Origin of the sequence: Burkholderia sp. Bp9015 (assembly GCF_003853505.1) — a bacterium.
Lineage (GTDB): Bacteria > Pseudomonadota > Gammaproteobacteria > Burkholderiales > Burkholderiaceae > Burkholderia.
Genome location: NZ_QTPZ01000004.1, coordinates 1 through 56,891, shown reverse-complemented (window position 1 = coordinate 56,891; position 56,891 = coordinate 1). Strand labels below are relative to the sequence as shown.

Genomic DNA, 56,891 nt, shown 5'->3' with positions numbered 1-56,891 from the left:
GGCGCGCGACCTCGACGTCGCGACCTGGGACAGCTATCCGCTCGGCGCGCTCGAGGAGCAATGGTTCGCGCCCGACGTGAAGGCGCGCTGGCTGCGCACCGGCCATCCGGATTTCGCGTCGTTCAATCACGACCTCTATCGCGGCATGTCGAAGCTGCCGTTCTGGGTGATGGAGCAGCAGCCGGGCCCCGTGAACTGGGCGCAGTGGAACCCCGCGCCGCTGCCGGGCATGGTGCGGCTGTGGAGCTGGGAAGCGTTCGCGCACGGCGCCGGCTGCGTGTCGTACTTCCGCTGGCGGCAGGCGCCGTTCGCGCAGGAGCAGATGCATGCGGGCCTGCACACGCCCGACGACCGGCTCGACGAAGGCGGCCGCGAAGCGCAGCGCGTCGCGCAGGAGATCGCCGCCGTGCTCGACGCAGGTGCCGATGCCGACGCGAACGGCGCGGTGCGTGCACCCGTCGCGCTGGTGTTCGACTACGAAGCGAAGTGGCTGTTCGAAGTGCAGCCGCAAGGCGCCGATTTCCACTACCCGCGCTTCGCGTTCGAGTACTACTCGGCGCTGCGTTCGCTCGGCCTCGACGTCGACATCGTTTCCGCGCACGCGCCGCTCGACGGCTACCGGCTCGTCGTCGCGCCGCCGCTGCCGGTCGTGCCGGACGACTTCGCGGCACGGCTCGCTGCCTCCGGCGCACATGCGGTGTTCGGTCCGCGCACCGGCTCGAAGACCGCCGACCTGCGGATTCCGCCGACGCTGCCGCCCGGCCCGCTCGCGTCGATCCTGCCGATGCGCGTGTGGCGCGTCGAATCGCTGCGGCCGAACGTGACCGAGCGGATCGACGGCACGCTGCGCGACGGCGCGCCGCTCACCGGCGACGCGCGTCACTGGCGCGACCTCGTCGAACTGCGCGACGACGACGCGCGCAGCGTCGTGCGCGCGCGTTTCGCCGACGGTCATCCGGCCTGCGTATCGCACGGCACGCTGCACTACTGGGCCGCGCTGTTCGACGACGCGACCACCGCGCGCCTGTTCGCCGACGTCGCGGCCGAAGCCGGCCTGACACCGTCGCCGCTCGGCGACGGCGTGCGCGTGAGCCGGCGCGGCGGCCTGACCTACGTATTCAACTACGGCAGCACGCCGCACACGATCGATGCAGTGCCGCCGTCCGCGTTCGTGGTCGGCGCCGCGCAGGTCGAGCCGCAAGGCGTCGCCGTGTATCGAAGCGGTTCGTAGCAGCCGTTCGTAGCAACCGCCCCCGGCGCCGCGACGCGCCGGTCACGCACAACGACAGACAGGAATGGAGACACCCATGACACATCGCCCCCTTCGCGTCGCCGCCCCGCTTGCGACCGCCGCCGCCATCGCGTTCGCTTCGTTCGGCGCCGCGGCGCCGGCCGACGCGGGCACGCTGACGATCAACATCGCGTTCAAGGGCGCCAGCCAGCGCGCGGTCTGGCAGTCGACGATCGAAGCGTTCCACAAGGCCCATCCCGACATCGACGTGAAGCCCACCTTCGTCGACGAGGAAGCGTACAAGGTGCAGCTCCCCGCATGGCTCACGACCGTCGCGCCCGACGTCGTGAACTGGCACGCGGGCGAGCGCATGGCGTACTACGCGAAGCGCGGGCTGTTCGAGGACCTGAGCGGCGACTGGAAGAAGAACGGCTGGGACGCGATGTACGCGTCGACGCGCAGCGCATCGTCCTATAACGGCAAGCAGTATGCGGCGCCGACCGTCTATTACTCGTGGGGGCTGTTCTACCGCAAGGACCTGTTCAGCAAGGTCGGCATCGCCGACGAGCCGAAGACCTGGGACCAGTTTCTCGATGCATGCAGGAAACTGAAGGCGGCCGGCATCACGCCGATCGCGATCGGCGGCCGCGACGCGTGGACGCTCGCCGGCTGGTTCGACTATCTCGACCTGCGCCTGAACGGCAACGCGTTCCACCAGCAGCTGATGGCTGGCGACGTGCCGTATACCGATCCACGCGTGAAGAAGGTCTACACGACGTGGAAATCGCTGATCGACTTGGGCTACTTCATCGACAACGCGCTGTCCTACGATCTCGACGGCGCGCAGCCGTTCCTGTTCCAGGGCAAGGCCGCGATGATGCTGATGGGCACCTTCATCGCCGCGGGCTTTCCGCCGAACGTGAAGCAGGAAATGGGCTATTACCGTTTCCCGATCATCGACCCGAAGGTGCCGACCGCCGAGGACGGCCCGGTCGAATCGCTGCACATCCCGACCAAGGCGAAGAACAAGGCCGACGCGCATACCTTCCTCGCGTTCGTCGAAACGCCCGAGATGGGCGCGAAGCTCGCCGAAGGGCTCGGTTCGCTGTCGGCCAACGGCAAGTCGCCGGAGCCGGCCGATCCGATCTCGCGCATCGGCTTCCGGATCCTCGCCGACACCCGCGGCGGCGTCGCGCAGTTCTACGACCGCGACATGACGAAGGAAATGGCCGACGAAGGGATGAAGGGGATGCAGCAGTTCGTCGCGAATCCCGCGCAGCTCGACACCGTGCTCGCGCAACTCGAACAGACCCGCAAGCGGATCTACAAGAAGTAACCGCGTGACCCCCGCGGCGGCCGAGTGCCGCCGCATCCGCCCAGGAGGCTTGCCGTGTCCAGTCCGATCACGTCCAGACCCGTCGCAACGCCGGCTGCCCCGGCTGCCCCGGCTGCTCCGGCCGCCGCCGCGCCGCCGGCCCGCAACTCGCCTGCCGCGCTGCGCGCGCGCCGCCCGTCGCCGGCCGTGCGGCGACAACGGCGCGCCGCGTGGCTCTTTCTCGCGCCCGCGTGCGCAATGGTTGCCGTCTATGTGATCTGGCCGATCCTGTCGACGCTGTGGCTGAGCCTCTGCAACTGGGACGGGATGACCGAGCGCACGTTCGTCGGCCTCGCGAACTACGCCGAGCTGCTGCAAGCGCCGACGTTCTACACCGCGCTGCGCAACAACGTGATCTGGCTCGGGCTGTTCATGCTCGCGCCGCCGCTCGGCCTCGCGCTCGCGCTGTACCTGAACCAGGCGGTCGCCGGCATCCGGCTCGTGAAGTCGCTGTTCTTCGCGCCGTTCGTGCTGTCGGGCGTGGTCGTCGGCCTGATCTTCTCGTGGTTCTACGATCCGACCTTCGGGCTGCTCGCGCTGATCGCCGGGCACGGGATCCCGGTGCTCGGCGATGCGCGCTATGCGACCTTCGGCATCGTGTTCGCCGCGCTGTGGCCGCAGACCGCGTACTGCATGATCCTGTACCTCACCGGCCTCACGTCGGTGAACCCGGAGCAGATCGAAGCGGCACGGATGGAAGGCGCGCGCGGCTTCGCGCTGCTGTGGCACGTCGTGCTGCCGCAATTGCGGCCGACCACGTTCATGGCGATCGTCGTCACGGTGATCGGCGCGCTGCGCAGCTTCGACCTGATTTCGGTGATGACGGGCGGCGGCCCGTTCGAAAGCTCGACCGTGCTCGCGTATTACATGTACGACCAGGCGATCAAGTATTACCGGCTCGGCTATTCCGCGTCGATCGCGGTCGTGCTGTTCGCGATCATGCTCGTCTACATCGTGTTCCAGTTGCGCCGCATGCTGCGCAACGAGCAGTGACCTGACCTTCCGGGGAACCATTCATCATGTTTCCAACGCCCGTTGCCCACTGGAAGCCGGTATCGCGCCGGCTGTACAAGCTGTCGCTGCCCGTCGCGCTCGTGATCTGGCTGCTGCCGATGATCGCGGTGTTCGTCACGTCGGTGCGCTCGACCGAGGAACTGGTCGAAGGTCACTACTGGGGCTGGCCGCGGCACTTCTCGATGATCGAGAACTATCGCGACGCGCTGACCACGTCGCCGATGCTGCATTACTTCTGGAACAGCGTGCAGATCACGGTGCCGTCGGTGCTCGGGTCGATCGCGCTCGCGGCGATGGCCGGGTTCGCGCTGGCGACTTACCGGTTTCGCGGGAATGCCGCGCTGTTCGGGACCTTCGTCGCGGGGAATTTCGTGCCGGTGCAGGTGCTGATGATTCCGGTTCGCGACTTGTCGCTGAGGCTCGGGGTGTTCAATACGGTCGAGGCGCTGATTCTCTTTCACGTCGCGTTTCAGACGGGGTTCTGTACGCTGTTTCTGCGCAATTTCATCAAGCAGCTGCCGTTCGAGCTGATCGAGGCGGCGCGGATCGAAGGCGCGGGCGAGTGGACGGTGTTCTGGCGGATCGTGTTGCCGTTGATCCGGCCGGCGCTGGCCGCGCTCGCGATTCTCGTGTTTACGTTCGTGTGGAACGATTACTTCTGGGCGCTGTGTCTCACGCAAGGTGACGAGGCCGCGCCGATTACCGCGGGTGTGGCGGCGCTGAAGGGGCAATGGACGACTTCCTGGAACCTTGTTTCGGCCGGGTCGATTCTCGCTGCGTTGCCGTCGGTCGCGATGTTCTTCGCGATGCAGAAGCATTTCGTCGCGGGGCTCACGTTTGGGGCGACGAAAGGGTGAGCCGACGCCGAGCGCTGATCGCGGCTGTCTGCTCGCGGATTCGCATCTCCCCCTCTTCATCGAGAGGATTGCCCGCTTCGGCGGGCTTTTTTGCGCGTTTCGGGTACGAACTACACCCCAATTTCGCCCGATTCAACCGCCTGAGCGCATGTCGCGCAGCGGCTAAACAGGTCGTGTCGGGCCACGCATCGAATAGGCCGCATCGCCAGCTCGACATGCTTGACACACGCCCTGACGTCATCGGCCACGCTGGTTCACGTGACTCAAGTCCACCCTTCGAGCCGCAACGTCGAGCGCACGAGCCGCTGCTCCTCCTCTTCGATCTCTCGCAGATACTCGACGCACTGCCGGATATGCTCGCTCGCCGCCTTGCGCGCCTGGTCGGGCAGCCGCCCCGTCACCGCGTTGTAGAGCCGCGCGTGCTGGCGGTCGATCTGCTTCTTCAGCGGCTCGCGATGATAGAGGTTGTTCACCGACGCGAACACGGAGCTGAGCAGCAGATCGGTCAGCGACTGCAGCGTGTTGACCAGCACCGGATTGTGCGACGCCTCGCAGATCGCGAGATGGAACGCATGGTCGAGCTTCGCGCGCGCGGCCGGATCGAGATCCTGCGCATCGGCCGCCGTCATCTCCTCGTAGCGGCGCTTGATCAGGATGAAGTCAGCGGGTGTGCCGCGCAGCGCGGCGAGCCGCGCGGCTTCGGTCTCGAGCATGCCGCGCACCTCGAACAGGTCGTACAGCGTGCGCGGCTGCGAGCCGAGCAGATGCATCATCGGCGAGACTTCGCGCTGCGGGGTCAGGCTCGCGACGAACGAGCCCTTGCCGTGCGTCGTGTCGATGATCCCGCGCGCGCGCAGCAGCTTCATCCCTTCGCGCACGGCCGTGCGCGACACGCCGAGCTTCTCGGTCAGCCGACGTTCGGACGGCAGCGCCTGCCCGGCCTTCAACACGCCGTCGACGATCAGCTGCTCGATCCGCTCGGCGACGACATCGGCGACATTGCGCGCCGGCGCTTGTCGATTCTGCATTTCCATACTGGTATGACCACTTTGGACTGATGTCGCCGATTTTCGCACAAACCCTTGTGCAGATTGCCTTTCCTGTCACATCGAGCCACTTCTCAAAGACACTCTAGGAAAAACTGGTATGACCACGCGGGCGGCATCTGGACACGCCCCCGCCGCCCGCCAAGAATGCCGTCCATCGGCGTGCCGCGCGTCCTGCGGCCGCCTGCACGATGAAGATGGTGGAGACGGAGACACACGATGAGTTTCACCTACGACGAACGGATCGACGGCCCGTTGGCGACCGTCGACCGCGACACGCTCGTCGCCGCGCTCGACGCGGCGGCGCCCGGCCTCGACGTGCTGCACGAGCGCGAGGCGCTGAAGCCGTTCGAATGCGACGGCCTCGCCGCGTACCGCACGGTGCCGCTCGCGGTCGTGCTGCCCGACACGGTCGAGCAGGTGCGCGCGGTGCTGCGCGTCGCGGCCGCGCACGGCGTGCCGGTCGTCGCGCGCGGCGCGGGCACCGGGCTGTCGGGCGGCGCGATGCCGCTCGAAAAAGGCATCCTGCTCGTGATGTCGAAGTTCAACCGGATCCTGGAAATCGACGCCGACGCCGGCATCGCGCGCGTGCAGCCGGGCGTGCGCAACCTCGCGATCTCGCAGGCCGCGGCACCCTACGGCCTCTACTACGCGCCCGATCCGTCGTCGCAGATCGCCTGCTCGATCGGCGGCAACGTCGCCGAAAACGCGGGCGGCGTGCACTGCCTGAAATACGGGCTGACGGTGCACAACATCCTGAAGGCCGAGACCCTGACGATCGACGGCGACACGCTGACGCTCGGCGCCGACGCGCTCGACGCCCCCGGCTTCGACCTGCTCGCGCTGTTCACCGGCTCCGAGGGGATGCTCGGCATCGTCACCGAGGTGACGGTGAAGCTGCTGCCGAAACCGTCGAGCGTGAAGGTGCTGATGGCGAGCTTCGACGACGTGGCCGAAGCCGGCGCGGCGGTCGCGCGGATCATCGGCGCGGGCGTGATTCCCGGCGGGCTCGAGATGATGGACAACCTCGCGATCCGCGCGGCCGAGGACTTCATCCACGCCGGCTACCCGGTCGACGCGCAGGCGATCCTGCTGTGCGAACTCGACGGCGCCGCGACCGATGTCGACGAAGACGCCGAACGCGTGGCCGCGCTGCTGCGCGACGCCGGCGCGTCGGAGATCCGCGTCGCGCGCGACGAAGCGGAGCGGCAACGCTTCTGGGCCGGCCGCAAGAACGCGTTCCCGGCGGTCGGCCGCATGTCGCCCGACTACTACTGCATGGACGGCACGATCCCGCGCCGCGAGCTGCCGCGCGTGCTCGAAGGGATCGCCGCGCTGTCCGCGCAATACGCGCTGCCGGTCGCGAACGTGTTCCATGCGGGCGACGGCAACATGCATCCGCTGATCCTGTTCGACGCGAACCGTCCCGGCGAGCTCGACCGCGCGGAAGCGCTCGGCGGCAAGATCCTCGAACTGTGCGTCGCGGCAGGCGGCAGCATCACCGGCGAACACGGTGTCGGGCGCGAGAAGATCAACCAGATGTGCGTGCAGTTCAACGCCGACGAAATCACGTTCTTCCACGCGGTGAAGGCCGCGTTCGATCCGCAGCGCCTGCTCAACCCCGGCAAGAACATCCCGACGCTGCACCGCTGCGCCGAGTTCGGCGCGATGCACGTCCATCACGGCAAGCTGCCGTTTCCCGAACTGGAGCGCTTCTGATGCGACGCGAACGCGAACCCGAATCGATCGACGACAGCGCGGCGCTCGTCGCGCAGGTCGACGCCGCGATCCACGCGCGCCAGCCGCTGCACATCCGCGGCGCGGGCACGAAGGCGTTCGTCGGCCGCGCGGTCGAAGGCCGCGCGCTCGACGTGCGCACGCACCGCGGCATCGTCGCGTACGACCCGACCGAACTTGTCATCACCGCACGCGCGGGCACGCCGCTCGCCGAACTGGAAGCGATGCTCGACGCGGCCGGCCAGATGCTGCCGTGCGAGCCGCCCACGTTCGGCGGCACGGCAACGGTCGGCGGCATGTTCGCGGCGGCGCTGTCGGGGCCGCGCCGCCCGTGGGCCGGCGCGGTGCGCGACTTCGTGCTCGGCTGTCGCGTGATCACCGGCCACGCGAAGCACCTGCGCTTCGGCGGCGAGGTGATGAAGAACGTCGCGGGCTACGACGTGTCGCGGCTCCTCGCGGGCAGTTTCGGCTGTCTCGGCGTCGTGACGGAAGTGTCGCTGAAGGTGCTGCCGAAGCCGCGCGCGACCGGCGATCTCGCCTTACAGCTCGCTGCCGCCGAAGCCGTGCAACGCGTCGCGGCATGGCGTCGCGCGGGGCTGCCGCTCGCGGGTGCGTGCCACGCGGACGGCGTGCTGCGCGTGCGGCTCGAAGGCGGCGAGGGCTCGGTGAAGGCCGCGCGCGACACGATCGGCGGCGAGCGGATGGACGATCGCGACGACGGGTTCTGGGCGCGGCTGCGCGACCTGTCGCTGCCGTTCTTCGACGATCCGCGCCCGCTGTGGCGCGTATCGGTGCCGGCGGCCGCGCCGCTCGATGCGCTGCCCGGCGCGCTGCTCGTCGACTGGGGCGGCGCGCAGCGCTGGCTGAAAAGCGACGCCGCGCCGGCCGACGTGCAGCACTTCGCAGCGCAGTGGGGCGGCCACGCGAGCTGCTTCACGCCCGGCACGACGCCCGAGCCGTTCCAGCCGCTGCCGCCCGCGCTGCTGCGCGTGCATCGGCAGCTGAAGGCGCAGCTCGATCCGCATGCGATCTTCAATCCCGGCCGCCTGTACGCGAACGTCTGACGCCAACCCGACTTCGAACCGCCGATATGCAAACCAATCTCAGCGAAGCCAGCAAGGCCCTCGACCGGGCCGACGAAGCGGAAGCGATCCTGCGCGCGTGCGTGCACTGCGGTTTCTGCAATGCGACCTGCCCGACATACCAGGTGCTCGGCAACGAGCTCGACGGGCCGCGCGGACGCATCTACCTGATCAAGCAAATGCTCGAAGGCGAGCCGTGCGGCGAGCGCACGCAGCAGCATCTCGACCGCTGCCTGACGTGCCGCAACTGCGAGACGACCTGCCCGTCCGGCGTGCGCTATCACACGCTGCTCGACATCGGCCGCGCGGAAGCCGAGAAGCGCGCGCGGCGGCCTGCGCGCGAGCGCCTGCTGCGCGCGGGCCTGCGTCACGTGGTGCCGCGGCCGGCAACCTTCGCCGCGCTGCTGAAGGCCGGCCGCGCGCTGCGCCCGCTGCTGCCCGGCACGCTGCAGGACAAGATTCCGGCCGCCGTGCCCGCCGCCACGCCGCGCCCGCCGGTACGCCATGCGCGGCGCGTGCTGATGCTGGAAGGCTGCGTGCAGCCTTCGCTGTCGCCGAACACGAACGCGGCCGCCGCGCGCGTGCTCGACCGCCTCGGCATCAGCGTGACGCCCGCGCGCGAAGCCGGCTGCTGCGGCGCGACCGAATATCACCTGAACGCGCAGGATGCCGGGCTCGCGCGCGCACGCCGCAACATCGACGCGTGGTGGCCTGCGATCGAAGCCGGCGCGGAGGCGATCGTGCTGACGGCGAGCGGCTGCGGCGCGTTCGTGAAGGAATACGGCGACCTGCTGCGTTCCGACCCCGTCTATGCGGACAAGGCGCGGCGCGTCAGCACACTCGCGCACGACCTCGCGGAAGTGATCGCGGCCGAGCCGCTCGACGCGCTGGCCGAGTCGACGCGGCGCCGCGTCGCAGTCCACTGCCCGTGCACGCTGCAGCACGCGCAGCGGCTCGGCGGCACGGTGGAAAGCATCCTGACGCGGCTCGGCTTCGATCTGACGAATGTCGCCGACGGCCATCTCTGCTGCGGCTCGGCCGGCACCTATGCGCTGACGCAGCCCGAACTCGCGGCCAGGCTGCGCGACAACAAGCTCGACGCGCTCGAAGCCGCGCGGCCGGACCTGATTGTCACGGCCAACGTCGGCTGCCAGACTCACCTGAACGGCGCGGGCCGCACGCGCGTGCGCCACTGGATCGAGCTCGTCGACGACCGACGGGTCGACTGATTCCACCGACCGCTGATTCCGGAGGAACATGATGCAAACCAAACCCGAACTCCAGCTCGCCGACGCCGAACGCATGCTCGCGGCCGCCCGCGTGGAAGCCGCACGGCACGGCTGGGCCGTATCGATCGCCATCGTCGACGACGGCGGCCACCTGCTCGCGTTCGCGCGCCTGGACGGCGCGTCGCCGGCCAGCGCCGTCATCGCGCAGGACAAGGCGCGTGCGGCGGCCCTCGGCCGGCGCGAGACGAAAGCGTATGAGGATATGATCAACGGTGGCCGCACCGCGTTTCTCAGCGTGCCGCTGACGGGCTTGCTCGAAGGCGGCGTGCCGGTAGCGTTCGACGGCCGGATTGCGGGCGCAATCGGCGTGTCTGGCGTAAAGTCCGAGCAGGACGCGCTGATCGCCCGCGCCGGCGTACAAAGCGTCGCGACATGAGTCAGCCAAGCCGCGCGCGAATTTTTTCCCCGGGAGGAATCACGATGATCGACCAAGCAGGACTGCAAGTCGCGCCAGCGCTGAGCCAGTTCATTGAAAACGAAGCACTGCCGGGCACCGGTATCGACAAGGCCGCGTTCTGGAGCGGTTTCTCGGCCCTGGTACACGACCTCGCGCCGCGCAACCGCGAGCTGCTCGCGGAACGCGACCGCCTGCAGCAGGAACTCGACACGTGGCATCGCGCGCACCCCGGCCCGGTGCGCGACCATGCCGCGTTTCGCGCATTTCTCGAAGAGATCGGCTACCTCGTGCCGGTCCCGTCGAACGTCGCGGCAGCCACCGCGAACGTCGACAGCGAGATCGCGACGCAGGCCGGCCCGCAGCTCGTCGTGCCGCTGTCGAACGCGCGCTATGCGCTGAACGCCGCGAACGCACGCTGGGGCAGCCTGTACGACGCGCTGTACGGCACCGATGCGCTGCCCGAGGACGGCGGCGCCGAGCGCACCACGGCGTACAACCCGACGCGCGGCCAGCGCGTGATCGACTACGCGCGCGGCGTGCTCGACAACGCGGCGCCGCTCGCGAGCGGCTCGCACCGCGACGCGCTGCGCTATCGCGTGGAAGACGGCCAGCTCGCCGTCGAAACCGGCAAGGGCGTCGTGCGCCTCGCGCAGCCGGCACAGTTCGTCGGCTACCAGGGTGCGGCGGGCGCGCCGTCCGCGATCCTGCTGAAGCACAACGGCCTGCACCTCGAGATCCAGATCGACGCGTCCACCCCCATCGGCCGCGCCGATCTCGCGAACGTGAAGGACGTCGTGCTCGAAGCCGCGGTCAGCACGATCATCGACTGCGAGGATTCGGTCGCGGCGGTCGACGCCGACGACAAGGTCCAGCTCTACCGCAACTGGCTCGGCCTGATGCAGGGCACGCTGGTCGAGGAGGTCGCGAAGGGCGGCAAGACCTTCACGCGCCGCCTGAACGCCGATCGCGAGTACACCACGCCGGCCGGCGGCACGCTGGTGCTGCACGGCCGCTCGCTGCTGTTCGTGCGCAACGTCGGCCACCTGATGACCAACGGCGCGGTGCTGGACCGCGACGGCAACGAGATTCCGGAAGGCATCCTCGACGGTGTCGTCACGACGCTGTGCGCGCTGCACGACCTGAAGGCCAAGCGCAACTCGCGCACCGGCTCGATCTACATCGTGAAGCCGAAGATGCACGGCCCGGTCGAAGTCGCGTTCGCCGACACGCTGTTCGCGCGCATCGAGGATCTGTACGGCCTGCCGCGCAACACGCTGAAGATGGGCATCATGGACGAGGAGCGCCGCACCAGCGTGAACCTCGCCGCCTGTATCGCGGCGGCGGCCGCGCGCGTCGCGTTCATCAACACCGGCTTCCTCGACCGCACCGGCGACGAGATGCACACCGCGATGGAAGCGGGCCCGATGATCCGCAAGGGCGACATGAAGTCGTCGGCGTGGATCCAGGCGTACGAGCGCAACAACGTGCTCGCTGGCCTGTCGGCCGGCCTGCGCGGCCGCGCGCAGATCGGCAAGGGCATGTGGGCGATGCCGGACCTGATGCACGCGATGCTCGAGCAGAAGATCGCGCATCCGCGCGCCGGCGCGAACACCGCGTGGGTGCCGTCGCCGACCGCCGCGACGCTGCACGCGCTGCACTACCATCTCGTCGACGTGCAGGCCATCCAGCAGGAACTCGAGAAGACGCCGTACGCAAGCGAGCGCGACACGCTGCTCGAAGGGCTACTGACCGTGCCGGTCGTCGAGCGCGCCGCGTGGAGCGAGAGCGAAATCCTGAGCGAGGTCGAGAACAACGCGCAGGGCATTCTCGGCTACGTCGTGCGCTGGGTCGAACAGGGTGTCGGCTGCTCGAAGGTGCCGGACATCCACGACGTCGGCCTGATGGAAGACCGCGCGACGCTGCGCATCTCGAGCCAGCACATCGCGAACTGGCTGCGCCACGGCGTGATCACCGAGGCCTTCGTGCTCGACGTGTTCAAGCGGATGGCGCGCGTCGTCGACCAGCAGAACGCCGGCGACCCGAACTATCGCCCGATGGCGCCCGGCTACGACCAGTCGACCGCGTTCAAGGCCGCATGCGCACTGGCGCTGCAGGGCACGTCGCAGCCGAGCGGTTATACCGAGCCGCTGCTGCATCGGTTCCGGCTCGCGTACAAGGCGCAACAGCACGGCGCGTAAGCCTTCGCATGCGGGCTTTCCCGCATGCGGTTTTCACTAAGCGGGCAGCCATTACGGCTGCCCGTTTTTACATTCGAATTCATGCAAACGCTGAAACGGATAATCGATCCGAATCGCACGATTTAAGGTTCCGCGTGCACCTGCCGTTAAAGCATGTAAATCGGCGACGGCAGTATGCGCGCTGCCCCCTCCTGGCGCAAAGCCTTGCGCTGCAACGTTCCCCACGCGACTGGCAAGTCTCTGCCAGGGCGATAATTTGATCCGGATCAACGGTCCGCAACATTTTCCGCGTGCACGAATGCGCGCGTTATACTCGGACCAATCCGCGCCGCCCGATTCGTCGGATCGTCGAATCGCGGCAACTCTTGCCGGTGAGCAGGTGATGCAGCGGTTTATCCGGCCGCCATCGCCGATCATCGGCATCATGTTCCAGATCGGTCGGGCGGAATGCGCACCGGGGGGTGCATTCCGGATCATCGCCGGCAAATCATACGAACAATCGCATCGGCCCGCCGCCCCGGCGACGATGCCCATCGATCCACGGACCATGGCAGAAACCGACTACGCGATGCCCAGCGAATCCGGCCTGACAAGCCGCGTCGCCGCCCAATTGCGCCGGTTCCTGCTGCCGCACCTGATCTTCTATTCAGGGCTGCTGATCGCACTGATCCTGTTGTTGCTGTGCGGCATCCTGCTGTACGAAGGCCGGATCGACGCACGCGATCGCGCGCGCACCACCCAGCAGAACATCGCGCTGATGGCGTCGTGGGACATCGAGCGCAACATCGAGTTCTATGCGCTGTCGCTGCAGGCGGTCGTCGAAGGCGAGAACGATCCCGCGGTCCTCGCGCTGCCGATGCCGCTGCGCCGCCAGGTGCTGTTCGATCGCGCGACGACGGCCAAGTATCTCGGCGGCATCTACGTGCTCGACTCGAACGGTGACATCGCGGTCGACGGCAAGAGCGACGTGCCGCGCAAGGCCAACTTCGGCAACGAGTCGTACTTCACGGTGCACCGCGACAACCCGGACGTCGGCCTGTACGTCAGCGACCCGTACCGTTCGCGATTGCGCGGCGGCTCGCCGAGCATTGCGCTCAGCCGGCGGATCACGCGGCCCGACGGGTCGTTCGGCGGCGTCGCCGTGATGTCGATCCGGCTCGAATATTTCCAGGACCTGTTCTCGCGCCTCTCGCTCGGCGATCGCGGGTCGATGGCGCTGATCAATACGAAGGGCCTGATGCTCGCGCGCCAGCCTTACGATCCGGCGATCGTCGGCCGCAACATCAGCAAGGCCAGCACGTTCCGCCGGTTCATGACCGCCAACGAAGGGAGCTTCGCCGATACCGCGTCGATCGACGGCGTGCGGCGCCTGTACGTGTTCCGGCACCTCGACCACCTGCCGCTGATCATCATGGTCGCGCGCTCGGAGGCGGACACCTACGCCGCGTGGTACGACCGCGCGATCCCGATCGGCTCGGCGATGGCCTTGCTCGCGCTCGGCTTCGTCGGCCTGTCGATGCTGCTCGACATCCAGCTGCGCAAGCGGCACCGCGCGGAAACCGAGCTGGAAGCGCTCGCACGCACCGACGGCCTCACGGGCCTCGACAACCGCCGGATGCTCGACGTCACGCTCGCGCGCGAATGGCGCCGCGCGGCGCGCTCGCAGCACGCGCTGTCGCTGCTGTTCGTCGATGTCGATCACTTCAAGCGCTACAACGACACGCAAGGCCACCAGGCCGGCGACGATGCGCTCGCCGCGGTCGGCCGCTGCATCGCCGGATGCCTGCGCCGCCCGGCCGACTATGCAGCGCGCTACGGCGGCGAGGAGTTCGTCGTGGTGCTGCCGGACGTCGACACGCCCGGCGCCGTGACGATCGCCGAATCGATCCGCACCGCCATCCTCGATCTCGGCATCCTGCACGACACGGATGCGTCGGACCGCCTGACCGCGAGCATCGGTGTGACGACCTGCTATCCGGAACTCGACGACAGCATCCAGGCCGCACTGAAGCTCGCCGACGACGCGCTGTACCGCGCGAAGGAAGGCGGGCGCAACCAGGTCGTCGTGCAGACGGCCCCGTCCGCCGAGCGCACGCTGCGGCGCGCCTGAGCCACGGCTGGCCGCCCGGCCGCCACAGCGCCGGCCGCGGGCGAAATCGCCGACAATGTCGGCTCGCCCGGCCGCCGCGCGACACGCGCGCCCGTCGGCCCGCGCCCGCTTCACACCACCATGAGACTCAAGGCAAAGATTTTCCTTCTGGCCATCGTGCCGTTCCTGCTCGCGATCGCCGGCATCGGCTTCGGCGTGCGCCAGCAGGCGACGTCGCTCGCGCGCACGCAGCACGCGACGATCCAGGCCGCCTACCTGTCGAGCAAGGAAGTCGAGCTGAAGCATTACGTCGAACTCGCGACGAGCGCGATCATGCCGCTGTACGACGCGAGCGGCCGCAATGCGCGCGACGACGGACTGCTGCGCACGCAGGCGCTCGCGATGCTGCAGAAGATGGATTTCGGCCCCGACGGCTATTTCTTCGTATACGACCTGCACGGCAATGCGCTGATGCATCCGCGCGAGCCCGAGCGCGTCGGCCACAACTACTGGTCGATGCGCGACCCGCAGGGCGCGCTGACGATCCAGCAGCTGATCGGCGCCGCGTCCCACGGCGGCGGCTACGTGCGCTACACGTGGCAGCGGCCGTCGACGGGCAAGCCCGCGCCGAAGCTCGGCTACGTCGTCGCGCTCGAACGCTGGGGCTGGATGGTCGGCACCGGCATCTATCTCGACGACGTCGACACCGCGCTGCAGCGCATCGACGCGCGCGCGTCCGCGAACATCGAGCGCACGATGAGCTGGCTCACCGCGATCGCGCTGACCGGCGCGGCGGCGATCGCCGTCTGTGCGCTGGTGCTGAACGTCAGCGAGTCGCGCAGTGCCGACGCGAAGCTCAAGCAGCTCGCGCAGCGCGTCGTCGAATCGCAGGAGCAGGAGCGCGAGCGGCTGTCGCGCGAGCTGCATGACGGGATCAGCCAGATGATGGTGTCCGCGAAGCTGATGCTCGAATCCGCGCTCGCGCGCTTCGAGCGCGGCACCGCGCGCATGCCCGAGGCCGAGCAGGCGCTCGCATCGGGCGTCGGGCGGCTCGGCGACACGCTGCGCGAAGTGCGCCGCATCTCACACGCGCTGCGCCCGGCGATGCTCGACGATCTCGGCCTCGCCGCCGCGCTCGAGCAGCTCGTGCGCGAGCTCGGCGCGGAAAGCGGCATCGACATCGGCTATACGCAGGTGGCGCACAGCGGCGCGCGGCCGCTGCCCGCGCCGGTCAACACGGCGCTGTTCCGGATCGCGCAGGAGGCGCTCAGCAACATCGTGCATCATGCGCAGGCATCGCGCGCGGCCGTCACGCTCGACGTCGGCGCGCATGCCGTCACGCTGACCATCGCCGACAACGGCTGCGGCTTCGACGCCGAGCGTACGCAGACCGACGCGCGCCGCGGCATCGGGCTGCGCAACATGCGCGAGCGGCTCGACGCGCTGGGCGGCATGCTGACGATCACGTCGCAGGTCGGCCACACCGTCGTAGCCGCGCGCGTGCCGCTGCGCGCCGCCTGAACACGATCCCCATAACCGGAGACCTTGCCCATGAGTGCCCCCGACACCGCCCGGCCCGCTGCCCGACTGCTGCTGGTCGACGATCATCCGCTGGTGCGCGACGGCCTGCGGATGCGGCTCGAGGCGGCCGACCTGTCGGTGGTCGGCGAAGCCGGCAACGCGGACGAGGCGCTTGCGCTCGCCGCGTCGCTCGAGCCCGACCTCGCGCTGATGGACGTCGGCATGAACGGGATGAACGGCATCACGCTCGCCGGCGTGTTCCACGAGCGCTTTCCGGGGATTCGCGTGCTCATGCTGTCGATGCACGACAACATCGAATACGTGACGCAGGCCGTGCGCGCCGGCGCGAGCGGCTACCTGCTGAAGGATTCGCCCGCGAGCGAGATCGTGCGCGCGATCGGCTCGGTGCTGGCCGGGCAGACGTTCTTCAGCGAAGGGCTCGCCGCGCGGATGATCCAGGCGAGCGCGACCGCGTCGCCCCTCGACCGGTTGACGCCGCGCGAGCGCGACATCCTCGATGCACTGGCCGAGGGGCTGTCGAGCAAGCAGATCGCGCAGCAGACGGGGCTGTCGGTCCGCACGGTGGAAACGCATCGGCTCAACCTGAAGCGCAAGCTCGAGATCGAAGGGCAGGCGGAGCTGATCAAGTTCGCGGTCGAGCATCGGCGGCGGTAGGGCGGCGACGTGCGGCGCCGCAAAAGGCACTCTGCGCGTCGGTCACATTGATCAGCTCTACGATGCTGTTTTTTCTCGCTTCGCATGTGATTCGCCGAGTCGGCATCGCGCAGTGGAATCACCGCTCGACCGCTCGACTGACCACGAACGAAAAAGGCGCCCGGAGGCGCCTTTCACTCATCCAAAATCCAGACTGCGCGCAGCGACGCTCAATTCGTCCGCGAATTGTGCTTCTGCAGATACGCGATCAGGCCGTCGATCCCGCCCGACGCGAGCTGGCTCTTGAACTGCCCTTGGTAGACCTGGATCAGCCACGCACCCGACATGTCGATGTCGTAGATCTTCCAGTCGCTGCCGACCTTGCCGAGCCGGTAGCCGACCGACTGGCTGTCGCCCGGCGTCGTGACCGTCGACTGGACCAGCGCATCGGCACCCGACGCGCCGCCGGCCTTGAACGAGAACTTCGCGTCCTGGCTGCCGAGCTGCGCGAGCGACGCGGCATAGGTACGCGTCATCAGCAGCTTGAACTGCTTGTACAGCTCCTGCTGCTGTTGCGGCGTCGCCTGCTTCCAGGCATCGCCGACCGCGATGCGGGTCGTGCGCTCGAAGTTCGTCGCGGGCAGGAAGCGCTGCTCGACGACTTGCGTGACTTTTGCCATGTCGCCGCCGCGCGCACCCGGATCGGCCTTCATCGCGTTGACGGTGCCTTCGACCGCATTACGGACGATGTCGACCGGCGCGCTCTGCGCGAAAGCGGAAACCGACACGGCGGCCGCCGCGACGAAAGCAAACAGATGACGTTTCATACGGATATTCGCACTCGGTGAAAAAAACGGACGGCGGATTGCATCGATCGCATCGGCCGGTGGGTCGAAGTATAGCGGCCCGGCGGCCCGCCTGCCGTGCGGTGACCGACTGTTACCTTTCAGCCCCTTTTGTCACAGGGTGCCGGCCGCTGCGCGATCGGTGCCGATTATGTCAATTTCCGCCGCCCATTCGTCCGACGATTCGCGGCGATTCCCTCCCGGCGCAGCAAATATCCTTCCCGCCCCTTTACGCTCCAACGTGGCGACCGACGTCACGTGGCGCCGGTATACTCTTTGCCTTGTCCTTGCCAGCCCCTCCCCACCGCCACATGGTGACTTCTCTCATCGTCCGACTCGTCGCATTGTCGGTACGCCGCCCCGTCTGGGTCGTCGTGCTGTCGCTCGTCATCGCCGTCTTCAGCGGCGTCTACGTCGCGCAGCACTTCAAGATCAACACGGACATCAGCAAGCTCGTCGACGCGGAACCGCAGTGGGCCGCGCTCGGCCAGGCCGTCGACAAGGCCTTCCCGCAACGCAACGGCACGATCCTCGCGGTAGTCGAGGCACCGGCCCCCGAATTCGCGACGGCCGCCGCGCACACGCTCACCGAAGCCCTGCGCAAGCAGGCCGACGCCGGCCGCATCGGCCAGGTCGCCGAACCCGGCGGCGGCCCGTTCTTCGAGCACAACGGGCTGCTGTTCCTGTCGCCGCAGGAAGTGTCGGATACGACGTCGCAGCTCGCGAGCGCGCGGCCGCTCGTCAACGAACTCGCGAAGAACCCGAGCCTGACCGGGCTCGCGACCACGCTGTCCACCACGCTCGGCCAGCCGCTCCTGACCGGCCAGGTGAAGCTGCCCGCGATGGCGAAGCTGCTCGCGCGCAGCGCCGCGACGGTCGACGACGTGCTGGCCGGCAGGCCCGCCGCGTTCTCGTGGCGCGGGCTGGTCGACAGCGATGCCGCACGCCAGCCGGCACGCGCGTTCGTCACGGTGCAGCCGGTCGTCGACTATGGCGCGCTGAAGGCCGGTGCCGAAACAACCCGGGTGATCCGCGACACGGCGAAAGCGCTCGGCATCGAGCAACGCTACGGCGCGGTCGTGCGCCTGACCGGCGAACAGCCGCTCGCCGACGACGAATTCGCGTCGGTGCAAGACGGCGCCGCGCTCAACGGCGTGCTCACGCTGCTCGCCGTGCTCGTGATCCTGTGGCTCGCGCTGCGCTCGAAGCGGATGATCGGCTCGGTGCTCGTCACGCTGTTCGTCGGCCTCGTCGTGACGGCCGCGCTCGGCCTCGCGATGGTCGGTTCGCTGAACATGATCTCGGTCGCGTTCATGGTGCTGTTCGTCGGCCTCGGCGTCGACTTCTCGATCCAGTACGGCGTGAAGTACCGCGAGGAACGCTTCCGCGATCCGCGCATCGATCACGCGCTGGTCGGCGCCGCGCACTCGATGGGCATGCCGCTCGCGCTCGCCACCGCGGCGGTTGCGGCGAGCTTCTTCTCGTTCATTCCCACGGCCTATCGTGGCGTGTCCGAGCTCGGCCTGATCGCGGGCGTCGGGATGTTCGTCGCGCTGCTGACCACGCTCACGCTGCTGCCCGCGCTGCTGCGCCTGTTCGCGCCGCCAGGCGAATCGAAGACGCCGGGCTTTCCGTGGCTCGCCCCCGTCGACGACTTCCTCGATCGCCATCGCAAGCCGATCCTGATCGGCACGCTCGCGGTCGTGATCGGCGCGCTGCCGCTGCTCGCGTTCCTGCACTTCGATTTCAACCCGCTGCACCTGAAGGATCCGAACAGCGAATCGATGGCGACGCTGCTCGCGCTGAAGGATTCGCCCGAAGCGGCCGTCAACGACGTCACGCTGCTCGCGCCGTCGCTCGCCGAGGCCGACGCGGCCGCGAAGCGCCTCGACGCGCTGCCGGAAGTCGGCCGCACGACGACGCTCACGACCTTCGTGCCGGCCGACCAGCCGGCCAAGCGCGCCGCGATCGCCGCGGCCGCGAGCGAGCTGCTGCCCGCGCTGACGCAGCCGGCCGCGCCGGCCGCGACCGATGCGCAGCGCGTCGCCGCGCTCAAGCGCGTGTCGGACCTGCTCAGCTACGCGGCGGAAGATCACCCGGGCCCCGGTGCCGCCGCCGCGCAGCATCTGTCGGCGTCGCTCGCGAAGCTGGCCGCCGCCGACAGCGCGGCGCGCGACCGCGCCGAACGCGCGTTCTCCGACACGCTGCGCATCGCGCTCAACCAGCTCGCGACGCTGCTGCAACCGCAGGACATCACGCGCGAATCGCTGCCGCCGCAGATCGTGCGCGACTGGGTCGCGCCGGACGGCCACGCGCTCGTGCAGATTTCGCCGAAGGTGCCGAAGGGCGTCGACCCGAACGACGACACGATGCTGCGCCGCTTCGCGAAGACGGTGAAGGCGGCGGAACCCGGCGCGACCGGCGGGCCGATCTCGATCCTGCATTCGGCCGACACGATCATCAACGCGTTCCTGCACGCGGCGCTGTGGTCGATCCTCTCGATCACGATCCTGCTGTGGATCACGCTGCGCCGCTTCGGCGACGTGCTGCGCACGCTGGTGCCGCTGCTCGTGTCGGGGCTCGTCACGCTCGAGATGTGCGTCCTGCTCGGCATGTCGCTGAACTTCGCGAACATCATCGCGCTGCCGCTGATGCTCGGCGTCGGCGTCGCGTTCAAGGTGTACTTCGTGATGGCGTGGCGCGCGGGCCAGACGGGCCTGCTGCATTCGAGCCTCACGCACGCGGTGCTGTTCAGTGCCGCGACGACCGCAACCGCCTTCGGCAGCCTGTGGCTGTCGCATCATCCGGGCACGTCGAGCATGGGCAAGCTGCTCGCGCTGGCGTTGACCTGCACCCTGATCGGCGCCGTGGTGTTTCAGCCCGTCCTGATGGGCAAACCGCGCGTCAAACGCGCCAAGAACCAATTGCAAGGAAACAATGAATAAGGTGCGAATCATTGCGGCGACCGTCGCTGCCAGCGCAGTGCTGAGCGGCTGCGCGACGGGCCCGAACCGCAACCCCAACGACCCGCTCGAGCCGATGAACCGGGCGATGTACAAGTTCAACGACACGGTCGACACGAACATCGCCGTGCCGATCGCGAAGGGTTACCAGAAGATCACGCCGACGCCCGTGCGTACCGCGATCAGCAATTTCTTCTCGAACCTCGGCGATCTCGGCAACATGGCGAACAACCTGTTGCAGCTGCGCATCACCGATGCGACGCAGGACCTGATGCGCGTGGCGATGAACTCGGTGTTCGGCGTCGCCGGCCTGATCGACATCGCGACGCCGGCCGGGCTGCCGAAGCACCACCAGGATTTCGGGCTGACGATGGCGCGCTGGGGCATGCCGTCCGGCCCGTACCTCGTGCTGCCCGTGTTCGGGCCGAGCACGATCCGCGACGGCGTCGGCCGCGCGGTGGACGTCCGCTTCAACCTGCTCAACTACATCGAGCCGGCCGTGCGCAATCCGATGTACATCGCGCAATTCATCAGCGCGCGTTCGGATCTGCTCGGCGCGACCGATCTGCTGAAGCAGGCGGCACTCGATCCGTACTCGTTCGTCCGCGATGCGTATCTGCAGCAGCGCAAGTCGCTGACGTATCACGGCCAGTCGGCGTCGGCCGCGCCGCCGAACTACACGGAGCCGGGTGAAGCGGGGGCGGTGCCGGCGGCCACGCCGGCCGTGCCCGGCTTGCCGAACTACGAGGATCCGGGCGAGTCGGGCGGCGCGCCGAACAACGCGCCGGCGGCGCCGGGCTTGCCGCAGTACGACGATCCGGGTGCGGACGGCGCGATGCCCGCGAGCGCGCCTGCAGCGGCCTCGGCCGCTGCGCCCGTGGCGGCGCCGAGTGGGGCGACGACGGCGCCGGCCTCCAACGGCGCGCCGATCGCGCCAGCGATGCCGACCCTGCCCGCGAGCGCACCGGCCGCGCAGTAACGCGGCACGGAACCCGCCGACAAGCCGAAGCGCGCTGCATCACGCAGCGCGCTTTTTTTGTGCGTCCGGAAAACGGGAACGGAAGGGGGAGAGGAGAAGCGGCGAACGCCGCTCAGACGATCCGCATCGCGCCCGCACGCTCGAATGCGTGCCGCGCCTGGATCAGCGTCGTGCGTGCCGCGCGCGCGTCGCCCGCGACCTGCAGCAGCGGGCCGAGCTGCGACGGCTGCTTCAGCAGTTCGCGCAGGATCGGCAGGATGGCCGTGCTGCCGTCGTCGCGCAGGCCGGCCGTCGCCGCGCGCGGCAGCGTGCGCCACGCCGGGTCGACGATCGCGCGGCACACCGCGAACGGTACGCCGCGCGACGCCGCGAAGGCCGCGGCGATATGCGATTCCATGTCGACGGCGAGCGCGCCCTTCGCGCGATGCAGCGACGTCTTTTCCTGTTCGCTGACCACCGGCGCGCCGACCGCCGCCATCGTGCCGCGCGTGACGCGTGCCCATACCGGCGTGTCGTGCAGTGCGGCGACGAGCCGCGCGCTCCAGCCCGGATCGGTCTGCACGCGGCCGAACGGCCCGTCGATCGCGTCCGCGATCACGAGCGCGCCGGGTGCGAGATCGGGCGCGAGCCCGCCTGCCGTGCCGAAGCTCACGATGCCCGCGCAACCGCGCGCGGTCGCCTCGGCCAGCGCACGCTCGAGGCGGTCGGCCCGCGCGGCAAACACGGCCTCGACGCCCTGACCGCGCGCGATGCGCGCCTCGAACGCCATCCCCGTGACGGCGATGACGGGCAACGTGCCGTTGTGCTGCGTCGGCGCCACGCGTTACATCCCGACCGTCACGCGCGTCGCGTTGGCGCGCTTCAGGTTGCGATAGCGCGCGAGCGCCCACAGCGGGAAGAACTTGCGATAGCCGTGATAGCGCAGATAGAACACGCGCGGGAAGCCGGTTGCCGTGAAGCGCGTCTCGTCCCACAGGCCTTCTTCGTTCTGCTGAGCGATCAGGTAGTCGACGCCGCGTGCAACGGCCGGGTTGTTCACCTCGCCGGCCGCCATCAGGCCGAGCAACGCCCAGGCCGTCTGCGACGCGGTGCTCGGCGCCTGCTCGAAACCGCGGTAATTCAGCTTGTAGCTGTCGCCGTCCTCGCCCCAGCCGCCGTCCTTGTTCTGGATCGACAGCAGCCACTGCGCGCCGCGCTTCATGCGCGGATCGTCCGGCGTCAGGCCGGCCGCGTTCAGCGAGCACAGGGCCGTCCACGTGCCGTACACGTAGTTCATCCCCCAGCGGCCGTACCAGCTGCCGTCCGGCTCCTGCTCCTTCAGCATGTAGTCGAGCGCGCGACGGGCCGGCTCGCTGTTCAGCGGCGTCTCGCCGAGCTGCGACAGCATCGACAGGCAGCGGCCCGACACGTCGGCGGTCGGCGGATCGAGCAGCGCACCGTGATCGGAGAACGGAATGTTGTTCAGGTAGTACTGCGTGTTTTCCGGTTCGAACGCGCCCCAGCCGCCGTCGCTGCTCTGCATGCCGACGACCCATTCGCGCGCGCGCGCCATCGAGTCGCGATACGTGTCCGTCTGCCTGAGCTTCTGCGCGCGGTCCATCGCCATCACGACCACAGCCGTGTCGTCGACGTCAGGGTAGTGCGCGTTCGCGTACTGGAACGCCCAGCCGCCGGGCCGCACGTGCGGCCGGCGCGAGATCCAGTCGCCGCGCACGTCGAGGATCTGCAGCGGGCGCAGCCAGTCGAGGCCGCGCAGCACGGCTTCCTCGGCACGCGCGTCACCGGTTTCGAGCAGCGCATGCGCGACGAGCGACGTGTCCCACACCGGCGACAGGCACGGCTGGCAATACGCTTCGTCCTCGTGCACGACGAGCAGCTTCTCGAGCGCCTTGCGCGCGATCGCGCGGTTCGGATGATCTTCCGCATAGCCGAGCACGTCGTACATCATCACCGCGTTGGCCATCGCCGGATAGATCGCGCCGAGGCCGTCCTCGCCGTTCAGGCGCTCGTCGATGAACGACACGGCCTGGCGGATCGCGCGTTCGCGCGTGTAGTTCGGGAACAGGCCGTCGACCGCGCGCAGCGCATGGTCAACCACGCGGAAGAACGCGAACCAGCCGGGGCTCTGGTGGCCCTGGCGCGGCAGCAGGCCGGCGTTGACGGGCGGGTCGATGAACAGCTCGTCGATGCGCACGCCGCGCGGGTTCTTTGCGATCGGGCGCTTCGCGTTCAGCACCAGCAGCGGCACGATCACGGTCCGCGCCCAGTACGACACCTTCGACAGGTGGAACGGGAACCACTGCGGCAGCAGCATGATCTCGACCGGCATCATCGGCACCGCGCGCCACGGAATCGCACCGTACAGCGCGAGCTGGATGCGCGTGAACACGTTCGACATCTCGGCGCCGCCCATCGCATGGATCGCACGGCGCGCACGCTGCATGTGCTCGGCGTTCTCGTCGTCGCCGATCACCTTCAGCGCGAAATACGCCTTCACGCTCGCGCTGATGTTCGGCGCGCCGTCGGTGAACAGCGGCCAGCCGCCGTCGGCCTGCTGGATGCGGCGCAGATACTTGCCGATCTTCCGTTCGAGCTCGAGATTCGGCGTCTCGCCGAGATAGTGGACGAGCAGCACGTATTCGGCGGGAATCGTCGAATCGGCCTCGAGTTCGTAGACCCAGTGTCCGTCCGCGTTCTGCGCGGCCAGCAGCGCGTCGGTCGCGCCGGCGACGGCCGCGTCGAGCCCGGCCGGCACGGTGCCGGCGGACAGGGTGGCCATTTCGGTGAGATCGTTCATCGGTCCCTCTGTTGCTTACTGTGTCTGGAGCACGTCCGCGGCCAGCTGGCCGGAACGGATCGCGCCCTCGATCGTGGCGGGCAAGCCGGTGGCAATCCAGTCGCCCGCCAGCACGAGATTGGTCCAGCGCGTACGCACGGCCGGACGTTTCATTTCCTGCGACGGCACCGCCGCAAACCCCGCGCGCGGCTCGACCACGAGCTGCCACGCCGGCATGGTTTCCGGGTTCGCGCCGGTCACGCGCGCGACGTCTTCCCAGATGCGCCGCGCGAGCGCATCGCGCGGCATGTCGAGCCAGCGGCCCGCGTCGCGGATGGTCGCCGCGAGCGGACCGCCGCCGGTGCGCACCGCGTCGACGACGCCGTTGACGACGGTCGTCTGCAGCGGGCCGTCGGCCGGTGTATCGACCGCGAAATACGCGGTCACGACCGCACTGAACGTGTCGGGCGCGGTGAGATCCGGGACGAGCGGCTGCGCGACCTCGGGCGGCACGGCCAGCACGACCGCGTCGCCCGGTGCGAGATCGACGCGCTCGCCGCCGATCGCGACCGCATCGACCGCGTTGCCGTGCGCGCCGAATTCGAACGCATCGAGCCGCGAATTCAGCCGGATCTGCGCGCCGCCGTGCTGCAGCATCCGCAGCGCCGGTTCGACGAATGCGCTGCCGAGCCCGTGGCGCGCGACGAGCGGGCGCCATCCGGGGCCGCCCGCGGCAAACGTGCCGCACAGCGCCGCGCGCGCGAGTTCGGCGCTCGCGTGGCGCGGCTCGACGTTCAGCACCCCGAGGAAATACGGCCGCAGCCAACGGTCCCACAGCACGCCGTCGCAGCGCATCGTCTGTGCGAGTGAGCGGCCGGTGCGCGCGAACGCGAGCGAGGCCAGCGCAAGATAATCGAGCGGCGTGGTGCCCGGCGCGCGCGATGCGGCGTCGAACAGCCACGACGGCCAGCGCCCGTTGCCGAAACGCAGCGTCCAGCGCTGCTGCGACGCGACGTCGACCACCGGACATTCAGGCAGCGCGGGCCCCGTGAGCCGATCGGCCGCGCCGATCGCGCGCAGGTAGCGCTGGGTCGCGGATTGCCCCGCGAATACCTGATGCAGCCCGCTGTCCAGCGTCGTGTTCAGCACGCCGTCGAACCATGAGCGGCAGCGGCCGCCCGCATGCGCATGCGCGTCGTGCAGCACGATGCGCCGCCCGCGGCGTTGCAGCTCGACGGCGGCCGACAGCCCCGCGAGTCCTGCACCGATCACGTGGACGGTTCTGGGCATCGGCTCAGAACAGCGCGTAGCGCGCGGCGATCATCAGCATGCGCGCCTTCGGCTTGCGCAGCGGCGCGCGCGGGGCGGCGAAGCCGCGCGCGATCGCGGCCTCCAGGATGCAGCGATACGCGCCCGACATGATGCGCGGCGCCTTCACCTGCGCACGCGTGCACGTATCCATCACGGCGTCCGCTTCGCGGAAGTGCTCGAGCGCGCGCTCGACGAGCGTCGCGCATACGCGCGGCAGCGCCGGATCGCGCACGATCGTCGCCGGATCGGTGATCGCGATGCCTTCGCGCGCGAGCAGCTCGCGCGGCAGGTAGCAGCGGTTGATCGCCGCGTCGTCGTCGATGTCGCGCAGGATGTTCGTCAGCTGCAACGCGCGGCCGAGGTGGTGCGACAGCTTGATGCCTGCCGCCTCCGGGATCCCGAAAATCCTCACCGACAGCCGGCCGGCCGCGCTCGCCACGCGATCGCAGAACAGGTCGAGCGTCGGTTCGTCCGGCGCACAGATGTCCTCGGCGGCGTCCATCGCCATCCCGTCGATCATCGCGTGGAAGTCCTCGCGCTTCAGGTCGAACGCGCGGATCTCGCGCTCGAGCGCGACCAGATGGCGCGGCGGCTGGCCGGCGAAGCACGCATCGATGTCCGCGCGCCAGCGATCGAGGCCCGCGTTGCGCTCGGCGCGCGGCAGGTCGCTGTCGGCGATGTCGTCCACCGCACGGCAGAATGCATAGACCTGGAACATCGCGTCGCGCTGCACGGCCGGCAGGATGCGCATCGCCAGATAGAAAGAACTGCCCGATGTGACGGCAGCGGCGTCGGTTTCTTGTTCGTCCACGACGAGATTGGAAACGGCCAAGACGAGCTCCACGGAGACACCCACGCGGGGCGATTGAAGAAGCCATGCCCGGCTGGGTTGGTCAGGGCGTCAAATGCGTGCGAGATATGCGAACGATCGACGCAGACAGGCACAAATTACCGGCCGGAAGCCGGAATTGGGCGAAAGTATAGCAATCTTTGACGTTCGATGGCGGACACCGCCGCGCCCGGGGGCCCGCGCGGGGCTTGGGAGACCGGCCGCGGCGGGGAGCGGCGCCGCGCCGCCCGTCAGCCGTAGACGATGTCGCGCTGCAGGTCGAGCGCGATGAGCCCCATTTCGCGGGTCAGCTGCAGCATCGAGCGGCGTTCGAGCCGCGAGCCCATGAAGCTCGTCACGCGCCCGTCGGGCTCCGCCGTGAACTGGAACGACGGGCCGCCGGTGCCGAACCACGCGCCCGGCACGTCGGGCGATTCCTGCCAGTCGATCTGCTCGAATACGCGCGCGATCCCCGCGCGCACCATGTCGCTCGGGCCGATCGGCGGCGCGGTCTCGCCCAGGTCGTCGAGGGAATAGGGGCCGGGTTTGTCCGGCCGCCGGTAGAAGAGGTAATCGACGTTCATGGGGCGCAATCGGGAGCAAAGCGTCAAATTAGCGCGCTTCGGCGCAAATTCAAATCAGATCAAGACGAAATGTGGCCTGTACGAGACAAAAGCGCCGCATCGCGAGAGCCGGTGCGCGCCCGCGCACGCCCGGGCCGTGCGTTCATGCCGGGGCGCGCAGCTTCGTCGACGCGGCTTCGTCTAAGATGAACATCTTTCTCAAAAAACACGGACACCATGGAGACGAACGTAACCGCCACCGCGCCATCCGACCATCCCGTTTTCGTGCTGGTGCACGGCGCGTGGCACGGTGCGTGGTGCTACGCGCACGTCGCGGCCGCGCTGGCCGCGCGCGGCTACCTGTCGATCGCGCGCGACCTGCCCGCGCACGGCATCAACGCCCACTTTCCCGCATCCTATTTCGAACGGCCGCTCGACAAGGACGCCTTCGGCGCCGAGCCGTCGCCGGTCGCGAACACCACGCTCGACGATTACGCGACGCAGGTGATGCAGGCCGTCGACGACGCGTATGCGCTCGGCCGCGGCAAGGTCGTGCTCGTCGGGCACAGCATGGGCGGCCTCGCGATCACGGCCGCGGCGGAGCGTGCGCCGGAGAAGATCGCGAAGATCGTCTATCTCGCGGCGTTCATGCCCGCGTCGGGCGTGCCGGGCCTCGACTACGTGCGCGCACCCGAGAACAAGGGCGAAATGCTGGGCCCGCTGATGCTCGCGAGCCCGCGCGTCGCGGGCGCGCTGCGGATCGATCCGCACAGCGGCGATGCCGCGTATCGCGGGCTCGTGAAGCGCGCACTGTATGACGACGTGCCGCAGGCCGACTTCGAGGCGGTGGCGAACCTGATGACCTGCGACGTGCCGGCCGCGCCGTTCGCGACCGCGATCCCGACGACCGTCGCACGCTGGGGCGCGATCGATCGTCATTACATCAAGTGCCTGGCCGATCGCGTGATCCTGCCCGCGCTGCAGCAGCGCTTCATCGACGAAGCCGACGCGTTCGTGCCCGGCAAGCCGACGCACGTGCACCAGCTCGACAGCAGCCATTCGCCGTTCGTGTCGCAGCCGGCCGTGCTGGCCGGCGTGCTGGCGGATATCGCGAAAAGCTGACGGAGGCGCGGCACGCGCGGTGTGCGGTGTGCGGTGTGCGGTGTGCGGTGTGCGGTGTGCGGTGTGCGGTGTGCGGTACGCCGCAGGTAACCGCGCTGCGGCCGCGCCGCGCTTACGCGTATGCGATCGACCGGTCGCGCCCGAGCCGCTTCGCGCGATAGAGCGCGGTATCGGCCTCGTTGACGAGCACGTCGCACGCCAGCGCGCCGGCCGTCGCGCACGCGCCGCCGACGCTCGCCGTCACCGGCACGCTGACGCCTTCCGCGTCGACTGGCGTGCTGCCGATCGCGTAGCGCACCTTGTCCGCTACCCGCATCGCTTCGTCGAGATTCGTGCACGGCAGCAGCAGCGCGAATTCCTCGCCGCCGAAACGGCCGAACGTATCCTGCGCGCGCACGATCGACGCGACGCGGCGCGCCGTCTCGCGCAATACCGCATCGCCGGCCGCATGCCCGAACCGGTCGTTGATCGTCTTGAAGTGGTCGAGGTCGAACAGCAGCACCGACAGGTCGCCGCCGTAGCGCTGCCAGCGCGCGAACTCGTCACTGAGCCGCGCCTCGAAGAAGCGCCGGTTCGCGATGCCGGTGAGGCCGTCGAGATTCGCATGCTCGCGCAGCTTCGCGACCGCCTCCTCGCGCTCGCGCTGCATCACGCTCACGTGCGTGACGTCCGAGATCGTCACGCACACGGCCTCCACTTCGCGGCCGCGCGTGAGCGGCATGAACGTGCAATCCTGCTGCATGTAGTCGACGCCGCCCGTGATCGGCCGGTCGTGCTCGAAGCGAAACAGGTAGGGCCGCTGCTCCCAAGAGCTGAACGCGAAGCTGCCGAGCTGGAACACGCTCTCGAGCTTGCGCTCGAGCCACGCGCGCGGCAGCGCCGGAAAGCAGTCGAACAGGTTGCGACCGATCACCTCGGCGGCCGGGATGCCGCTGTGGTCCTGCATGAAGCGATTCCACATCAGCACGGTCATCGCGCGGTCGAGCACGAACAGGCCGAAGCCCACCCGTTCGATCACGAGGTCGCTCAGCGACGCGGCAGTGGCGGTGGCGGCGGGGGTCGCGTTCATAGCGCGGACAGCAACGCGTCGAGCGCTTCGCCCATCAGCCGGATCGAGTCCTCGGCCATCAGCATCACGAAATGTGCGCGGAACGCGTGATCCTCGAGACCGAAGTTCACTTCGAGCAGCAGCGCGACGCTCCAGGCCAGCGCGGTCGGCTGGAACACGTCGTCGAACGACACGTTCGCGCCGAGCAGCCCCGGCGGGAAGAACACGGGCTTGCGGCCGAGTTCGTCGAGGATCGACGCGACGCATGCGCTCATCAGCACGTTCGAGACATCGAACACGAGTTCGTCCTGCGTGGCCATGCCGGCATACGCGCCGTCGCCGAACGTGCGCTCCATCAGCGACATGAGCCGCGCGACGCCCGCGCTGCGGCACAGTACGATCGCCTCCCCCTTGATGTCGGAACGGAATCCCTGGCGCACGGCCGTCACGTTTTCGTGGATGCCCGTCATCTCGCGCAGCGCGTCGCCCGCATCGGCGGCCTTCACGACGCGCACGCGCGGTACCGACAGCTCGATGAAGTGCCCGAGCAGCAGCGCGAGCCGTGCGGCGGCACGGCCCATCGCGAGGTTGGCGATTTCCTGCAACGCGTCGCGTTGCTCCGCCGTGAACACCGATTCAGGCATACAACCCATACTCCTTGAGAATGGGCAGCAACGCCTCCGACGTCACGGGCTTGGCAACGAATGCGATCGCGCCCAACTCGCGCACGCGTGCTTGCGCCTGCGGCTGGATATCGGCGGATACCACGATCACGAACGTGTTCAGGTCTTCGTGGCGCAGTGTCTCGAGCACCTGATAGCCGTTCATGTCGGGCATCGTCAGGTCCAGAAACATCACGGAAGCCTTGCCGTCACGATAGAGCGCCAGGGCCTCACGACCATTCGCCGCATACGCGACGTCGACGTCCCAGTCTCCCGGCAGTGCCTTTGTCAGAAGTTTGCGAGCGAGCAAGGAGTCGTCGGCGATCACGATCGGCAAAGGCATGGCGGCGAAGCGGTATACGGAATGGTCTCTCTCGCGTTAACGACCGCGCGGCGCGCTTCTTTAGGCGCCATGCGATCAAGCGCGGCCACCGCCGTGCGGCCGCGCGCGGGCGCCGCGGCGCGAGGCACGCGACACACCGCGCCGCAAACGCCGGCGGGCGCATATATCTGTCATGGGGAAAGCAAGGCGCGATTCTCTGAGTAAACCGAAGGCGGTGCAACTCGCCATTTTCACCATTTCGAACAAAATCGCTTCATTCGCCCGGCATTCCGAAAACAGCCGCGACCATTTTCGAGATAAGCACGCAAAATTTTTCTTTGTGTACGTTTGCGCTGCCGGATTCATAGCGTTTTCAAACTTTCACCGTGCCCCTGTCGGAATCACCAGGTTGCACATCGGTGCGGCGGTACGGCGCACGTGCGCAACTCGTTTATGATGGAACACCTCCGCTTCACCCGCTTTCTTCGATGACGTCCGAACGTCCCGCCGACTCCCGCACGCACACCGCACCGCCCGCCGACGACTGGCAGGACGACGGCAACTATGCGTCCGGCGCGCCCGAGCACGATTTCGCGGTCCGGCGCGTGACGCTGATCGTGCTGCTGGTCGCGGCGATCGTGCTGCCGTGCATCTACGTGTCGGTCATGGCGTACAACGACCTGAAGGCCCGCGAAGCCGCGGCGAGCGACGTGACGATGCGCACCGTGCGCGTCGCCGAGGAACATGCGCTCAAGGTGTTCGACCTGAGCGAGACGCTCGATGCGCGCATCGTCGACCTCGTGCAGGACATGGACGACGCCACCGTGCGCCGCCACGAATCCGACATCCACGAAGCGCTGAATACGATCGGCGGCGGCTATCCGCAGGTGGCCGCGGTGTCGATCTTCGGTGCGAGCGGGATGCTGCTCGCCAACAGCCTCTACTATCCGGCGCCCTATGCGTCGATCGCGAACCGCGACGACTTCGCCGGCATCCGCGACGGCCGCGTGATCGAACACATCTCGAAGCTGATGATGGGGCCGCTCAAGCTCGAGAACATCCCCGTGTTCAACACGGGCGTCGCGCGACGCCATAGCGACGGTTCGTTCGCCGGCATGGTGTCGATCGCGCTGAAGTCGTCGTATTTCAACGCGTTCTACCGCGACCTGCTCGGCGGCGCGGCCACCCCGATGACGATGGCGCTCGCGCGTTCCGACGGCGCGGTGATCGCGTCGTATCCGCCGCCGCCGTCGCTCGCGCACACCGATCTCACGACCACCTTCGGCAACGCGCAAAGCGATCCGCGCGCGGGCGTCGTGCGGGTGCGCCACGACGGCGCCAGCAGCGAGATCGTCGCGTACCGCCAGGTCGGCAGCTACCCCGTGTACGTGACCTGCGCGTACCGCACGTCGGCGATCTGGCGTGAATGGTACGAACACCTGAGCGTGCTGTTCATCTCGATGTTCGCGCCGTCGATCGCGCTGTGGTCGGTGATCTGGCTGTCGCTGAAGCGGCTGAAGGCGGAAGAGGAGGCCTGGGACCGCTGGCAGGCCGAAGCGTCGATGCGACGCTCGATCGAATCCGCGTACCGGCAGTCGCGCAAGATGCAGGCGCTCGGCAACCTGGTCGGCAGCGTCGCGCACGACTTCAACAATCTGCTGATGATCATCTCGAGCAACGTGCAGATCGCGCGGCGACGCGGCGTCCAGCATCTCGACAAGGAACTCGGCGCGATCGAACGCGCGCTGAAGAACGGCCAGTCGCTCACGCGCCAGTTGCTCGGCGTCGCGCGCAAGCAGCCGCTGCACAGCGAGACGATCGACGTCGGTCAATGGCTCGGCACGTGCCGCGAACTGCTGAAGACGTCGCTCGGTTCGAAATCGCTGCTGGTCGTCGCGATCGAGCCCGGCGTATGGCCGATCCGGGTCGATGTCGCGGAGCTCGAGCTCGCGGTGATCAATCTCGCCGTCAACGCGCGCGATGCGATGACGGTCGGCGGCCGCTTCACCGTCGGCGCGCGCAACGTGACGCTGCGCCGCGAGGACGGCTTTCCGCTGACCGGCGACTTCGTGCAGATCTCGCTCGACGATACGGGCTCGGGCATGCCGCCCGACGTGCTCGCGCGCGCGTTCGAGCCGCTCTTCACGACGAAGGCGCAGGGGATGGGAACGGGGCTCGGGCTGCCGCAGGTGTTCGCGTTCTGCGAGCGCTCGGGCGGACTCGCGACGATCGACAGCGCGGTCGGCGCCGGGACCTCGGTGCGCCTCTACCTGCCGCGCGCACGCGTCGAGGACATCGTCGCGCGACCGCAGGCCGCCGTGCACGACGCGGGCGGGCTTGCCGGCCTGCACGTGCTGCTGGTCGAGGACAACAGCGAAGTCGCGGCCGGCACCGAGGCGCTGCTCACGCTGCTCGGGCACCGCGTCACCTATGCGCCCACCGCCGACGACGCACTGCGCCTGATCGAAGGCGCGGCCGCGAACGACGCATTCGACCTGGTGATCTCGGATATCCACATGCCGGGCCGCCTGAACGGCATCGATCTCGCCGAAGCGATCGACAAGCGGCCGGGGAAGCTGCCCGTGATCCTCGTCACGGGTTACGCGGAGGAACTCGACCGCACGCGTACCGTCGACGTGCGCGTGCTGTCGAAGCCGTTCGACATCGCGCTGCTCGACGAGATCCTCCTCGGCATCCGCGAAGCGCGCGACGCACGGCACGCCGGCGCCTGACCCGCGGCATGCGGGCCGGTGCCGGCGGCGGCAAGGAAACGGCGATCAGGCCGCCTTCAGCACGCGCACCCAGTCGACGTAGCGGTCGACGAAACCCTGCAGGAACTTGCGGGTGTCTTCGCTGACGATCTGGCCCTCGTCGTCGATACGCGCCGGGTCGTGCTTGATGAACATTTCCGGCTGGCCGAGCGTCTTCACGTCGAGATACGCAAGCACGTTGCGCAGGTGCTGCTGCGCGAGCGCGGTACCGGTCGCACCCGGTGACGTGCCGAGCACCGCACCCGGCTTGCCGGACCACGAATTGTGCCCCCACGGGCGCGAGCCCCAGTCGAGCGCGTTCTTCAGCACGCCCGGGATCGAGCGGTTGTACTCGGGCGTCACGAACAGCAGCGCGTCGGCCGCCTCGATCGACTGCTTGAAGCGCTTCGCGACTTCCGGAAAGTCCGCGTCGTAGTCCTGGCTGTAGAGCGGCAGTTCGCCGATCTCGACGAATTCGAACGAGAAATCGGCGGGGGCGAGCGAGATCACGGCTTGCGCGAGCGCGCGGTTCCAGGAACCGCGACGCAGGCTGCCGACGACGACTGCAACACGATAGGACATGGCTTTCTCCTTCCGGTGAGTAAGGAATCGGGTCGATTGATTCTGGACAGGCGACAAAGGTCTGTTTATAGGCAAGCCAGCCCGCGAGCCGTCCCACGGGGCCGACCGGCCGACTTTCCACAAGGTTTTCCACAGAAATTGTGGATAACTTGACCGTTATGGTCTGATGTTACAGACCGCCCGCGTCGCGATTTCGCGGCGCGCGACGCCAAGCTTCGGCAAGCATAGCGCAGCGCGCCAGCCGGCTTCGTGAATTCGCGACGGAACATGCGTTGCAGCGCAGCGTCTCGCCCAGTAAGCTGCTCGCACACCGCGATGCGCCCGCCCGGTGGCGCGCACGCGAGCGCTTTCGCTTCGTAAGGCTCCCGACCTGCCATGCTGTCCGCGTACGACGACCCCGCCTATCTCGCGCAACTGCGGCGCGACCTGCTGCGCTTCGCGCGACTCCAGCTCCGCGACACCGATGCGGCCGAGGATGCCGTGCAGGAGGCGCTGACCGCCGCGTGGTCGCATGCGGGAGAGTTCGCGGGACGGTCCGCCCACAAGACCTGGGTGTTCGGCATCCTGCGCAACAAGCTGATCGACATCCTGCGCGCGCGGCAGCGGACGGTGAGCCTGTCCGCGCTCGATGCGGAACTCGACGGCGAATCCGCGCTCGATCGCGAACTCTTCAAGGAAAACGGGCATTGGGCGCCGCACACGAAGCCGCGGCCGTGGCCGCGCCCCGAAACGCTATTGCAGCAACAGCAGTTCTGGATGCTGTTCCAGGTCTGCCTCGACCACTTGCCGGAACACATCGGGCGCGTGTTCATGATGCGCGAATTCCTCGACGTCGAGATTGCCGACATCTGCAGCGAACTGACGTTGACGACGAATCATTGCAGCGTGTTGCTGTATCGGGCGCGCACGCGCCTGCGCACCTGCCTCAGCGAAAAAGGAATGACGACCGAAGATGCTGCCGGGGAAATGTAGGGACGTGACGCGACTGCTGTCGGATGCGCTCGACCGGTCCTTGACGCTTCATGAGCGCATGCAGGTGCATGTGCATCTGCCGACTTGCGGCGGATGCCGCGTGTATCGCGGGCAGATCGCGCTGCTGCGGACGGCAGCGCATGCGGCGGCAGGACGGGGGACGGGGGATGAAGCGGGTGGCGATCGGGATGAGTCGTCGGGCGACGGGCAGGGCTGAGTTGCTGCCTTGTGATTTCTGCTACGAGCGGTTCATTTGATGACGGATGGGAGCGTAGCCACGGTGGACGGTTGTGATATTCGAATTCAGTCGAGCGATCCGACGCGTCTCGTGATTGCTGCTACGAGTGGTTCCATCGATGACTGCTGGCAGGGCAGCCACGGTGGACGGTTGTGCTACTCGAATTCAACCGGTCGATCCGATGCGTCTCGTGATTTCCGCGACGCGCGGCTCATTTGATGACCATCGGCAGCGTAGCCACGGTGGTCGGTTGCGGCCCGCGAATTCAGCCGCTTATTCCCGGCGCGCTCGCGCCGGGATGATGCGATAAGAAAAATACGCCGAACAACAATTATTCGAACAGCGCGCGCACCGACTCGGGCGGACGACCGATGGCCGCCTTGCCTCGATACACGACGATCGGACGCTGCAACAGAATAGGATGAGCCGCAATCGCTTCATAGGCCTCCGCGTCGGTCAGACTCGCACGGGCAAGATCCAGCGTCTTGTACGGCTCTTCGCCGTCGCGAAGCATGTCGCGCACCGGGCGCCCGAGCTGACGATGCAACGCTTCCAGTTCCTCGACCGTCGGCGGCGTCTTCAGATACTCGACGACATTCACCTGCGTGCCGGCGGTGTTCAACGTCTCGACCAGTGCGAGCGTCTCGCGGGACTTCGAGCAGCGGGGGTTGTGGTAGATCGTGATCATCATTCGGACCTGGATAGGAAAGGCACGTATTGTAGCCAGTCTGGTTGCGTGCGTTTCGGCGGGGACCGGCGCGCGGGCGAAAGGGGAGTTGGAGTACGGTGCGGCGTGCGGGGAGGAATCGTTCGCGCCGACGAGCGTGCAGAGCGCGTGATGCCTTTATGCGCATAAAGTGCGTTGTATGGGCAATCGCCAAGGACGTCTGCGGCGGGGAGCGCAGATGAACAACGACGCATCGCTCTGGCGTGTTGGAGGTTCCGACGCGAGGGCCACCCGCACGGTTTATGCGTCGCCGAGTTTATGCGCATAAAGCTATCGCTTCGCGAGATGGGGAGGTCCACTGATATCGCGACTGGCCCGGACACTTCGATGCCTCGAACGATCAGCGGGGCGATACGCGATCGCGTCCGTCCGGGGCATTGTCTCGGGACGTATTAATGCGCGCTTGCCGACGTGGGGCCGCCGATCGCGGCCGAGCCTCTCGATGGTTTATGCGCATAAACGCTGGGGGCGGCCAGCGCTTCACCGCTTCACCGCTGCACGCTGCACGCTGCGCACGGCACAAGGCACAAGGCACAAGGCACACGGCACACGGCACACGGCACACGGCACACGGCGCGAGTATCGCGCCGGCCTGAGTCGCGCCGCGTTCGTCATCCAGGCTCGTGCTCAAGCGAGGACGACGACTCGCAGATGCTCTCCAGCACCGCCGAAGTTTATGCGCACAAACTCCTCCGTCACCAAGGCCCCGCGCGTTCGGCTATCGACGGGGCAGGCGCCAACACATTGCGCCGATCAGCTTCTCGAACGAGGGGGCAGAAACGCCTGTCGTCACGACGATCCATCCGCTCATCATCCACCGCAGCAATCTCGCCGCCATCCGCTGCAGTCAGCCAGCGTCCCCATTCGTTTATGCGCATAAACCGATAGCCCGAATGGTTAACGCGTAGTTGGCAAACGACAATTTCATTGAAATATAAATATCGTCCTGTAGAATTCCAACGACCAAAAACAGGAGTGAAAATTGGCCGCGGAAATCATTGCAGTCACTCAACAAAAAGGTGGCGTCGGCAAAAGCACGATTGCCATGCACCTCGGCGCGGCATTCCATGAGAAAGGGAAGCGCGTCCTCGTCATCGACGCCGACGGTCAAAACACACTGGTTCACTGGTCGAGCGCATCCGGTGACAGCGACGCCGGCATCCCGTTCCCGGTCGTCAATCTCGCCGAAGCCGGCGGCCAGATCCATCGCGAGATCAAGAAGTTCATCAACGACTACGACATCATCGTCGTCGATTGCCCGCCGTCGATCACCGAGAAAGTCTCCGGCGTCGTGCTGCTGGCCGCATCGATCGCCGTGATTCCGACTTCGTCGTCGCCAGCCGATTACTGGTCGAGCGTCGGGCTGGTCAAGCTGATCCAGCAGGCGCAGGTGATGAACGAAGACCTCCGTGCCGTCTTCCTGCTGAACAAGACCGAAGAGAAGCGCATGCTGACCCGCGAGCTTAAGCGTGCGCTCGAGGAGCTCGGCTTCCCGTTGCTGAAGACGCAAATCCCGACCCGGGAAGCGTATAAGCAGGCAATGGCGCTCGGTCAGACCGTGCTGCAGATGAACGATCGCGGCGCCAAGCTGGCCGCCGCGGAAATTCGCGCATGTGCCGACGAAATCGTCGCCATGCTGCCCTGACTTTATGCGCATAAAGGAGTCACATGAAACCCTCCCAATTTGCAAAAGGATTCCAAGCGCGCCCGGATATCACGACGAGCGAGAAGCGCACGGCGCTTGATCGGCTGAATGCCATCGACGGCATCGTCAAATCCGAGACGGCCACGCCGGTCCCGACGAAGTCCGCCAAGAAGGACATCACGCCGCCACCGTCTCCGGACGTCCTGCTCGATCCGTCGATCGACGAGTCGCCGCAATATCGCGCGTGGCGCCTCGAGAACCGCTATGCGCCCGGCCAGGTAATCGAACTGCCGTTGAAGGCGATCAAGCATAGTCCGTTCAACCCGCGGCACTTCTATCTGAAGTCGTCGATTGCCGAACTCGCGGTCAACCTCGCGAAGCAGGGGCAGCAGCAGGCGATCCACGTGATTCCGGACTACGACAATCCGGGTTCGTATTTCGTCAGCGATGGCGGCCGCCGCGTGCGCGCGCTGAAGGAAGCGAACAAGGAGTCGGTAAAGGCGATCGTGATCGACGTGCCGATCGGGATCCAGAGCTACAAGCTCGGCTACGACCTGAACGTGCAACGCGATTCGCAGACGGTGTTCGACAACGCCGTCGTATGGCGCCGCTTCCTCGACGACAAGCACTTCCTGAGTCAGAAGGAACTGTCCGAGCATCTCGGCCTCGACGAGTCGACGGTCGCGGTCGCGCTGTCGATCGGCAAGCTGCCGGAAAGCGTGATGCAGGAGATGGTCGCGCGTCCCGATCGTTTCGGTTCGAACATGGCGTATCAGGTCGGCCGTTATCACAACGCGCGCGGCACCGAGGCGACGCTGCGCCTGATCAACAAGATCGTGTCCGACGATCTCAGCACGCGTCAGGTGTCGGACATCGTCAAGGGCCGCGTCGCGGCGCAGGAAACGCCGAAGCCGGCGGGCCGCCAGCGCTATGCGCAGCGTCTCGAGATCAAGCTCGGCGGCAAGTCGGTCGGCGACCTGAAGTCGTATGGCGAAGACCGCATCGAACTGCGCCTGCGCGGCCTCCCGAAGGACAAGCGCGACGCGATCCTCGAGCAGCTCGAGCGGATGCTGTTGTCGGACTGATGGAAACGGCCGGCAGGGCCTGGCGATGCGCCGGGCCCGCCGGGTTGGGCGGGCGGCCGGCGGCGGCCCGTCAGAGGGGCCTGAACAGGCCTCAGGCGGCCCGCGATTGATTCAGGGTGAACGACAGCAGGTCGCCGTCGGTCGGCTCGCCCCAGGTCTTCTGAGCCAGCCAGTCGAAAAACGCCGTCTCGGCCAGCTTCGAATCGAGGCCGCGCTTGCGCCAGTCGTCACGCAGGTGCGAGCCCATCGTCGGCAGCACTTCCGACTCGAACGACTCGCGCGCCACTTCGCGCTCCGCGTCGCCCTGCTCCTCGTACAGCACCTTCGCTTCCTTGCGGCGGAACGCCGCGAATTCGCTCAACAGGCGCGCCTTCAGATCGTCCGGCTGCGCCGCGACGACCTTCGCGGCAGGCGCGCCCGACGGCAGCGCGTCGACGGACTCGACCGGCGGCGCATAACCCTTCTTCAGCGCATCCTTGAACAACGCGGGCGCGCTGCGCACCGGCGGCAGCGTCGTGCTGCGCATCCGTTGCTCGGTCATCTGCAGCGCGGCGCGAATGCGGTTTTCCTCGCTGTCCGCGTAGAGCGTCTGCGCTTCCTTGAGCGGAATCCCGAGCTTCACCATCCGGTCGACCAGCGTGCTGTCGAACACGTTCGGATGCTCGTCGAGCGCGAGCATCGGCTGCTTGCGCTCGGTCACGCGGAACTGGATCTCCGCGACCCGGCGCCCTTCGCGATGTTCGATCAGTTCGACGAAGATATTGGTGACCGCATTGACCTCGGCGATCGCCGGACGCAGGTAGTCGCGCTTGAAGTACTTGTACTCGCGCTTCGCCTCGTCGCCGGCTTCCGTATCGGGCGTGCCCGACAGGATCGGCCGCCACCATTCCCAAGGCTCGCGCATCGTCAGGTGGCTCGGGTTCGTCAGGTAGCGCACGCAGATCTCGTAGAGCGCGAGACCGGCGCTGCTGCGCAGCTGGCTCTGGAACTGCAGGCTCAGACGCGCGTACTGGACCGGGTCGAGCAGCTTCTTCTTGATCTTCGGTGCGAACGAGAATTCGACCCACACGCGGCGGGTAGCCGGATCCTCGAGAATTTCGGCATCGGCGATCAGCGTCGAGATCCCCCACTTGCGGCCCGGCTTCTGGCTTGACGTCCCCGTGCTCCATTCAACCTGGACCGACACCATGCGGCGCAGGTGTTCCTTCACCAGCGCGGTGTCGTTCGAATCGAAGGCGGAGTTGGCGACGATATCCGACAGCAGCGCGCGATACGTATCGCCCGAGTCGTCGGCCTGCTGCGCGACGGCGAGCAGGACGTTGAACAGCTTGCGGGTCAGCAGCGTGATCTTGCCGCTCTTCGGCTGAATTGCGATCGCCTCGACGGCCTTACGCAATTCGGCTGAACTGGCACTCACCACATCCACATCGGTTTTCTTGGCGCGCTTCGTGGCCATGCGTCGGGTCGGAGGAGAAGTTTCACGGAAGGATAGCGCCTGTGGTGATGTGCGTCCAGAACGACATGCTCACCATAGCGGGTGAAGTGCGCGTGTGAAACGGCACTCACCCCAACCCTCTCCCGAAAACCCTCACCGGTCCGGATTTACAGCGTTTCGGACTCGTCCAGACGTGTCGCGGGATGCGCGGATTCACAGATTTTCGCCTGTGCTCGACACGTGCGAAACTTGCTCCCGTATCGGCTCACCTTTCGATTTGTCGTAATTTTGCGACTGCACTTCCGGGGTCCTCGTCACAGGGTCGCCACTGGACGTCGCGACATCGAGCGGACAGGCCCGCACCGGCCTGTATGCATGTACAGGCGTGGCTGTACCGAGGCGACCGCAACCACGCCCGGCACCCGGGAAGCGCGCCAAAAAGGATGCGCCTCGAGGCCATCGAAGCCGATTCACAGGCCCGGGCGCGCATTGTACAGCGCACGGAAACCGTTCGGTCCCGAAAATTCTCACCTCAACGGCTCGGAATTCTGTGCCCCGGATCCAGACGAGTCCCCGGCACACGCGGGATCGCCAGCCAGGACCTCCCGAAAAGCCTCACCTTATTGAAAAAGTGGCGCTCCAACGGACGCGGATATGGCTCCCGAAAAACCTCACCGTAACCGCCGCGGTATCAAAAATGTCAATGCCGTCCGATACTTATGTGCAGCAGGCGTTCCGCTGTGTCCGGCGATCGCCCCCCGAAAAGCCTCACCTTTGCGTTAGGCGAACGTCGGCGGCAGCTGTGTATCGACTCCTGAAAACTCTCACCTGTGCCAAAAAGTGGCACAGCAAAAATCAGATTTCTGCCAGTCCCGGCGGGCTTTTCAGCGAATTCGCCCCGTTATGGGTCCCGAAAAGCCTCACCTTTGCCCTATTTTCGAGCAAATGGCGCTCCCGAAAAGACTCACCTATCAGGCAAACGGCAGCCTGTGATCGATGTCCCGAAAAAGCTCACCTCAACGGGATCCGGGCAGGAAAACCCGGATTTCGCTCCCGAAAAGCCTCACCTTTCAGGCTTCACAGGCCCCACAGGGCACTTTTGCTGTGCAAAATGACCGTCGGTTCCCGGAAATCCTCACAGCAAATCCCTGTGGAGTCCCGTGAAACCTCACCTTTCATGAAAACTGCCCAAAAGATGGGCAGAATAGGGGCGCGAGTAAGGTCCCGCAAATTCTCACCTATGTCTGCACAGGCAGAAAACTGTGCGCGCAGGCACAGCGCGGGTTCCATGGCTGTGCGGCCCCGAAAAACCTCACCTTTGGGAAATCTCGCATTTCACTGTGATCCCGAATCCGCTCACGACCTTTCCTGCATCGGCTCACGCAGATCCCCGAACCCCATCACTTCAGCTCCCGCAGAAGATCACCTTGGTTCCCGTAAAACTTCACCTTGTCGGCCGGAAAGCCTTGCTACATAAGGCTGTGCCGTGGCGTTAACGTTTTTAACTAAGGGTTCAAGGGTGTTTACTTCTAATACTCTCAAGACATCGGTCGTCGAGTTTTCCACAGAGACCCCAACCCCTGAACACCGACAGTGAGCGTGACGCCCATCATGTGAAACAAATGCCCTTTTTCGGGGCTTGCTAAAAAACGCTTTCAGCACAAGTACTTGGCTCGCTTTCTTCGCTTTGTTTCACGGAATCGGGACGCTGGCTCATCCAGATCGGCTCACAGCGCCGATTTCTGTGCACAGTGACGTAAATTCACCGCGGCCGACAAAAACAGGTATCAAAAAATACGTATTCCGTTATGATCACAACATTTCAATGTCTGTGAGTCCTGCTATGACGCTGGATGAAATACGTGAAGCCATCCGGGAAGAACTCGAATCGCTACGCGCGAGCGGCGCGCGCCGCCAGGAGTTGTCGCTGCATGCCTGCAAGCGCCTGTTTTTCGATCTCGGCATCCGGCCGTCGGCCGCCAATGTCCGCGATCTGACCCAGACCGGCAGTGCCAGCGACATTCCGAAGGACATCGATCATTTCTGGGAACGGATCCGTGCCGCGTCGAAGGTTCGGCTCGACGGTGCGGCGATTCCGAAAGCGGTCGAGGAAAAGGCGGGCGCATTGCTCGGCGCGCTATATGAAGAGGCGTTGAAAGCGGCCAGGGAAAGTCTCGATGTCGACCGCGAGCAGATCCGCGCCGGCGTGACCGATGCGGAACAGCGGCTGCGCGACGCCACGGTTCGCCAGGAAACCCTCGAGGGCGCGCTGACGCGCAGCGAAGCCCGCAACGAGCAGTTGCAGGCGCGTGTGACCGAGCTCGAGGTGCAGCTGGCCTCGCAATCGACGCACGGTTCGGCAAACGAGGCGACGCTGCTCACCACAGTCGCCCGACTCGAAAAGGAACTGGCCGCCATGGCCGGCCGCGTCGATGCCGAACAGACGCAGAACGCGGCGCTGCGCGACCGTATCGACACGCTGCAAGCCGAATTGCAGCAGCGCACCGAACACTATGCGCAGCAGATCAAGGATGCGGTGGCCGAAGCCGAGCGCCGCGTCAAACCGATGCTGGTCGAGCTGGACTCGCTGCGCAGCATGGCGTCGACCTATCAGAGCGGTTTGCGCGACGTGCAACGCAAGGAATTCGATTTCCTTCAGCAACTGAGTTCGACCAAGGCCCGCGCGGACCGGCTCGAGGAACAGCTTCGCAGCCAGGGCGACGAGTTGGAGCGCGCGACGCGCGAGGTGAATACGCTGCGCGCGAGCCGCGGGATGAACCCGGAGATTTCCGCGCTGATCCGGCGCCTGGCCGATGCCGGTCAGCTGGATGCCGATGCGTTTTCCGCGATCGGGACGTCACTGGACCATGAAATTCCGGTGCCGACCCAGTGCCCGCATTGCGATGGCGAACCGGAGTTGTCGCACGGCGACGACGGGTTCGAAGTATCGTGCCCCGAATGCGAACATGCGTCGGGGCCCTGGCCTTCACGATTCGAAGCGATCGCACGCTTTGCACGCGATTGACGCGCGGGTCGGCACAGCGATCGCACAGGTGAGGGGATGCGGGACGCTTGAGGTGAGGTTTTTCGGGAGCGGGGAAACGGTGAGGCTACGCCGCACAAGGCTGCTCACGGATCACGTCGCGTGAGCAGCCGGTTCGTCATCAGTGAGTTTCGTCCTGGTCGGAAGCGTCACCATTCGCGAGATCGTCACGCCAGTTTTTCCACGCGCGGTGCAGCCGGTTCGACGAGATCGGCCGCACGAAGCCGAGCCATTTGCCGACCCGCTCGGGCGGTACGTCGTGTTCGAACAGCTCGGCCGCATAGGTATTGCGCAGCGTTTGCGGACTCGCGCGCGCGGTGCGCGACGACGTCAGCCCCGCGGATTCGACGATCGCGTCGATCGCGCGCAACATCGTCGCCTTGTGCATCGGCCGCCCGGCGTGCGATGCGGGAAACACGAGCTCGCCGGGAATCTCCTGGCGCTTGCGCTCCACGAGCCATGCTTCGAGCAACGCGATCGCGAACGACGCCAGATGGGTTTCGCGCGCGAAATCGGGATGCGTCGACGGGATCTGCAGCGACGTTCCGCTCGTATTGATGCAACTAATCGTTAGCACGCGTGCTTCGCCGGTCTTCACGCCGGCGCCGAGAAACGCGGCGACGAGCGCGCGGTCGCGCCGCTCTTTCCAGTACGCGGAGCCGGACACGCCGATCGGCGAAAACAGGTAGGCCAGCAACTTTGCGCGTTCGGCCGGCGTCAGGAAACCGGTTGGCTCGTTGTCGCGTGCCTGACGCCAGTTCGCTTCGCCATCCTGAGCAATGAAGCGGGCCGGATTGGTGGACGCGAACTCGGTGCGCCGGATGTGGTCGAGCACGCGTTCGATCAGCCGCAAATAACGCATTCGCTGCGTTTTCCGGATCGGAAGCTCGCCGACGAAGTTCGCGATCGTTGCGGTATCGACCGTGGCCAGGTTTTTCTGGTTTGCACGCAGCCACGCAAGAAAGGCGCCCCATTGCGCGCGGTAGACGTCGGCCGACGAACGGCGGTAGTCCTGCATGGCAAGCCACGCGTCGAACGCGGCTTCGGGCGAGATGATCCAGTCAGACGCGCCGCGGTCGAACAGATCCTTTTCTTCCGGGCGTGCCGGGGTGTCGGAGGGCGTGGGAAGGGACATGTTATTTATTCCGTTAGTTGCGTATATGGTAGCCCTTTCCGCAACGTCGCGGACAGCAGGATGCGGGAGCCGCCCACCGTGTCGGACGCTCGGGGCCTGATGTCAGTCGCCCCACGCCTTCGACGGGCGGTGAACGCGCTCGCGGGGCGCCGCTTCCTGCGATTTGGCCGCGGCTTCATACGCGAGGACCGCGAACGAGAACACGGCGGGCAGCGCGTTCGATCGGCCGAAGTCGATCGGATCGTCCGTTTCGGGAAAGGTCATGTCCGATGGCCGTTCGAACAGTTGACGCATGCCGGCCTCGTGCCGGCTGGCAAAACCGAGATCGGCGAGCGCCTCGGCTTCGATCGCGTGCAGCAGGCGCCACGACAGCGGGACGCGCTGACGGATGTAGCGCCCGGCTATATGGCGGACGATCAGTTCGAGGTCGTGCGCGGCAGCCTTGAAGCTGAGCGCGGCCAAATCTTGTTCTTCTGTCATCGCAGGCTCCTGTCGACCGGCGCGGGCGCCTCGGTGCGCCGCCCCGGCCATGCATGGCGGAATGTTCGTTTACTGTACAAACATACAGTATTTTCCGCAACTGGCCTTTCGGCCAGCTAGCCGCATCGTCAGCGATGAATCACGATCAGTAGTGCGCGTGCCTCGGCCTTGCCGGGGTTGCGGATCGCGTGCGGCGTGTCGGCCGGGTAGCGCGCGGTGTCGCCCGCCTTCAGGCGTCGGCTCGCCGCCGCGGCTTCGATTTCCATCGCGCCCTGCAGCACGGTGAGGTGCTCGCGCGTGCCGGGTTCGTGCGCGTTCGACACGAGCGCGCCGCCGCCCGGCAGCGTCAGTTCGTACCACTCGAACTTGCCGGCCAGGTCGATCGGGCCCCATACGCGCAATTGATAGCGGCCGTCGTGGCCGGCGAGCGTCGGGATGTCGTGCGGGCCGTCCACGCGGATCGTCTCCGGCGCTTTCGGCTGAGAGAACAGCTCGTCGAGCGTGATGCCGAGCGCATTCGTGAGCCGCCATGCGACCGCGATCGTCGGATTGGCCTTGTCGCGCTCGATCTCGGAGAGCATCGACTTCGATACGCCAGCCGCGCGCGACAGGTCGTCGAGCGTCAGCTTGCGCTCGTTGCGCAGGCGCTGGATTTGCTCGCCGACGCGCGGCGGCGTCACGCCCGGCGCTTGCGGTGCGGCGCTGGCAGGCGTGCGCCGCGACGCGGAGGAACTTGCCATTTGGTTTCCGTTCGCTTAGAGTTGTTCGGTATTTCGAATTCTAGTTCGGAATATCGGATAAATGCGGTCAACCGAACGACCGACTATAACAGTAGCAGGCCGTTGCGCTGCCGCCACGAGTGGCGCGCGACGGGATGCGAATCCCTGTCAGGAGCTTTGCGATGCGTGATGCCTTTCTCGCCCAGGTGCGCGGGACGCTCGACCAGATCCGCGCGGACGGTTTTTACAAGACCGAGCGCGAGATCGCGAGTCCCCAGGCGGCGGCCGTGCGGCTCGCCGGCGGTGCCGGCGTGCTGAATTTCTGCGCGAACAACTATCTCGGTCTGGCGAACGATCCGCGCCTGATCGCCGCGGCGCAGGCCGGTCTCGACCAGGACGGCTTCGGCATGGCGTCGGTGCGCTTCATCTGCGGCACGCAAACCGTGCACAAGCAGCTCGAAAGCGCGCTGGCATCGTTTCTCGGCACCGAGGACAGCATCCTCTATTCGAGCTGCTTCGATGCGAACGGCGGCCTGTTCGAGACGCTGCTCGACGAGAACGACGCGGTGATCAGCGACGAGCTGAACCACGCAAGCATCATCGACGGCATCCGTCTCTGCAAGGCGAAGCGTTTCCGCTACAAGAACAACGACCTGTCCGACCTCGAGGCGAAGCTGAAGGAAGCCGACGCCGCGGGCGCGCGCCACAAGCTGATCGCGACCGACGGCGTGTTCTCGATGGACGGCATCATCGCCGACCTGAAAGGCATCTGCGACCTCGCCGATCGTTACGGCGCGCTCGTGATGGTCGACGATTCGCACGCGGTCGGCTTCATCGGCGCGCATGGCCGCGGTACGCCCGAGCACTGCGGCGTCGACGGTCGCGTCGACATCATCACCGGCACGCTCGGCAAGGCGCTGGGCGGCGCATCGGGCGGCTACGTCGCGGCCCGCCGCGAGATCGTCGAATTGCTGCGCCAGCGTTCGCGCCCGTACCTGTTCTCGAACACGCTGACGCCGAGCATTGCCGCGGCGTCGTTGAAGGTGCTGGAACTGCTCGGCAGCGACGAAGGGGCGAAGCTGCGCGAACGCGTGCGCGAGAACGGCGCGCGTTTCCGCGAGCAGATGACGGCTGCGGGTTTCACGCTCGTGCCGGGCGCGCATCCGATCATCCCGGTGATGCTCGGCGACGCGCAGCTTGCGACCAACATGGCCGACAAGCTGCTGGCTGAAGGCGTCTACGTGATCGGCTTCTCGTTCCCGGTCGTGCCGCGCGGTCGCGCGCGCATCCGTACGCAGATGAGCGCCGCGCATACGCCCGAACAGATCGATCAGACGGTCGCCGCGTTCGTGCGCGTCGGCAAGTCGCTCGGCATCGTCTGACGGAGGCGCGACCATGAAAGCACTGGCAAAGCTCGAACGCGGCCCGGGCCTCACGCTCACGCGCGTGAAGCGCCCCGAAGTCGGACACAACGACGTGCTGATCAAGATTCGCCGCACGGCGATCTGCGGCACCGACATCCATATCTGGAAGTGGGACGACTGGGCGCAGAAGACGATTCCCGTGCCGATGCACGTCGGTCACGAATACGTCGGCGAGATCGTCGAGATGGGGCAGGAAGTGCGCGGCTTCGCGATCGGCGATCGCGTGTCAGGCGAAGGCCACATCACGTGCGGCTTCTGTCGCAACTGTCGCGCGGGGCGCCGGCATCTGTGCCGCAACACCGTCGGCGTCGGCGTGAACCGTGAAGGCGCGTTCGCCGAGTACCTGGCGATTCCCGCGTTCAACGCGTTCAAGATTCCGCCCGAGATCTCCGACGATCTCGCGTCGATCTTCGATCCGTTCGGCAACGCGACGCATACGGCGCTGTCGTTCAATCTCGTCGGCGAGGACGTGCTGATCACCGGCGCGGGCCCGATCGGCATCATGGCCGTCGCGATCGCGAAGCACGTCGGCGCGCGCAACGTCGTGATCACCGATATCAACGACTACCGGCTCGAGCTCGCGCGCAAGATGGGCGCGACGCGCGCGGTCAACGTCGCGCGCGAGTCGCTGCGCGACGTGATGGCCGACCTGCGCATGACGGAAGGCTTCGACGTCGGTCTCGAGATGTCGGGCGTGCCGAGCGCGTTCACGAGCCTGCTCGAGGCGATGAATCACGGCGGCAAGGTCGCGCTGCTCGGCATTCCGCCCGCGCAGACGGCGATCGACTGGAACCAGGTGATCTTCAAGGGGCTCGAGATCAAGGGCATCTACGGTCGCGAGATGTTCGAGACCTGGTACAAGATGGTCGCGATGCTGCAAAGCGGTCTCGATCTGTCGCCGATCATCACGCATCGCTTTGCGGCGGACGATTACGAGAAAGGCTTCGCCGCGATGCTGTCCGGTGAAAGCGGCAAGGTGATTCTCGACTGGACGGTCTGAGCGCCGGCGGGGCGGTTCGGTACGTTTGCCGGCTGCCCCGCTCGTGCGGGCATGAGCGTTTGTCGGGGCTGGGCCGCTTCGACGAACGCGTAAGGTGAGAATATTCGGGAGCTGTGTTTGCGTACCGAACGGCGGCTCGATCATGCTGCCGCGTGTCGCGCAGGCGTGGAATTCAACGGGCTGCACGTCGTTTCTCGTCAGCGATACGAGGGCGATCGCACTTCGATTCCGCAGCACTCATCGGTGACATGCAATCGCGCATGCACCTCACCCATCAGCGCCGCTCCGCTGCCCACTCCGTCGCGTCGCTCGGCGCGTGCCTTTCTTCCTGCCCTTCCGTTTTCGCTTGTCGTGCCTGAATAGTGGGCCCTTGCCGCATCATCGCGTGTCATGGTTTTGCCCTGCGTCAGCGCCAGCACGTCACCACGCAACCCGGTCACGGCTCGGCCTCGAGGCGTGAGCCGATCACCGACATGCAACTCACCCATCAGCCCGCCAGCCGGCATCGATCGGTGCGCTGCCTGCTATTCGATCCGCTCACCGTTCGGCCATCGCGGCTCGAGTTGCAGACTCAACACGACGAGCCAGCGTTTCGGGCATTGCGGTGCGATTTCGATCAGATCGCCATGCGCGCCGGACACCGTCACGAGTCCGTTTTGCGCTGCATTCCGATACGCGCGCGATGCGTCCGCCTGAAGCCAGAAGCTGACCAGCGCGCACGTGACGAAGCGGAACAGCAGCAATGTCGCGGCTTCCGGCGTGTCGCCCAGCAACACGAGCAGGCTGTCGAACGCGAGCGTCAGCATCTGCGTGACCGCGACGTGATGACCGTCAGCTTCACCAGCCCGCGCATGCGCAGTGCTGCCCGCGTGCGGGCGCGACGTAGTGCGAGCCGCGCGCGATCGTCGTCGCTTTCGTGTCTCACGACGCCGCTCCGGCGCGTTGCGCGACGTCGATCGATGTCGTGTCGGATACAGGCATCGGCGTGCCCGCTACGCCAACCGCCTTGCACAGGATCGCGCTGTCGTAGCTGTGTCCTGCAAACCGCATCACGTCGATCAACCGAAACCCTTCGCGACGATAGAAGTCGACGAGCCGGACAGCCGCATGCGGCGCATCGAGCGCGATGTGCGTCGCGCCACGCGCGGCAGCCCGCCGTTGCGCGAACGCGAGCAGCGCACGGCCGATGCCGCGGTCCTGCCAGACCGGATCGACGGCCAGCTGGCCGAGCGTCGCGACGCGTCGGCTGCGATACGGATCGCAACGCGAATCGGGATCGTGCGGTTGCATCGTGATCGTCGCGACCAGATGCGCGTTGCCGAGCGCGACGAAACACTCGCTGGTGAGCATGCGTTCGCGCGTCGCCGACGCCGGCTGGTCGACGCCCGGACAGTTGAAGCCCGCGGCGCCGAGTGGCGCGTACGCACGATGCAGCAACGCGGTCAGCGACTCATACGAATCGCTGCGCGGATCGAAACGCCGTACCACGACGCGGCCGTCGAGCCGCTTCGCATAAGCCGCATAGGCACGCGCGGAGCGTGCGGATTCCGGTCGCTGCATGATGTCCTTTCGGCCAGACAGGGTGACCGAAGTGTAGTGAGCCCCCCGCGCCAGCTTCAAGAAAAAATGTCGTAAACGCCGGCTGCAATGCGCCGCTCGCCATCGGGACCATGCGGCGATCGGCCCTTCCGACGGCAGGGCCTTTTCACGCGGCTGTTGACGAGGGAGAACGATCGTTCTACCGTAAACCCATGAACACACATGATGACCTCTCCGGCGAACCGGCCGTTCGCGACCGGCTGCTCGACGCGGCCGAGGCGCTGATCTACTCGGGCGGCATCCACGCCACGGGTGTCGATGCGATCGTGAAGCGATCCGGTGCCGCGCGAAAGAGCTTTTATTCGCATTTCGAATCGAAGGAGGCGCTGGTCGTGGCCGCGCTCGAGCGCCGTGACGAACGCTGGATGCGCTGGTTCGTCGACGCGACGCTGGCGCGCGGCAAGTCGCCGCGTGCGCAGTTGCTCGGAATGTTCGATGTGCTGCGCGACTGGTTCGTGGAACCCGATTTTCACGGCTGCGCATTCCTGAACGCGTCCGGTGAAATTGCCGACGCCGACGATCCGGTGCGCGTCGTCGCGCGCATGCACAAGGCGCGCTTGCTCGCGTTCGTGCGCGAGCGGTTCGACGCGTATGCCGACGCAGCCGGGATCGAGCGCCGCGGGCTGGCCCGCCTCGCACGTCAATGGCTGGTGCTGATCGACGGCGCGATCGCCGTGGCGCTCGTCAGCGGCGATGCCGTCGCGGCGCGCGATGCGCGCGCAGCCGCCGAATGCTTGCTCGATGCGGTGTCTCGAGCGTCGCAGTAACGCGTCCCAACCGGCTGCGTTCGTGCGCAGCCCAACCTTGAACAGGAGCATCCCATGTCCGCTTCCCCGGAAGTTCGTCCGCCCGTTCCGCCCTTCACGCTCGACACGGCGCGCCAGAAAGTGCGCGCCGCGGAGGATGCGTGGAACACGCGCGACCCGCTGCGCGTGTCGCTCGCCTATACGCCGCAGAGCCGGTGGCGCAATCGCGCGGAGTTCGTGACGGGCCGCGACGAGATCGTCGGCCTGCTGCAGCGGAAATGGACGCGCGAGCTCGACTACCGGCTGATCAAGGAGCTGTGGGCGTTCGACGGCAATCGCATCGCGGTGCGATTCGCCTACGAATGGCATGACGACGCCGGCAACTGGTTCCGCTCATACGGGAATGAAAACTGGGAGTTCGACGAAAACGGCTTGATGGCGCATCGCCACGCGAGCATCAACGATCTGCCGATTCGCGAAGCGGACCGCCTGTACCACTGGCCGCTCGGCCGCCGTCCGGACGATCATCCCGGCCTGTCCGATCTCGGGCTGTGACGCAGCACGATGACGACGCGTGAACGCGTTCGATCACGCATCGAGCGTGCCGCCTGTGCTCAACGGTGAGGAAATTCGGGAGCCGTGTATTGAGGTGAGAGTTTTCGGGAGAAGGAGCGATTCCGTGCGGGACGGTGTGATTCTTCACGTCCCGCGTCTCACCGATCATTCTTCGCAGGAAACGGCGCGATTGCGCTGACGGAAGCGCCGTGCGCATTGCAGTGCTCGCGCTTTCGTTGCGTTGCCCGCGCGCGAAACGAATGCGACATCGACACTGGCGGGATTCGATCGGTGTGTAGCGATGCGCGATGCAACTCACCGCTCGACTTCGACGTGATGCCGGTTACGGCGATGGATCGACACGTGACCGTGCGTGTCACCGCATCGCGTTGCTCACCGTTCGAAATCACATCGATACCGACACGCGCGCGTCCAGGCCCGCACATCGGAATCAACCAGGGTGCGCGGCAGCCGGTCGTGTTGCTCACCCCTGAACATGCATCCATCGACCACCTGCGCGCGCCCTGCGCATCGTTCCGTCAGCCTGCGATCCGCGCCGCGATCGCTTCACCCACTTCCTGCGTTCCTGCCTGGCCGCCGAGATCGCGCGTGCGCGGCCCGGTGCGCAGCACGTCCTCGATCGCCGCGACGATCGCATCGTGCGCTTCGCGTTCGCGGCCCGCGCCGTTGCCGAGGAAGTCGAGCATCATCGCCGCCGACCAGATCATCGCAATCGGGTTCGCGACGTACTGGCCCGCGATGTCCGGCGCGGAGCCGTGCACCGGTTCGAACAGCGACGGAAACGTGCGATCCGGGTTCAGGTTCGCCGACGGCGCGATGCCGATCGTGCCCGTGCAGGCCGGCCCGAGGTCGGACAGGATGTCGCCGAACAGGTTCGACGCGACCACGACGTCGAAGCGGTCGGGCTGCAGCACGAAGCGCGCGCACAGGATGTCGATGTGCTGCTTGTCGACGGCGATCTCGGGATAGCGCTCGCCCATCTCGGCCGCGCGCGCGTCCCACCACGGCATGCTGATCGCGATGCCGTTGCTCTTCGTCGCGACGGTCAGGCGCTTCGCGCGGCGCTGCGCGAGCTCGAACGCGAACTTCAGCACGCGCTCGGTGCCGTGACGCGTGAAGATCGACTGCTGCATGACCACTTCGCGCTCGGTGCCTTCGAACATCGTGCCGCCGACCGACGAATATTCGCCTTCGGTGTTCTCGCGCACGATCATGAAGTCGATGTCGCCCGCGTTGCGGCCGGCGAGCGGCGACGGCACGCCGTCGAACAGGCGCGCGGGCCGCAGGTTGATGTACTGGTCGAACTCGCGGCGGAATTTCAGCAGCGAACCCCACAGCGAAATGTGGTCGGGCACCGTCGCGGGCCAGCCGACCGCACCGAACAGGATCGCGTCCATGTCCGACAGCTGTGCCTTCCAGTCGTCCGGCATCATCTTGCCGTGCTGGGCGTAGTAGTCGCAGCTCGCCCAGTCGATCTGTTCGAACTGGAAACGGATGCCGAAGCGCGCCGTCACGGCGTCGAGCGCGCGCAGGCCCTCGGGCATCACTTCACGGCCGATGCCGTCACCGGGGATGACGGCAATCCTGTACGTCTTGTCGCTCATGCAAGCCTCCTTGGCTGTTCGGGCCGCCGGCAGCGTGCGCAGCGGAACGTGACGCCATTTTATTTATTTCCATTCAGATTAAAATCGTGCGAAAGGTTAATCGACTTTCCACGAATCGTGAACAAATCGCCGAATCTCGACGACCTGCGCGTCTTCAGCCTGGTCGTCCGCCTGACGAGCTTCAGCGCGGCCGCCGAGCAGCTCGCGGTGTCGCCCGCGTACGTCAGCAAGCGCATCGCGCTGCTCGAGGCGCAGCTCGGCACGCGGCTGCTGCATCGGTCGACGCGCCGCGTGACGGTCACCGAGGCCGGCGAACGCGTGTTCGCGCGTGCCGAGAAGATTCTCGACGACGTCGATCATCTCGTCGAGGATGTCTCGACCACGCGCTCGGTGCCGCGCGGCACGCTGCGCATTTCGAGCAGCTTCGGCTTCGGCCGCCACGTCGTCGCGCCGGCGTTGCTCGACTTCTCCGCGCGCTATCCGCAGCTGAACGTGCGGCTCGATCTGTTCGACCGGCTCGTCGACGTCGCGGGCGAAGGCTACGACCTCGACGTGCGCATCGGCGACGAGATCGCCGATCACCTGATCGCGCGCCGCCTTGCCGCGAACTACCGCGTGCTGTGTGCGTCGCCCGACTATCTCGCACGACGCGGCACGCCGCGCACGCTCGCGGATCTCGCGTCGCACGACTGCCTCGCGATCAAGGAGCGCGACCATCCGTTCGGCGTGTGGCGGCTGAACCTGCGCGGAGAAACGGCAACGGTGAAGGTCGGCGGCGCGCTGTCGACGAACCACGGCGAGGTGGCCGTGCAATGGGCGCTGGCCGGGCGCGGGATCGTGCTGCGCTCGATCTGGGAGGCGGGGCCGCTGATCGAACGCGGCGCGCTGCGGCGCGTGCTGCCGGACGTGATTCAGCCGGCGAACATCTGGGCGGTCTATCCGGAACGCGTCGCGGCTTCGGCGAAGGTGCGCGTGTGCGTCGATTTTCTGGCGGAGGCGCTCGCCGGGTTGAATGCCACGGCGAGCGACGATGCGGGCTGAAATCGGCGAAAGGTGAGCTTTTACGGGGGCATGTTTGCGACGTCGGCACATGCCCGTTTTGGGCGTGCCATCGCGTCATGGGCCGACACGACGCAACAGGCAGCGATACGTCGATGGCCGCGAGGCACGAGCCCGACCGACGATGATGCCCGCACCCGCACCCGCACCCGCACCCGCACCCGCACCCGCACCCGCACCCGCACCCGCACCCGCACCCGCACCCGCACCCAAACCGCGGCTCACACCCGCGGCTCCGGCGTTCAAGCCGCTTGCGCAGCGCTCTCCGTGCCGAGCATCAGGTCGAGATTCTGCACGGCCGCGCCGGATGCCCCCTTGCCGAGATTGTCGAACACGGCGGACAGCAGCACCTGACCGTGATCGTCATTGACGAACACGCTCAGCCGCAGGTCGTTCGTACCGTTCAGCGCCTGCGGATCGAGATGCGTGATCGTGCGCGTATCCGCGAGCGGCGTGACCTCGACATGGCGCGCGCCGGCGTAATGGTGCGCGAGACACGTGTGCAGCAACTCACCAGTCACGCCGGCCGGAAGAAGGCGCAGCTCGATCGGCACCGTCAGCACGATGCCCTGCCGATAGGCGCCGTAAGCCGGCACGAACAGCGGACGATGCGCGAGCCCGGCATGCAGCTGGATCTCGGGCGCATGCTTGTGCGCGAGCGCGAGGCCGTAGACCTGCAGCGGTTTCGCGCGCGCGGCGTCGTTCGATTCGAATGCGTCGACGGCGGCGCGGCCGCCGCCCGAGTAACCGGACACCGCATGGATGCTCACCGGGTAGTCGCGCGGCAGCAGGCCGGCCTGTTGCAGCGGCCGCAGCAGCGCGACCGCGCCTGTCGGATAGCAGCCCGGATTGGTGACGCGCCGCGCGCGTGCGATGGTCTGCGCGTGCCCGTCTGCCATCTCGGGGAAACCGTAGACCCATTCCGGTTCGGTGCGATGGGCCGAGCTCGCATCGATCACGCGTACCGCCGGATTCCGGATGAAGCCGACCGCTTCGCGCGCGGCGGCGTCGGGCAGGCACAGAATCGCGATATCGCATGCATTGATCGCTTCGGCGCGGCGCGCGGGGTCCTTGCGCTCGGCATCCGGCAGCGTGACGAGCCGCAGGTCGGTGCGATCCCGCAGGCGCTCGTGGATCTGCAGTCCGGTCGTACCTTGGTCGCCGTCGATATAGACAGTAGGGAGGCTCATGATGGTCGCGTTCCTCGTTTCGGGCATCGGGAAAGCCGTATCGTCCATCGAACGCCTAGAATAGGAAAAGTTGAATTTCCTGATGACCAGATTCAGTTTTCCTGAACGAGAGGTGGGCATGCGCGAGATCAGTCTGGACCGGCTGCGTACGCTGGTCGCAATCGCCGACCAGGGATCCTTCGTGGCCGCCGCGCAATTGCTTCATCTTGCGCCGCCGACGGTCAGCCTTCATGTCGCCGAACTCGAAAGCCGCATCGGTGCGCCATTGCTGTCGCGCACGCGCGGCAACGTACAGCCGTCGACGATCGGTGCGGTGCTGGTGGAGCGGGCGCGCCGTCTGCTGGCCGAGGTCGAGTCGACCCTCGACGATGTCGAGCGGCAGGTGCAGGGTTTGACCGGGCGCGTGCGCCTCGGCGCGTCGACCGGGGCGATCGCCCATCTGCTGCCGCAGGCGGTGGCCCGGCTGCGCGAGCAGCATCCGGACATCGATGTCCAGATCGCGGTGCTCACGTCGCACGACACACTGGCGCGGCTTGCGCAGGGCTCGCTCGACGTCGGGCTGGTCGCCCTGCCGCAGGCGGCGGTCGCGGGGCTGTCGATCCGCGCGTGGCGGCGCGATCCGGTGCTGGCCTTTCTTCCCGCGGACTGGCGGCTGCCGGCACGCGTGACGCCGGCCTATCTGGCCGCACGCCCGCTGATTCTCAACGATGCGACCACCCGCCTGTCGCGGCTCACGACGGAATGGTTCGCGCTCGGCGGCCACCGGCCCGAGCCGCGCATCGAACTCAACTACAACGATGCGATCAAGAGCCTGGTCGCCGCGGGTTACGGCGCGACGCTGCTGCCGCACGAGGCGGGCGCCCCGTTGCCCGACCCACGCATCGTCATGCGGCCGCTGCGTCCGGCGTTGTGGCGCGAACTGGGCATCGCGCATCGGGCCGGCCCGGTCGAGCGGTCGACCCAGCACGTGCTCGACGCGTTGTGGGCGCTCGGCGCGCGCTAGGGCGCTCAGGGAACCGCGCCGCCGTCCTACAGCCGGTTGTCCTTCGCGAGCATCAGCACGCGCGCCCAGCGCTGCGCATCGCGCTTGTCCATCATCGGCAGTTTCCATTCGCCGCGCACCGCGTCGCGCACGCGCACGACGAGATGCCAGCGGCCGCCGATCGGCGCCGCCTCGCAGCCGTCGAGCTGCGACAACGTATAGCGGCCGTCCGCGCCGTCGTGCGACAGCCACAGCAGCCCCTGCGTCGCGGACACGCGCACCTCGCCCCACGCGCGATGCACGATGTGGGTCCAGCCTTGTTCCTTCGTGTTCGGTGCGATGTCGCGGCGGCGCTTGATCCACCATGCGATCAGCGCGATCAGGATCGCGGCGGCGAGCACGGCGGCCGCGATCGCGACCAGCTGGCCGAACTGCGCGGCGATGACGTGAAACAGGTGGACGGCGCCCCATCCCAGGGCGATGAGCGCGAACAGCGCAATGAAGATCGGCATGTCGAATCGGAACAGAGGACGGACCGGCGCAGCCTGCACGCCGGTCCGTCGCACACGGCATCACCGGCGGCGGTGAATGTCGTGCGTGACGAAGCCCGCGTCGTTGGTGGGCAGCGCGAGGCCGTCCTTGACCGCGAGCGTCTTGCGGATGTCGTCGAGACCCGCGCACCAGTGGTCGCGCATCGTCGACAGACCGAACTGATAGTCCTTGTAGTGGTGCTCGTACGCCTTCTGCTGATAGATCAGGTGCTGGATGTTGTACTTCTTCCCGCTCGACATCGCTTCAGCCTCGATGCACCACGGGTCGTTCTTGCGCTGCTCTTCCGGCACCTGCTCGAGCACGTGGCGCAGCACGTTGCGGTAGCGCTGTTCGCGCTGCAGCGTATCGGTGACGAAACGCGTGCGGCTCGAATACTGCACGTCCTTCGTGCGTTCCGCGACGTCGGCCATCGTGCGCGGCAGCGGCCCGCGTGCGCTCCACAGATCGACCTGGAACGCGAGCGTGTCGCGCCGCGGACGCGCGCGCAGCACTTCCATCAGCGGCGTGTTCGACACGACGCCGCCGTCCCAGTAATACTCGCCGTCGATCTCGACCGGCGGGAACGCGGGCGGCAGTGCGCCGGACGCCATGAAGTGCTCGGGTTCGAGGCGGATGCGCGAGTTGTCGAAGTACACGAAGTTGCCGGTGCCGACGTTGACCGCGCCGACCGACACGCGCGTCTCGCCCGAGTTGATCCGGTCGAAATCGCACAGCTTGAGCAGCGTCGCGCGCAGTGCCGACGTGTCGTACCAGCTGATCTTTTCCGGATGATCGGACACGCCCGGCAGCGGCGGCGGGAAGCGCGGCGAGAAGAAGCCCTGCTGGCCCTGCATCATCGCGCTTGCGGCCTGCGATGCGGTGAAGAACGTGCGGACCTGGTCGATGCTGTTGAACAGCGCGAATTCGAACGCGGCCGGAATCGCGGGAAAGAACGCCGGCTGGCAGATCGTTTCCCAGAATTGGCGCAGCCGCTCGACGCGATGTTCGGGCGCATTGCCGGCGATCAGCGCGGTGTTGAGCGCGCCGATCGAGATGCCTGCGATCCAGTCGAGCGGAACGCCCGCTTCGTGCAGCCCTTCGAACACGCCGGCCTGATACGCGCCGAGCGCGCCGCCGCCCTGCAGGACGAGCGCGATGGTTTCGTACGGCAGCGACCGCGCAGCGGCCGGCGCGCCGGCTTCGTGTTGCAGGTCCGCCGCATCGACGGCCTGCTTTTCTGTACGCGCGTGCGGTTTCATCAGTTGCTCCGAGAAATCCCGCCGTGGACGGCGGTGACGGATGGCGTGGCGTCGACTGACGGCACGCCATCGCAAGAATGGGCGGTAGTACGGGAATCGCCTCCCGTCAGGGAGGCGAGGACCTTACTGCATGAACCAGCCGTGGCTGACGACGAACGACTGGCCCGTGAGCGCGGCGCTCGGGAACGCCGACAGGAACA

Annotated in this window: 51 protein-coding genes (1 of these 51 running past the window's edge); 27 read left to right on the top strand and 24 right to left on the bottom strand. The window is 67.0% G+C overall.

The window, feature by feature from the left end; genetic code table 11:
* The 4 genes from DIE12_RS06250 to DIE12_RS06235 form a co-directional block, all read left to right on the top strand.
* A protein-coding gene (locus tag DIE12_RS06250) for a beta-galactosidase (RefSeq protein ID WP_124485993.1) crosses the window boundary here: on the top strand, positions 1-1,231 show its 3' portion. 764 nt of this gene lie to the left of the window's left edge; only the last 1,231 of its 1,995 coding nucleotides appear in the window; its start codon lies beyond the left edge, outside the window; it ends in the stop codon at positions 1,229-1,231.
* Between the two features lie 76 nt (positions 1,232-1,307).
* Positions 1,308-2,567, top strand: coding sequence for an ABC transporter substrate-binding protein (locus tag DIE12_RS06245; protein ID WP_124485992.1), 1,260 nt, complete (start codon positions 1,308-1,310; stop codon positions 2,565-2,567).
* Between the two features lie 54 nt (positions 2,568-2,621).
* Positions 2,622-3,599, top strand: coding sequence for a carbohydrate ABC transporter permease (locus DIE12_RS06240; RefSeq protein ID WP_124520264.1), 978 nt, complete (start codon positions 2,622-2,624; stop codon positions 3,597-3,599).
* 26 nt (positions 3,600-3,625) lie between these two features.
* Positions 3,626-4,477 (top strand): carbohydrate ABC transporter permease, encoded by an 852-nt coding sequence (locus tag DIE12_RS06235; protein ID WP_039318652.1) that lies wholly within the window; start codon positions 3,626-3,628, stop codon positions 4,475-4,477.
* Positions 4,478-4,740: 263 nt separating this feature from the next.
* Here DIE12_RS06235 and glcC read toward each other — a convergent pair whose 3' ends face one another.
* Positions 4,741-5,511 carry a transcriptional regulator GlcC gene (glcC, locus tag DIE12_RS06230; protein ID WP_044848878.1) on the bottom strand — a complete coding sequence of 257 codons (771 nt, stop codon included), beginning with the start codon at positions 5,509-5,511 and terminating at the stop codon, positions 4,741-4,743.
* Positions 5,512-5,742: 231 nt separating this feature from the next.
* Here glcC and glcD point away from each other — a divergent pair, with 231 nt between their 5' ends.
* The 5 genes from glcD to DIE12_RS06205 are packed head-to-tail and all read left to right on the top strand — an operon-like array spanning position 5,743 to position 12,226.
* Positions 5,743-7,242 (top strand): glycolate oxidase subunit GlcD, encoded by a 1,500-nt coding sequence (gene glcD / locus DIE12_RS06225; RefSeq protein WP_124485990.1) that lies wholly within the window; start codon positions 5,743-5,745, stop codon positions 7,240-7,242.
* Positions 7,242-8,324 carry a glycolate oxidase subunit GlcE gene (glcE, locus tag DIE12_RS06220; protein WP_124485989.1) on the top strand — a complete coding sequence of 361 codons (1,083 nt, stop codon included), beginning with the start codon at positions 7,242-7,244 and terminating at the stop codon, positions 8,322-8,324. Before glcD ends, glcE begins: the two co-directional genes overlap by 1 nt.
* A gap of 26 nt (positions 8,325-8,350) precedes the next feature.
* A complete protein-coding gene (glcF, locus tag DIE12_RS06215) occupies positions 8,351-9,571 on the top strand; it encodes a glycolate oxidase subunit GlcF (protein WP_124485988.1) in 1,221 nt (406 codons plus the stop codon).
* Positions 9,572-9,602: 31 nt separating this feature from the next.
* Positions 9,603-10,007: a heme-binding protein gene (locus tag DIE12_RS06210; RefSeq protein WP_044848880.1), complete on the top strand. Its 405-nt coding sequence runs from the start codon at positions 9,603-9,605 to the stop codon at positions 10,005-10,007.
* Between the two features lie 44 nt (positions 10,008-10,051).
* On the top strand, positions 10,052-12,226 hold the full coding sequence (locus tag DIE12_RS06205) for a malate synthase G (RefSeq protein ID WP_124485987.1): 2,175 nt from the start codon (positions 10,052-10,054) through the stop codon (positions 12,224-12,226).
* 51 nt (positions 12,227-12,277) lie between these two features.
* On the opposite strand, the gene DIE12_RS06200 is transcribed toward DIE12_RS06205, so the two are convergent.
* Positions 12,278-12,652 (bottom strand): hypothetical protein, encoded by a 375-nt coding sequence (locus tag DIE12_RS06200; RefSeq protein ID WP_124485986.1) that lies wholly within the window; start codon positions 12,650-12,652, stop codon positions 12,278-12,280.
* A 121-nt stretch (positions 12,653-12,773) separates the two neighbouring features.
* Between DIE12_RS06200 and DIE12_RS06195 the strand changes: the two genes are divergently transcribed.
* The 3 genes from DIE12_RS06195 to DIE12_RS06185 all read left to right on the top strand — a co-directional run bounded on the left by DIE12_RS06195 (position 12,774) and on the right by DIE12_RS06185 (position 16,511).
* A complete protein-coding gene (locus DIE12_RS06195; protein WP_124485985.1) occupies positions 12,774-14,336 on the top strand; it encodes a sensor domain-containing diguanylate cyclase in 1,563 nt (520 codons plus the stop codon).
* A gap of 120 nt (positions 14,337-14,456) precedes the next feature.
* The gene (locus tag DIE12_RS06190; RefSeq protein ID WP_044848872.1) at positions 14,457-15,836 is read left to right on the top strand and encodes a cache domain-containing protein; all 1,380 of its coding nucleotides are present in this window, start codon (positions 14,457-14,459) and stop codon (positions 15,834-15,836) included.
* Between the two features lie 30 nt (positions 15,837-15,866).
* Positions 15,867-16,511 (top strand): response regulator transcription factor, encoded by a 645-nt coding sequence (locus DIE12_RS06185; protein ID WP_044848871.1) that lies wholly within the window; start codon positions 15,867-15,869, stop codon positions 16,509-16,511.
* A gap of 209 nt (positions 16,512-16,720) precedes the next feature.
* On the opposite strand, the gene DIE12_RS06180 is transcribed toward DIE12_RS06185, so the two are convergent.
* Positions 16,721-17,317, bottom strand: coding sequence for a phospholipid-binding protein MlaC (locus DIE12_RS06180; RefSeq protein WP_124485984.1), 597 nt, complete (start codon positions 17,315-17,317; stop codon positions 16,721-16,723).
* 329 nt (positions 17,318-17,646) lie between these two features.
* On the opposite strand from DIE12_RS06180, the gene DIE12_RS06175 reads away from it, so the two are divergent.
* Both DIE12_RS06175 and DIE12_RS06170 read left to right on the top strand, forming a co-directional pair.
* Positions 17,647-20,280 carry an MMPL family transporter gene (locus DIE12_RS06175; RefSeq protein WP_124485983.1) on the top strand — a complete coding sequence of 878 codons (2,634 nt, stop codon included), beginning with the start codon at positions 17,647-17,649 and terminating at the stop codon, positions 20,278-20,280.
* Positions 20,273-21,277: a VacJ family lipoprotein gene (locus tag DIE12_RS06170; protein ID WP_124485982.1), complete on the top strand. Its 1,005-nt coding sequence runs from the start codon at positions 20,273-20,275 to the stop codon at positions 21,275-21,277. The genes DIE12_RS06175 and DIE12_RS06170 overlap by 8 nt, the downstream gene beginning before the upstream one ends.
* A gap of 112 nt (positions 21,278-21,389) precedes the next feature.
* On the opposite strand, the gene DIE12_RS06165 is transcribed toward DIE12_RS06170, so the two are convergent.
* From DIE12_RS06165 to DIE12_RS06145, 5 genes are all read right to left on the bottom strand, one after another.
* Complete coding sequence (locus DIE12_RS06165; RefSeq protein ID WP_082088758.1) at positions 21,390-22,097, bottom strand: phosphorylase; 708 nt, start codon at positions 22,095-22,097, stop codon at positions 21,390-21,392.
* A 3-nt stretch (positions 22,098-22,100) separates the two neighbouring features.
* A complete protein-coding gene (gene shc, locus DIE12_RS06160) occupies positions 22,101-24,074 on the bottom strand; it encodes a squalene--hopene cyclase (protein WP_124485981.1) in 1,974 nt (657 codons plus the stop codon).
* 15 nt (positions 24,075-24,089) lie between these two features.
* A complete protein-coding gene (gene hpnE / locus DIE12_RS06155; RefSeq protein ID WP_044848865.1) occupies positions 24,090-25,343 on the bottom strand; it encodes a hydroxysqualene dehydroxylase HpnE in 1,254 nt (417 codons plus the stop codon).
* 4 nt (positions 25,344-25,347) lie between these two features.
* The gene (hpnD, locus tag DIE12_RS06150; protein ID WP_044848864.1) at positions 25,348-26,196 is read right to left on the bottom strand and encodes a presqualene diphosphate synthase HpnD; all 849 of its coding nucleotides are present in this window, start codon (positions 26,194-26,196) and stop codon (positions 25,348-25,350) included.
* Positions 26,197-26,444: 248 nt separating this feature from the next.
* Positions 26,445-26,777, bottom strand: a complete 333-nt coding sequence (locus DIE12_RS06145; RefSeq protein ID WP_044848863.1) for a hypothetical protein — start codon at positions 26,775-26,777, stop codon at positions 26,445-26,447.
* A 216-nt stretch (positions 26,778-26,993) separates the two neighbouring features.
* Here DIE12_RS06145 and DIE12_RS06140 point away from each other — a divergent pair, with 216 nt between their 5' ends.
* A complete protein-coding gene (locus DIE12_RS06140) occupies positions 26,994-27,878 on the top strand; it encodes an alpha/beta fold hydrolase (RefSeq protein WP_124485979.1) in 885 nt (294 codons plus the stop codon).
* Between the two features lie 112 nt (positions 27,879-27,990).
* On the opposite strand, the gene DIE12_RS06130 is transcribed toward DIE12_RS06140, so the two are convergent.
* From DIE12_RS06130 to DIE12_RS06120, 3 genes are read right to left on the bottom strand one after another with little or no spacing between them, the layout of a single operon-like run.
* The gene (locus DIE12_RS06130; protein WP_124485978.1) at positions 27,991-28,947 is read right to left on the bottom strand and encodes a diguanylate cyclase; all 957 of its coding nucleotides are present in this window, start codon (positions 28,945-28,947) and stop codon (positions 27,991-27,993) included.
* Entirely contained in the window at positions 28,944-29,570 is a 627-nt protein-coding gene (locus DIE12_RS06125; RefSeq protein WP_124485977.1) for a chemotaxis protein CheC, read from the bottom strand. Before DIE12_RS06125 ends, DIE12_RS06130 begins: the two co-directional genes overlap by 4 nt.
* Positions 29,563-29,931: a response regulator gene (locus DIE12_RS06120; protein ID WP_040138947.1), complete on the bottom strand. Its 369-nt coding sequence runs from the start codon at positions 29,929-29,931 to the stop codon at positions 29,563-29,565. The genes DIE12_RS06125 and DIE12_RS06120 overlap by 8 nt, the downstream gene beginning before the upstream one ends.
* Positions 29,932-30,398: 467 nt before the next feature.
* On the opposite strand from DIE12_RS06120, the gene DIE12_RS06110 reads away from it, so the two are divergent.
* On the top strand, positions 30,399-32,642 hold the full coding sequence (locus DIE12_RS06110; RefSeq protein ID WP_124485975.1) for a hybrid sensor histidine kinase/response regulator: 2,244 nt from the start codon (positions 30,399-30,401) through the stop codon (positions 32,640-32,642).
* 45 nt (positions 32,643-32,687) lie between these two features.
* Here the strand turns inward: DIE12_RS06110 and DIE12_RS06105 are convergent, their stop codons facing one another.
* On the bottom strand, positions 32,688-33,242 hold the full coding sequence (locus DIE12_RS06105) for an NADPH-dependent FMN reductase (RefSeq protein WP_044848764.1): 555 nt from the start codon (positions 33,240-33,242) through the stop codon (positions 32,688-32,690).
* Positions 33,243-33,617: 375 nt separating this feature from the next.
* Between DIE12_RS06105 and DIE12_RS06100 the strand changes: the two genes are divergently transcribed.
* Both DIE12_RS06100 and DIE12_RS06095 read left to right on the top strand, forming a co-directional pair.
* Positions 33,618-34,214 carry an RNA polymerase factor sigma-70 gene (locus DIE12_RS06100; RefSeq protein ID WP_124485974.1) on the top strand — a complete coding sequence of 199 codons (597 nt, stop codon included), beginning with the start codon at positions 33,618-33,620 and terminating at the stop codon, positions 34,212-34,214.
* Positions 34,195-34,431, top strand: a complete 237-nt coding sequence (locus tag DIE12_RS06095; protein ID WP_124485973.1) for a zf-HC2 domain-containing protein — start codon at positions 34,195-34,197, stop codon at positions 34,429-34,431. The genes DIE12_RS06100 and DIE12_RS06095 overlap by 20 nt, the downstream gene beginning before the upstream one ends.
* Positions 34,432-34,783: 352 nt before the next feature.
* On the opposite strand, the gene arsC is transcribed toward DIE12_RS06095, so the two are convergent.
* Positions 34,784-35,140: an arsenate reductase (glutaredoxin) gene (gene arsC / locus DIE12_RS06090; RefSeq protein WP_044848770.1), complete on the bottom strand. Its 357-nt coding sequence runs from the start codon at positions 35,138-35,140 to the stop codon at positions 34,784-34,786.
* 1,021 nt (positions 35,141-36,161) lie between these two features.
* On the opposite strand from arsC, the gene parA reads away from it, so the two are divergent.
* Both parA and DIE12_RS06080 read left to right on the top strand, forming a co-directional pair.
* Positions 36,162-36,824: a ParA family partition ATPase gene (gene parA, locus DIE12_RS06085; protein ID WP_040138954.1), complete on the top strand. Its 663-nt coding sequence runs from the start codon at positions 36,162-36,164 to the stop codon at positions 36,822-36,824.
* A gap of 23 nt (positions 36,825-36,847) precedes the next feature.
* Positions 36,848-37,909, top strand: a complete 1,062-nt coding sequence (locus tag DIE12_RS06080) for a ParB/RepB/Spo0J family partition protein (RefSeq protein ID WP_124485972.1) — start codon at positions 36,848-36,850, stop codon at positions 37,907-37,909.
* A 91-nt stretch (positions 37,910-38,000) separates the two neighbouring features.
* On the opposite strand, the gene DIE12_RS06075 is transcribed toward DIE12_RS06080, so the two are convergent.
* Positions 38,001-39,365, bottom strand: a complete 1,365-nt coding sequence (locus DIE12_RS06075) for a replication initiation protein (RefSeq protein WP_044848760.1) — start codon at positions 39,363-39,365, stop codon at positions 38,001-38,003.
* A 1,822-nt stretch (positions 39,366-41,187) separates the two neighbouring features.
* Between DIE12_RS06075 and DIE12_RS06070 the strand changes: the two genes are divergently transcribed.
* On the top strand, positions 41,188-42,369 hold the full coding sequence (locus DIE12_RS06070; protein ID WP_044848759.1) for a DNA-binding protein: 1,182 nt from the start codon (positions 41,188-41,190) through the stop codon (positions 42,367-42,369).
* Positions 42,370-42,508: 139 nt separating this feature from the next.
* On the opposite strand, the gene DIE12_RS06065 is transcribed toward DIE12_RS06070, so the two are convergent.
* The 3 genes from DIE12_RS06065 to DIE12_RS06055 all read right to left on the bottom strand — a co-directional run bounded on the left by DIE12_RS06065 (position 42,509) and on the right by DIE12_RS06055 (position 44,742).
* The gene (locus DIE12_RS06065; protein ID WP_124485971.1) at positions 42,509-43,522 is read right to left on the bottom strand and encodes a tyrosine-type recombinase/integrase; all 1,014 of its coding nucleotides are present in this window, start codon (positions 43,520-43,522) and stop codon (positions 42,509-42,511) included.
* 102 nt (positions 43,523-43,624) lie between these two features.
* Positions 43,625-44,002 carry a DUF2471 family protein gene (locus DIE12_RS06060; protein WP_124485970.1) on the bottom strand — a complete coding sequence of 126 codons (378 nt, stop codon included), beginning with the start codon at positions 44,000-44,002 and terminating at the stop codon, positions 43,625-43,627.
* Between the two features lie 128 nt (positions 44,003-44,130).
* On the bottom strand, positions 44,131-44,742 hold the full coding sequence (locus DIE12_RS06055; protein ID WP_124485969.1) for a helix-turn-helix domain-containing protein: 612 nt from the start codon (positions 44,740-44,742) through the stop codon (positions 44,131-44,133).
* Positions 44,743-44,903: 161 nt separating this feature from the next.
* On the opposite strand from DIE12_RS06055, the gene DIE12_RS06050 reads away from it, so the two are divergent.
* Together DIE12_RS06050 and tdh are read left to right on the top strand one after the other, a co-directional pair.
* Positions 44,904-46,103, top strand: coding sequence for a glycine C-acetyltransferase (locus tag DIE12_RS06050; RefSeq protein ID WP_124485968.1), 1,200 nt, complete (start codon positions 44,904-44,906; stop codon positions 46,101-46,103).
* Between the two features lie 13 nt (positions 46,104-46,116).
* Positions 46,117-47,145, top strand: a complete 1,029-nt coding sequence (gene tdh / locus DIE12_RS06045) for an L-threonine 3-dehydrogenase (protein WP_044848754.1) — start codon at positions 46,117-46,119, stop codon at positions 47,143-47,145.
* Between the two features lie 524 nt (positions 47,146-47,669).
* Here tdh and DIE12_RS06040 read toward each other — a convergent pair.
* Positions 47,670-47,951 carry a hypothetical protein gene (locus DIE12_RS06040; protein ID WP_260427253.1) on the bottom strand — a complete coding sequence of 94 codons (282 nt, stop codon included), beginning with the start codon at positions 47,949-47,951 and terminating at the stop codon, positions 47,670-47,672.
* Between the two features lie 115 nt (positions 47,952-48,066).
* Positions 48,067-48,705 carry a GNAT family N-acetyltransferase gene (locus tag DIE12_RS06035; RefSeq protein ID WP_124485967.1) on the bottom strand — a complete coding sequence of 213 codons (639 nt, stop codon included), beginning with the start codon at positions 48,703-48,705 and terminating at the stop codon, positions 48,067-48,069.
* A gap of 191 nt (positions 48,706-48,896) precedes the next feature.
* Here DIE12_RS06035 and DIE12_RS06030 point away from each other — a divergent pair, with 191 nt between their 5' ends.
* Both DIE12_RS06030 and DIE12_RS06025 read left to right on the top strand, forming a co-directional pair.
* A complete protein-coding gene (locus DIE12_RS06030; protein ID WP_124485966.1) occupies positions 48,897-49,511 on the top strand; it encodes a TetR/AcrR family transcriptional regulator in 615 nt (204 codons plus the stop codon).
* A gap of 54 nt (positions 49,512-49,565) precedes the next feature.
* Complete coding sequence (locus tag DIE12_RS06025) at positions 49,566-50,045, top strand: nuclear transport factor 2 family protein (RefSeq protein WP_124485965.1); 480 nt, start codon at positions 49,566-49,568, stop codon at positions 50,043-50,045.
* Positions 50,046-50,203: 158 nt separating this feature from the next.
* On the opposite strand, the gene DIE12_RS06020 is transcribed toward DIE12_RS06025, so the two are convergent.
* Positions 50,204-50,533, bottom strand: coding sequence for a hypothetical protein (locus DIE12_RS06020; protein WP_124485964.1), 330 nt, complete (start codon positions 50,531-50,533; stop codon positions 50,204-50,206).
* A 51-nt stretch (positions 50,534-50,584) separates the two neighbouring features.
* Entirely contained in the window at positions 50,585-51,670 is a 1,086-nt protein-coding gene (locus DIE12_RS06015) for a tartrate dehydrogenase (protein ID WP_044848750.1), read from the bottom strand.
* A 117-nt stretch (positions 51,671-51,787) separates the two neighbouring features.
* Between DIE12_RS06015 and DIE12_RS06010 the strand changes: the two genes are divergently transcribed.
* On the top strand, positions 51,788-52,711 hold the full coding sequence (locus DIE12_RS06010; RefSeq protein WP_124485963.1) for a LysR substrate-binding domain-containing protein: 924 nt from the start codon (positions 51,788-51,790) through the stop codon (positions 52,709-52,711).
* Between the two features lie 260 nt (positions 52,712-52,971).
* Here the strand turns inward: DIE12_RS06010 and argC are convergent, their stop codons facing one another.
* Entirely contained in the window at positions 52,972-53,919 is a 948-nt protein-coding gene (gene argC, locus DIE12_RS06000; protein ID WP_124485962.1) for an N-acetyl-gamma-glutamyl-phosphate reductase, read from the bottom strand.
* 118 nt (positions 53,920-54,037) lie between these two features.
* Between argC and DIE12_RS05995 the strand changes: the two genes are divergently transcribed.
* Positions 54,038-54,922, top strand: a complete 885-nt coding sequence (locus tag DIE12_RS05995; RefSeq protein WP_044849281.1) for a LysR family transcriptional regulator — start codon at positions 54,038-54,040, stop codon at positions 54,920-54,922.
* A 26-nt stretch (positions 54,923-54,948) separates the two neighbouring features.
* On the opposite strand, the gene DIE12_RS05990 is transcribed toward DIE12_RS05995, so the two are convergent.
* Together DIE12_RS05990 and DIE12_RS05985 are read right to left on the bottom strand one after the other, a co-directional pair.
* Positions 54,949-55,413, bottom strand: coding sequence for a hypothetical protein (locus DIE12_RS05990; protein WP_124485961.1), 465 nt, complete (start codon positions 55,411-55,413; stop codon positions 54,949-54,951).
* Positions 55,414-55,473: 60 nt separating this feature from the next.
* Positions 55,474-56,691, bottom strand: coding sequence for a patatin-like phospholipase family protein (locus tag DIE12_RS05985; RefSeq protein WP_185500303.1), 1,218 nt, complete (start codon positions 56,689-56,691; stop codon positions 55,474-55,476).
* Positions 56,692-56,891: the final 200 nt, after the last annotated feature.

Bases quoted from the DNA above. Each gene is read 5' to 3' on its own strand.
- DIE12_RS06245 (WP_124485992.1), top strand. From the start codon at position 1,308: ATGACACATCGCCCCCTTCGCGTCGCCGCCCCGCTTGCGACCGCCGCC.
- DIE12_RS06235 (WP_039318652.1), top strand. From the start codon at position 3,626: ATGTTTCCAACGCCCGTTGCCCACTGGAAGCCGGTATCGCGCCGGCTG.
- glcC (WP_044848878.1), bottom strand. From the start codon at position 5,511: ATGGAAATGCAGAATCGACAAGCGCCGGCGCGCAATGTCGCCGATGTC.
- glcD (WP_124485990.1), top strand. From the start codon at position 5,743: ATGAGTTTCACCTACGACGAACGGATCGACGGCCCGTTGGCGACCGTC.
- glcE (WP_124485989.1), top strand. From the start codon at position 7,242: ATGCGACGCGAACGCGAACCCGAATCGATCGACGACAGCGCGGCGCTC.
- glcF (WP_124485988.1), top strand. From the start codon at position 8,351: ATGCAAACCAATCTCAGCGAAGCCAGCAAGGCCCTCGACCGGGCCGAC.
- DIE12_RS06210 (WP_044848880.1), top strand. From the start codon at position 9,603: ATGCAAACCAAACCCGAACTCCAGCTCGCCGACGCCGAACGCATGCTC.
- DIE12_RS06205 (WP_124485987.1), top strand. From the start codon at position 10,052: ATGATCGACCAAGCAGGACTGCAAGTCGCGCCAGCGCTGAGCCAGTTC.
- DIE12_RS06200 (WP_124485986.1), bottom strand. From the start codon at position 12,652: ATGATGCCGATGATCGGCGATGGCGGCCGGATAAACCGCTGCATCACC.
- DIE12_RS06195 (WP_124485985.1), top strand. From the start codon at position 12,774: ATGGCAGAAACCGACTACGCGATGCCCAGCGAATCCGGCCTGACAAGC.
- DIE12_RS06190 (WP_044848872.1), top strand. From the start codon at position 14,457: ATGAGACTCAAGGCAAAGATTTTCCTTCTGGCCATCGTGCCGTTCCTG.
- DIE12_RS06185 (WP_044848871.1), top strand. From the start codon at position 15,867: ATGAGTGCCCCCGACACCGCCCGGCCCGCTGCCCGACTGCTGCTGGTC.
- DIE12_RS06180 (WP_124485984.1), bottom strand. From the start codon at position 17,317: ATGAAACGTCATCTGTTTGCTTTCGTCGCGGCGGCCGCCGTGTCGGTT.
- DIE12_RS06175 (WP_124485983.1), top strand. From the start codon at position 17,647: ATGGTGACTTCTCTCATCGTCCGACTCGTCGCATTGTCGGTACGCCGC.
- DIE12_RS06170 (WP_124485982.1), top strand. From the start codon at position 20,273: ATGAATAAGGTGCGAATCATTGCGGCGACCGTCGCTGCCAGCGCAGTG.
- shc (WP_124485981.1), bottom strand. From the start codon at position 24,074: ATGAACGATCTCACCGAAATGGCCACCCTGTCCGCCGGCACCGTGCCG.
- hpnE (WP_044848865.1), bottom strand. From the start codon at position 25,343: ATGCCCAGAACCGTCCACGTGATCGGTGCAGGACTCGCGGGGCTGTCG.
- DIE12_RS06145 (WP_044848863.1), bottom strand. From the start codon at position 26,777: ATGAACGTCGATTACCTCTTCTACCGGCGGCCGGACAAACCCGGCCCC.
- DIE12_RS06140 (WP_124485979.1), top strand. From the start codon at position 26,994: ATGGAGACGAACGTAACCGCCACCGCGCCATCCGACCATCCCGTTTTC.
- DIE12_RS06130 (WP_124485978.1), bottom strand. From the start codon at position 28,947: ATGAACGCGACCCCCGCCGCCACCGCCACTGCCGCGTCGCTGAGCGAC.
- DIE12_RS06125 (WP_124485977.1), bottom strand. From the start codon at position 29,570: ATGCCTGAATCGGTGTTCACGGCGGAGCAACGCGACGCGTTGCAGGAA.
- DIE12_RS06120 (WP_040138947.1), bottom strand. From the start codon at position 29,931: ATGCCTTTGCCGATCGTGATCGCCGACGACTCCTTGCTCGCTCGCAAA.
- DIE12_RS06110 (WP_124485975.1), top strand. From the start codon at position 30,399: ATGACGTCCGAACGTCCCGCCGACTCCCGCACGCACACCGCACCGCCC.
- DIE12_RS06105 (WP_044848764.1), bottom strand. From the start codon at position 33,242: ATGTCCTATCGTGTTGCAGTCGTCGTCGGCAGCCTGCGTCGCGGTTCC.
- DIE12_RS06100 (WP_124485974.1), top strand. From the start codon at position 33,618: ATGCTGTCCGCGTACGACGACCCCGCCTATCTCGCGCAACTGCGGCGC.
- DIE12_RS06095 (WP_124485973.1), top strand. From the start codon at position 34,195: ATGCTGCCGGGGAAATGTAGGGACGTGACGCGACTGCTGTCGGATGCG.
- arsC (WP_044848770.1), bottom strand. From the start codon at position 35,140: ATGATCACGATCTACCACAACCCCCGCTGCTCGAAGTCCCGCGAGACG.
- DIE12_RS06080 (WP_124485972.1), top strand. From the start codon at position 36,848: ATGAAACCCTCCCAATTTGCAAAAGGATTCCAAGCGCGCCCGGATATC.
- DIE12_RS06075 (WP_044848760.1), bottom strand. From the start codon at position 39,365: ATGGCCACGAAGCGCGCCAAGAAAACCGATGTGGATGTGGTGAGTGCC.
- DIE12_RS06070 (WP_044848759.1), top strand. From the start codon at position 41,188: ATGACGCTGGATGAAATACGTGAAGCCATCCGGGAAGAACTCGAATCG.
- DIE12_RS06065 (WP_124485971.1), bottom strand. From the start codon at position 43,522: ATGTCCCTTCCCACGCCCTCCGACACCCCGGCACGCCCGGAAGAAAAG.
- DIE12_RS06060 (WP_124485970.1), bottom strand. From the start codon at position 44,002: ATGACAGAAGAACAAGATTTGGCCGCGCTCAGCTTCAAGGCTGCCGCG.
- DIE12_RS06055 (WP_124485969.1), bottom strand. From the start codon at position 44,742: ATGGCAAGTTCCTCCGCGTCGCGGCGCACGCCTGCCAGCGCCGCACCG.
- DIE12_RS06050 (WP_124485968.1), top strand. From the start codon at position 44,904: ATGCGTGATGCCTTTCTCGCCCAGGTGCGCGGGACGCTCGACCAGATC.
- tdh (WP_044848754.1), top strand. From the start codon at position 46,117: ATGAAAGCACTGGCAAAGCTCGAACGCGGCCCGGGCCTCACGCTCACG.
- DIE12_RS06040 (WP_260427253.1), bottom strand. From the start codon at position 47,951: ATGCTGACGCTCGCGTTCGACAGCCTGCTCGTGTTGCTGGGCGACACG.
- DIE12_RS06035 (WP_124485967.1), bottom strand. From the start codon at position 48,705: ATGCAGCGACCGGAATCCGCACGCTCCGCGCGTGCCTATGCGGCTTAT.
- DIE12_RS06030 (WP_124485966.1), top strand. From the start codon at position 48,897: ATGAACACACATGATGACCTCTCCGGCGAACCGGCCGTTCGCGACCGG.
- DIE12_RS06025 (WP_124485965.1), top strand. From the start codon at position 49,566: ATGTCCGCTTCCCCGGAAGTTCGTCCGCCCGTTCCGCCCTTCACGCTC.
- DIE12_RS06015 (WP_044848750.1), bottom strand. From the start codon at position 51,670: ATGAGCGACAAGACGTACAGGATTGCCGTCATCCCCGGTGACGGCATC.
- argC (WP_124485962.1), bottom strand. From the start codon at position 53,919: ATGAGCCTCCCTACTGTCTATATCGACGGCGACCAAGGTACGACCGGA.
- DIE12_RS05995 (WP_044849281.1), top strand. From the start codon at position 54,038: ATGCGCGAGATCAGTCTGGACCGGCTGCGTACGCTGGTCGCAATCGCC.
- DIE12_RS05990 (WP_124485961.1), bottom strand. From the start codon at position 55,413: ATGCCGATCTTCATTGCGCTGTTCGCGCTCATCGCCCTGGGATGGGGC.
- DIE12_RS05985 (WP_185500303.1), bottom strand. From the start codon at position 56,691: ATGAAACCGCACGCGCGTACAGAAAAGCAGGCCGTCGATGCGGCGGAC.